Below are 54,965 nucleotides of genomic sequence, written 5' to 3' on the forward strand. Positions count from 1 at the left end.
CCTGCAATGGGACAAGGACGACTGTGCCGCAGCGGGTTTGGTGAAATTCGATCTGCTCGGCCTCGGTATGCTCTCGGCGCTGCACTACATGATCGATCTGGTGCGCGAGCACAAGGGCGAGACCGTCGAACTGCACGCGCTGGATCTCACCGAGGCCGCCGTCTACGACATGCTGTGCCGTGCCGACTCGGTGGGCGTCTTCCAGGTGGAGTCGCGCGCCCAGATGGCGACGCTGCCGCGCCTGAAGCCGCGCAATTTCCACGATCTGGTGGTCGAGGTCGCGCTGATCCGCCCCGGCCCCATTCAGTGCGGCTCGGTGCACCCCTATATTCGCCGCCGCAACAAACAGGAGAAGGCCGTCGCCGATCACCCGGCGCTGGAGAACGCCCTGGCGCGCACCCTGGGCATTCCGCTGTTCCAGGAACAGCTCATGCAAATGGCCATCGACGTCGCCGGATTCACCCCCGCCGAGGCCGACGAACTGCGCCGGGCCATGGGCTCCAAACGTTCCACCGAGAAGATGGAACGCCTGCGCGCCCGCTTCTACCAGGGCATGTCCGATCTGCACGGCATTACCGGCGAGCTCGCCGACCGCATCTACGAGAAGGTGCACGCCTTCGCGAATCTCGGCTTCCCGGAAAGCCATTCGCAGAGCTTCGCCTCGCTGGTGTTCTACTCCTCGTGGTTCGAGCTGCACCATCCGGCGGCCTTCTGCGCGGGCCTGCTGCGGGCCCAGCCGATGGGCTTCTACTCCCCGCAATCGCTGGTCGCCGATGCCCGCAGGCACGGGGTCGCGGTGCACGGCCCGGATATCAATCACAGCCTGGCCGAGGCGACGCTGGAGCAGCGCGGGATGGAGATCCGGCTCGGCCTGGCCGCGGTCCGCGGCATTGGAATCGATCTGGCCGAACAGATCGTCGCCGCCCGTGAATCCGGCCCCTACCGTTCGTTCCTGGATCTCACCGGCCGCGTGGAGTTGACTGTCCCACAGGCGGAATCGCTGGCCACGGCGGGTGCGCTCGGCAGTCTCGGCATTACCCGCCGCCAAGCGCTCTGGGCGGCCGGGGCCGCCGCGGGCGAACGCCCCGACCGCATTCCCGGCACTGGCGCGGTCACCGAAGCCCCGGCCCTGCCCGGTATGAGCGCGCTGGAACTTGCCGCCGCCGACGTGTGGGCCACCGGCGTCTCGCCCACCAGCTATCCGACCGAATTCCTGCGCGACCGCCTCGACGCCCTCGGCGTGGTCCCCGCCCGCCATCTGCTCGATATCCGGGACGGCACAAGGGTGCTCGTCGGTGGCGCGGTCACCCATCGCCAGCGCCCCGCCACCGCGGGCGGCGTCACCTTCCTCAATCTCGAGGACGAAACAGGCATGGTCAATGTCGTCTGCTCGGTCGGTCTGTGGGCGCGTTACCGCCGCCTCGCCCAATCCGCCCCCGCGCTGCTGATCCGTGGTCGCGTGCAGAACGCCGAGGGCGCGGTCACCATTGTCGCCGAGCACCTGCAGCGCATGGATCTGCGCATCGAAGGTCGCTCCCGCGACTTCCGCTGAGATGCGGACGGCCGCCCCGGCATTGCCGGGACGGCCACTCGAATCGGTACGCGCTCAGCGCTCTTCGGCGAAGAAGGCGCGAATGTCGGCGACCAGCAGATCGGGCTGCTCGAGCGCGATATAGGCGCCGCCCGAGCGGAATTCGGTCCAGCGGGCCACAGTGGTGTCGCGGTCGGCGAACCGGCGAACCGTGACATCACCGGCGGCGACCACGAACGCGGTCGGCACGCTCACCCGCGGCTTGGGCGCCCAGGCGGTCGGGTCGTGCGCCAGGTCGTTGTAGCTCTGTGCGATGGAACCCGAAGTGCCGGTGAACCATTGGACGCTCACATCGGTGAGCATCCGATCCTTGGCGATCGCGTCCTCGGGCAGCTCGGCCGCCGGATCGCTCCACTCCTTGAACTTCTCCACCACCCAGGCCAGCAGCCCGATCGGCGAATCGTTGAGGCCGTGCGCAATGGTCTGCGGCCGGGTGGACATCATGATGTTGAAGCCCATGCCGTCCCGCATGAACGTATCGATGGTCGCCGTCCGCTGCTGCTCGGCCTCGGTCAGCCCGTCGAGGTTCTCGTCCGGGAAGGCGACATAGGCGTTGACGTGCAACCCGATCATCCGCTCCGGCACCTGGCGGCCCAGTTCGATGGACAGATTCGCGCCGCCACCGCCGCCGTGCGCGCCGAAGCGCTCGTAACCCAACCGGGTCATCAGCTCGGCGAACGCCGCCGCGGTGCGCGGCACGGTCCAGCCGGTCTCGGCCAGCGGGGCCGAGAAACCGAATCCGGGCATGAACGGGACGACCAGGTGGAAGTCGCGCGACAGCGGTTCGATCACCTCGAGCAGGCCCATGGCGCTACCCGGATTGTCGTGCAGGAGCAGCAGGGCCTTCGCATCCTCCCGCTCGCTGCGGATGTGCTTGAAGTGGATGCGCTGCCCGTCGATCTCGGTGGTAAACTGCGGCCACCGATTGAGCTCGGCTTCGGCCTTGCGCCAATCGAATTCACCGGCCCAGTACTCGGCCAGCCCGCGCAGATAGTCCACCGGAACGCCGCGCCCCCGGTTGGCCCCGGGCAGTGCGGGCGTCCAGCGCGCCTTGGCCAGTCGATCCCGCAGGTCGTCCACGTCGGTCTGGGGAATGTCGACTCGGAAGGTCTGGAAGGTCATGGCCATCTCATTGGAACGGAATGCTTTGTTCTGTTCCGGATTAGCAGAATGATTCATTCCGTTTCAACCCCTGGGGGAGAATCGACGAATGCCGACCGTGGTGCGAGCGACGATCAAGCCGAACAGCAAGAAGGGTCCCCTCGTCGAGACCCTCGACGACGGGACCCTCCAGCTCTACGTTCGCGCCCCGGCCGTCGAAGGCAAAGCCAACAAGGCCGCCATCGAACTCCTCGCCGCGCACTACGGCGTCGCGAAGACCTCGGTCCGCCTCACCGTCGGCGCCACCTCCCGCTTCAAACGCTTCGAGATCGGCGACTGACCCGGGCCGACGGCCGGTCTGCGGAATCCACCGGCCGAGGCGGAGATTCGAGTGGCGCCGGAATCACCCCACCGCGGCCGGGACTCGATCGGTGGCGGGGGCTCGGTCCGCGGCGGGTGCGGTCTCCTCACCGGGTGCGGTCTCGGTTCCGGCCGGGGCCGAGGCGAGGGTGGACCCCGCGGTGGCCAGGACGACCAGTGCAATGCCCGCCCATTGGCCGACTTCCAGCGCTTCGCCGAGCAGCAGCAGTCCGGCGGCGGCCGCGATGGCGGGCTCGACGCTCATCATCACCCCGAAGGTGGACGTCGGCATGCGGCGCAGCGCTTCGAGTTCGGCGGCGTGCGGCACCAGCGAGGCGAGGACGGCCACGGTCAGAGCGCCCAGTGGAATCCAGGCATTCGATAGGATTGCCCCCGCATCGGCCAGCACCACGGGCAGGGCGAGCAATCCGCCGAAACCCATGGCGAGCGCGAGCCCGTCGCTGCCCGAGGTGCGTTGTCCCAGTATCGAACTGCACGCAATGTAGCTGCCCCAGCCGATCCCGGCCGCCACCGCGAAGCCCACGCCCGTCCACGACACCGGCCCGCCGGTGCGCATGAGCAGGAGGACACCGCCCGCGGCCAGCGCCACCCAGAGCGCGTCCAGCCGCCGCGAGGTCAGCAGCGCCACGGTGAGCGGCCCCAGGAATTCGATGGTCACGGCCATGCCCAGCGGAATGCGGTCGATCGCCGCGTAGAAGCAGAGATTCATGCCCGCGATGGCCGCGCCGAATCCGGCGATGGCCGGTAGCGCGCGCCGTTCGATGCGCAGCGACGGCCGCCACAGCAGGAGTGCGATGGCCCCGGCGAAGACCAGTCGCGTACAGGCCGCGGTTACCGATCCCGCCATCTCCAGTAGCTGTTTGGCCAGCACTGATCCGAGCTGAATGCTGACCATCGCTCCGAGTACGAGGGTGGGGGCGGGTGCGGCGTCGATGAGTCGCCGCACGCCCGCCCATGCTCCGGCGCCCGGGATATCGACCGAGGTGTCGGCCACGGGTATTGCTCCGTTCCGGCGGCACGTCGAAATCGCCGGACGTTTGCGCCCGACGTCGTGCTGCCCTATGAAATGTGGTGAACTACAGGTGGATTGGTGGATTCGAATGAAGTCGGCAGGTATCGCCTGCGCGTCCGGGACGGATCATTCGATGCCGTCGTCGGCCATCACCGACTGATGAGGGTGTGTAGGAAGGGATTTCGCGGTACGGAGCGCGGTCTTCGACACTCCGCGGGCTCGCGACCCGCAGCGGAACCGTATCTCACGAATAAAAGCTAGGCCCGCTAAGTAACCATGCGATAACCGTAACATGACCGAATGCCGTTCAGCGCATGGCGATTACGAAATCACAACACCCACGCCGATGACCGGAGGGTTCAGAACGCGAGTTCGTCCCATGGGACGTGGATCGGGAAGGGCCAGTCGAACTCGACGCCGCCGGCATCGGCAGGTGTCCACTCGCCCGCGACGATGTAGTTGACCGGGCGCAGCGGGCGGACACCCTCTGCGAGGTGACCGGGTTCGATTTCGAGTGCGAAGGCGCGAACCACGGCGATCGCACTGCGGCTCGGGTCCAGGAGAACCTCCCAGTACCAGGGAATTCCAGCGCTCGCGTAGCGGGCCTTCTTCGCCTCTATATCGGACTGCTTGTTCGACGGGGACATCACTTCGCCCACCAGAAACGTGTCGGCAGCACGGACGTCCTGGTAGGGCTTTTCGAGACACCGATGGACGAGGAAATCGGGTGTGAGGAAGTTGGATTTTCCGCTGGCGCCGAGAAAGATATTCGTCTCGAGGTTCGTGCGCCAGCAGCGGTCCGGATCTGCTGAGATGGCTTTGCGCATGCAACGCTCGATGGCGGCCCACAAACGTGCCGTGAAGATCTGATGTTCGCTGGGTCCGCGTCGCAGCCACACCGCCCGCCCGTCCCAGAGCTCGATCTGCTCGGCGATCTCTTCGGGAAGCTGCTCGAGCTCCTCCCAAGTCATGTACTTGGGGAGGTCCGGCTGCTCGATCTGTGGAATGGACACGTCATCAGGGTATTTCGCCATGGCCCGCAGCCTCCTGTCTTCGCGCAGAGCGGACGGCTTCGTCCGTATTGTCCTACACCGCGCCCGGGAATCCCTGCTGCCGCCAGGCTTCGTAGACGGCGACGGCGGCGGCATTGGAGAGGTTCATGGAGCGGCGGCCGGGGAGCATGGGGATACGGAGCTGGGTGGTGATGCGGGGGTCGGCGAGGACGTGGTCGGGGAGGCCGGTGGGTTCGGGGCCGAAGAGGAGGACGTCGCCGGATCGGTAGGCGATGTCCGTATTGCGGGGGGTGGCGGCGGAGGTGAAGGCGAAAACGCGGCCGGGTTCGATGGCATCCCAGGCGGCCGCGAGGTTTTCGTGCACCGTCACGGAGGCGAGGTCGTGGTAGTCCAGGCCGGCGCGGCGGAGTTTGGGCTCGGATAGGTCGAAGCCGAGGGGCTCGATCAGGTGTAGGTGGCAGCCGGTGCCCGCGGCAAGGCGGATGGCATTACCGGTATTGGGCGGGATGCGTGGTTCGAAGAACACCAAATGGAACACGCGGATCAGCATCGCAGAACATGGGGACCGTTCTGTTCGTGACCCGGTGGTCGGCACGTCGCGATCGGCGTATCCGGTTAAGCTCGCGGGGTGAGTGCCCATGCCGCCCCCGAGGATCGCAGCAGCCGCGCCGGTGCTTTCGTGCGGGATAATCTGCCGATCATTCTGATCGCGCTGGTGATGATCGTTGCCGTGGTCTTCCTGGCCTGGGATCGCTGGAGGCGCGGGACCTATATCTTCGGCGGCGCGACGCTGCTGGCGGCGGCCTTCCGGATGTTGCTGCCGACCGAGAAGGTGGGCGTGCTGGCGGTGCGCAGCAAGGGCTTCGATGTGGCGTGGCTGACCGCCTTGGGTGCGACGATCATCGCGCTGGCGGTGACCATCAGCCCGCTGGGGATCACGTAGAGGTGGGTCGGTCCGGGGCTGGGTGAGCCCCGGGTGTTCGGACTTCGGGCTGGTTAGACTTTGGTCATGCGGCGGCCGAGCTCACGGCGCAGGATCTCCTGCGACGGGAGCCGGTGTAACACGCGGAGGATATCGGGGCGAAGCTCGAGCTGCTCCTCCTCGGAGAGCAGATCGACGAGATCACGAAGATCCATGTCATCGAAGGCTGCCGTCATGCTGGATAACATTAGCGGCACGGCGGCCGGATTGGATCGCGATCCGATCACGGTTACCGACGTGTCACCCGCCTGAAACCGGCAGCGCCTCAGCGTAATTCGCGCGAAACGGGCGCGACTCGAATTAGCGCTCGCGGGCCGCGCGTGCCAGCTCCATGGTCTCCACCATGAGCTTGCCGATCGCCTCGGTCTCGGTGAGGAATCCGTCGTGGCCGTCGCGCGAACGCACGATCTCCAGTCCGCGACAGCCGGGCAGCAGATCGGCCAGTTCCTGCTGCGTGCGCAGCGGGTACAGCCGATCGGAGTCCACGCCGCCCACGACGCACGGCACCGGGGTGGCCGCCAGCGCCGCCTCGACCTCGCCGCGCCCGCGCCCCACGTCGTGGCGGTTCATGGCCTCCGACAGCAGCACGTAGGTGGCCGGATCGAACCGCGCGATGAGCTTGTCGGCCTGATACTCCAGATAGCTCTGCACCGCGTACCGCCCACCGGCCCAAGGGTTTTCGGTGCCCTGGGCGTGGTTCTCGAAGCGATGGTCGAGCTCGAACTCGGTGCGGTAGGTCAGATGCGCGATGCGCCGCGCCAGGCTCATACCGGTCATGGGCGCGCGCCCGCTGCCGTGATAGTTCCCGCCCTGCCAGTCCGGATCGGAGGTGATGGCGGCGATCTGCGTGGTCTGGGTGCCGATCTGATCGGCGGTGGCGCGCGCGCCGACGGCCAGCACCAGCGCGGAACCCACCCGCTCCGGATGCCCGACCATCCACTCCAGCACCCGCATACCGCCCATGGACCCGCCCACCACGCCGGCCAGCCGGTCGATGCCGAGCAGATCGAACAGCCGCACCTCGGCGGTCACCTGATCGCGAATGGAGATTTCGGGAAACCGCGCGCCCCAGGGCTTTCCGTCCGCCGCCAGGGAGGCGGGCCCGGTGCTGCCCTTGCAGCCGCCGAGCACATTGGTGGCGATGACACACCATTCGCCGGTATCGATGGCCGCGCCGGGTCCGACAATGCCGTCCCACCAGCCGGGCTGGGCGTGATGCACATCGGCCGGGCCGACCACGTGCGAATCGCCGGTCAGCGCATGCTCGACCAGAATCACGTTGTCGGCGTTCGCGGAAAGTTCGCCCCACCGTTGCACGGCCAGCGTCACGTCCGGAATGACGGCGCCGTTCTCCAGCCGGAGATCCCCGATGGCAAGGCTGGCGAGCGTGCCGTCCGACGGCGGAAGCAGTGCCTCCGCCGTCTCGCGCGCCGTGCTCGATTCGATGTTCACGATCACCGTGCCGCCGCCGTCAGTCCGGCGCGCAGATCCGCCAGGATGTCCGCGATCCCCTCGATGCCCACGGCCAAACGCACCAGACCAGGCGTGACGCCCGAAGCGAGCTGCTCGTCGGGAGTCAGCTGGGAATGGTTCGTCGACGCCGGATGGATCACGAGCGAGCGCACATCCCCGATGTTAGCGACATGGCTGTGCAGTACCAGCGCCTCAACGAACTTCTTGCCCGCATCCACGCCACCGGCCAGCTCGAAGGAGACAATCGCGCCCACGCCCTTGGGAGCCAGTTGTTTGCCACGCTCGAACCAGGGTGAGCTCGGCAGGCCCGCGTAGAACACCTTGTCCACACCCGGCTGCGCGGTCAGGAACTCCGCCACCGCCTGGGCATTGGCCACGTGCCGCTCCACCCGCAGGCTCAGCGTCTCGATGCCCTGGCTGATCAGGAAGGCGTTGAACGGCGAGACCGCCGACCCCAGATCGCGCAGCAGCTGCACGCGCGCCTTGAGCGCGAACGCCGGTGCGCCGAGATCGGCGAAGACCACGCCGTTGTAGGACGGGTCCGGGGTGGTGAACCCCGGGAACCGCGGCTGCCCCTCGGCATCGCGCACGGTCCAGTCGAAGGCGCCGCCGTCCACGATCACACCGGCGACCGCCGAACCGTGCCCGCCCAGGTACTTGGTGGCCGAGTGCACCACGATGTCCGCGCCGTGCCGCAGTGGCTGGATCAGGTACGGGGTGGCCACGGTGTTGTCCACGATCAACGGCACCCCGGCCGCGTGCGCGACCTCGGCAATGCCCGGGATATCCAGAATCGAACTGCTCGGATTCGCGACCGTCTCGCCGTAGAACGCCTTGGTATTCGGCCGGACGGCCGCCTGCCACTGCTCGAGATCGTCCGGATCCTCCACGAAACTCACCTCGATGCCCAGCTTGGGCAGCGAGTAGTGGAAGAGGTTGTAGGTCCCGCCGTACAGATGCGGGCTCGACACGATGTGGTCGCCCGCCTCGGCCAGATTCAAGATCGCGAAGGTCTCCGCGGCCTGTCCGGAGGCCACCAGCAGCGCCGCCACACCGCCCTCCAGGGCGGCGATGCGCTGCTCCACCACGTCCTGGGTGGGATTCATGATGCGGGTGTAGATATTGCCCGGTTCGGCGAGCCCGAACAGCGCGGCGGCGTGGTCGGTATCGCGGAAGGCATAGGAAGTCGTCTGATAGATCGGCAGCGCGCGGGCCCCGGTGGCGGTGTCGGGGGCCTGCCCGGCGTGGATCTGCTTGGTGTCGAAAGACCAGTCGGCCGGATCAACCGGGGCGGCCGCGGGCGCGGTCGAGTCACTCATGTCCTGCTCCAAGAAAAAGGTCGCCGAAAGGCGGAAGTCTGACGCTATCGAGAAACGAACAGGGTTCGACAACAACACATTTCGGGTGGCCTCCTACGTTGCGCTTGCGCTCGACCATCGAGCGCCCGGTCCTCACCCGGAGCACCCCACCGCAGCTGGAGGGTTGCCGATCAGCGAGCCGGGGCTTATCGCTGATGCTCTTGACCTGAGGGGGATTCTAACGGCCGGAGTCGGAACTTCCCGCAGTGGGGCCGGACACATTCGGAACGGCGCACACCCGGACGAATTCGGTGTAGGCGGTATTCATGTGATTCACGCAGTGCTCGGCAATGGCGTTCAGATCATTGCCGTCGAGCAGCTGCCGCAGGCCGTCCTCCTTGCCGGAATGGCAGATGACCTGCCAAATCGACAGCACCAGCTGCACAGCGAGGGCATCGGGTTCGGTCTCCAGGCGGTCGGCCAGCGCTTGGGCCAGGGCGGCCCGCTCGAAGTTGACGTACTCGAAACTGCGGGCCCGCACGGTCGGGTTGTCCAGCATGAGCCGCTGCATCTGCTTGAACTGATCGAAGGAGATGGGCTCGCCGTCGGTGAGGATGCTGTCGATCACCGCGAGGAAGCTGGCGCGTAGCGCTTCCAGCTCATTGCCGGTGCGCGGCTGGTCGGCGAGAAATGCGGCCTGCGCGCCGTCGAAGTCCTCGATGAGGCCCAGGACGATGGCCTCCTTCGAATCGAAGTACCGGTTCACGGTGCGTGGGGACACATCGGCCGCATCGGCGATCTGTTCCACGGTGGTGGCGTCGAAGCCCTGCCGGTCGCACAGCGTCAGGGCGACCTCGATGATCCGCGATCGGGTCAGCTGCTTCTTGCGCTCCCGAAGTCCGGTCCGGGTGGTCGTCGACAAACCGAGCATCGGTCCAGTCTATCGGCGGGGTGGCGAATAGCGCCGCAATACGACAACTGTCGCACTGCGACAGATTTTTCTGGGCGACATTTGTCGCTTGATGACACGATGGCGGTGTCCGGAACCGAGGAGATGACATGACCGGTGGGACTCTGGCTCTCGATGCCGACGGAAAGCCAACTACGACAAGAAATTCCGCACGCTGGAGGGCGCTGGCCGTGCTCGCGCTGGCGCAGCTGATGGTGGTGCTGGATGACACTCGCTCGGCCAATAATCGCAGAACCGCACAATCTCACAATTTGGCGTATTAGTTTGTGAGGCGTGAAACCGCCGCGTGAGAAGCGGGCCTACAAGTACCGCTTCTACCCGACCGTCGGCCAGGCGGCCGAGTTGTCGCGCACGTTCGGATGCGTCCGCAAGGTCTACAACCTGGCTCTCGCTGCTCGTACCGAAGCGTGGGTGCTGCGGGCAGAGCGGATCAACTACAACACGACCTCGGCGATGCTGACTGCGTGGAAGAAGACTGAGGACCTGGCATATCTGAACGAGGTGTCGTCGGTGCCGTTGCAGCAGGCGCTTCGGCACTTGCAGGCCGCGTTCACCGCGTTCTGGGACATGCGAGCCCGCTATCCACGGTTCAAGTCGCGTAAGAAGTCTCGTGCCTCGGCAGAATTCACCAAGTCTGGTTTCCGATGGCGCGACGGTTGTCTGACGTTGGCGAAGATGAGCGAACCGCTCGCCATCGTGTGGTCGCGGCCGTTGTCGCAGGGGGCTGAGCCGTCCACGGTAACTGTGTCCCGAGATGCTGCTGGGCGCTGGTTTGTATCCATCCTCGTTGAGGAGCGGATCGCCAGGCTCCCTATCGCCGACACTGCTGTGGGTATCGATGCTGGCTTGGAGTACTTGGTGACCCTGTCGACGGGGGAGAAGATCGCTAATCTGCGGCATGAGCGGCGCGATCGCGTTCGGCTCGCGAAGGCACAACGAAACTTGGCCCGCAAAGTGAAGGGGTCAGCAAACCGGGAAAAGGCTCGTCGCGGGGTTGCTCGCGTCCATGCCCGAATCAACGACCGTCGCCGCGACTACTTGCATAAGCTCACCACTCGGCTCGTGCGTGAAAACCAAACGCTCGTGATCGAGGATCTGACCGTGCGCAACATGGTCAAAAACGCGCGCCTGGCACGCGCGATCAGTGACGCGGCGTGGGCCACATTCCGGGGAATGCTGGAGTACAAGTGTGCTTGGTACGGGCGCGAACTGGTGGTTGTAGACCGCTGGTTCCCGTCGTCGAAGCTGTGCTCGAGCTGTGGCGCTCTGCAGGACGGGATGCCGCTTGAACTCCGTACGTGGACGTGCGGGTGCGGTGTGATCCACGATCGGGATGTGAACGCCGCGAAGAACCTTTTGGCCGCTGGCCGGGCGGTGACGGTCTGTGGAGCCGGTGTAAGACCTCAAAGGAGTACTCCTGGCGGGCGGTCGGCGATGAAGCAGAAAGACCCGACTGCGAAGTCGGGGTTCTCGCCAACCAGGCGTGGACGACGGCAACTGGTTGATGATTCGCGACAAGCCTGAGAACCTGCTGGAAGGCGCCGGACACACGCACGTGGGAGTCTGAAAATCTTACTCGCGAGTAACTGAGGGCAGCTTCCCGCACAGTGGGGGCTGCCCGCGCGGTGAGGTTCATAGCAGCAGTACGCTTGTCTTGCTTGACGCCACAGCGTACGTGGACCTGGCACCACAGGCCCCGTGCCGCGCGCCATGCGTATACGTTGTCTGTTGAACAGCTGGAGTCCGCTACAAGCGGCGCCCTTCGGCCGTGCAATGGGAGCACCACCTTCCTAGGAGGACACGAAGATCCATGTCCAAGATCAAGGTTGAAGGCACCGTCGTCGAACTTGACGGCGACGAGATGACCCGGATTATCTGGCAGTTCATCAAGGACAAGCTGATCAATCCGTATCTCGATGTGAACCTCGAGTACTACGACCTCGGCATCGAGGCCCGCGACAAGACCGACGATCAGATCACGATCGACGCGGCCAATGCCATCAAGAAGCACGGCGTCGGCGTCAAGTGCGCGACGATCACCCCCGACGAGGCCCGCGTCGAGGAGTTCGGCCTGAAGAAGATGTGGCGGTCGCCCAACGGCACCATCCGCAACATCCTCGGCGGCACGATCTTCCGCGCGCCGATCATCATCTCCAATGTTCCGCGATTGGTTCCGGGCTGGACCAAGCCGATCATCATCGGCCGTCACGCCTTCGGTGACCAGTACCGCGCCACCGATTTCAAGGTGCACCAGGCGGGCACCGTCACCCTGACCTTCACGCCGGAGGACGGCTCCGAGCCGATCCAGCACGAGGTCGTGCGCATGCCGGAGGACGGCGGCGTGGTGATGGGCATGTACAACTTCCAGGAGTCCATCCGGGACTTCGCGCGGGCCTCGCTGAACTACGGCCTGCAGCAGAACTACCCGGTGTACATGTCGACCAAGAACACCATCCTCAAGGCCTACGACGGCATGTTCAAGGACACCTTCGAAGAGGTGTACCAGACCGAGTTCAAGGACGAGTTCGACGCGGCCGGTCTGACCTACGAGCACCGCCTCATCGACGATATGGTCGCCTCCGCGCTCAAGTGGGAGGGCGGCTACGTCTGGGCCTGTAAGAACTACGACGGCGACGTGCAGTCCGACACCGTGGCGCAGGGCTTCGGCTCGCTGGGTCTGATGACCTCCGTGCTGCTGACCCCGGACGGCCGCACCTGTGAGGCCGAGGCCGCGCACGGCACCGTCACCCGGCACTACCGCCAGCACCAGCAGGGCAAGCCCACCTCCACCAACCCGATCGCCTCGATCTTCGCGTGGACCCGTGGCCTGGCGCATCGCGGCAAGCTGGACAACACCCCCGAGGTCATCGGCTTCGCCCAGACCCTCGAGGACGTCGTCATCAAGACCGTCGAGGACGGCCAGATGACCAAGGACCTCGCACTGCTGGTCGGCGGGGACCAGGGCTACCTGACCACCGAGGAATTCCTGGGTGTGCTGGACGCCAACCTGGCGCGCGAACTGCGATAGCCCAACTCTCGGGGGCTCTCAGGGGTTTCACCCCTGAAACCCCAGGAGCGGATCTCGAGGGTTTCCCTCCCGCGCATCCTCGGCGGGTGCGCAAGCGCTGATTGCACGTGAACAGCGCCGCAGCGGCGAATGATGGCGGCCGGGACCGATCGTCCCGGCCGGGACCATCCCGCCGCACACATTCCGGGCACCTGCCCTCACCGAATCGGTGAGCGGGCGGGTGCCCGAACTGTTTTCCGAGGTTGTCGTGAGTGGGATCACCGTGCCGCGGGGTATCGCGGGGGATCGCTGGAGTGTTGCGATTGGTCGTGGTGAAATCCGGGTCCGAAGCTGCTGTCGTGTCCGCGCCCGTCGAGGGCGCGTCGAGCGCTGCCCCGGTGCGGGACAGCTGGCATGTGCCCGCCATGTTGGCGCTGGCGCTGGGTGGATTCGGGATCGGGACGACCGAATTCGTGACCATGGGGTTGCTGCCGGATATCGCGGCCGCCATGAAGGTGTCCGAACCTACTGCGGGGCATGCTGTTTCGGCGTACGCGCTGGGTGTGGTCGTGGGTGCGCCGGTGATCGCGGCGCTGTGCGCGCGGGTGCCGCGCAAGCGGCTGCTGATGGCGTTGATGGTGGCGTTCACGCTGGGTAATGCGGCCACGGTGGTGGCGCCCACCTTCGCGACGCTGACGGTTGCGCGGTTCGTCGCCGGGCTGCCGCACGGTGCGTACTTCGGTGTGGCCTCGCTGGCGGCGGCGACGCTGGCTCCGGTGGGCCAGCGGGCCAAGGCGGTTGCCGCCGTTATGCTGGGGCTGAGCGCCGCCAATGTCGTCGGCGTTCCCGCGGCCACCTGGCTGGGCCAGCATCTGGGCTGGCGGGACGCTTTCGTGGTGGTCGCCGTTATCGGTATCGCGACCGTCGCGGCCATTGCCCGATTCGTTCCGGAGTTGCACGGGATTCGCCTCACCGATCCGCGGACCGAACTGGGCGCGCTGCGCCGCTCGCAGGTGCTGCTGACCCTGCTCGTGGGAGCGGTGGGCTTCGGCGGCATGTTCGCCGTCTACACCTACATCACCACGACCCTGACCGATGTGGCCGGGATGAGGTTGGGCCTGGTGCCGATCGTGCTCATGCTGTTCGGCCTGGGCATGGTGGCGGGCAATATCCTCGGCGGCGTGCTCGCCGATCGCGGCGTGGATCGCGCCATCTTCATCGCCATGATCTCGATGATCGTGATTCTGGCGGGATTCGTTGCGGCGGCGCACAATCCGTACACCGCGGCCGTGGGCGCCTTCCTGATCGGCGCGTCCGGCGCGGCGCTGGCGCCCGGCCTGCAAACCCGGCTCATGGATGTCGCGCACGATGCCCAGACGCTCGCAGCCGCCCTCAACCACGCCGCATTGAACATTGCCAATGCGGCGGGCGCCTGGCTCGGTGGCGTGGTGATCGCGGCGGGGCTCGGCTACACCGCGCCCGCGGCGGTGGGCGCGGTGCTGGCAGTGGTGGGCACCGCGCTGTTCACCGTCACCGTCGCGATCGCCCGGCGGGGGAGTGCTCGCGCCTAGCGCGCGGCGCTAGATGCAGAACTTCGCACCGGCGGACAGCGTGGCCACCAGGCAGGACAGGGCTTTGGCGGAGCCCGTCTCGGGGTAGACGCCGACGATGGGAGCCGGTTGCGCGCCAACGGGATCGGCCTGGGCGCTCGGCGCGAGTTCGAGCGGGACCCCGCCCGGCGCGGCCTGCGCGGAACCTACCCCGGCTGCAAGGCTGATACCAACGGCGGCAATGACTTTCAGCGTCGAACGGCGCATTCGGCAACTCCTGGTTCGTGTTTCGGATCAGCCGACACGCTAATCGGGACCCGGGCGCGGGGCACGCCCCCAATCTTGTTGCCCGTAGTTTCCGGTCAGGACCGTTCCTGCCAGGTGCACAGGCAGACGTGGTTGCCTTCCGGATCGGCCAGCACCCAGAAACTCGGCGCCGACTCGGTGCTGACGACTCTGCCTCCCGCCGCGATCGCGGCGGCAATGCGCGGCTCGACCTGGGCGGGCTCGATCCAGATGTCCGGATGCCAGCGCTGGCGCGGCTCCTCGCTGCCCGAGGGCTGGAACCACACGGTCGGCAGTGCGTCGCTCGGGTCGCGGATTTCATCGCTCTCGTCCTGCCCCGAGGGGGCCGAGGACTGCGGCCCAGAAGGGGAGAACGGACTCCGGTGACGGTGTGTCCAGGGCGAGTTCGAGCCGGGTCGCGGCGGCGGATCCGAGCACCGCACCGGCTTCGGCCGCGAGCGCGGAAATGGTTCGGGCGAAACGAATGTCGAGCTCGGTGACGCCGCCTTCGTCGTGGGTGGTGAGCCGTACGTCGAGGTGGCCGTAGCGGAGGTTCAGATCGGGGTGGTGGTTCATCTCCTCGGCGGCCGCGCCGATGGTATCGACGAGGGCCAGCCCGGTGGCGAAATTCCCTGTGCGGATGCGGGTTTGCAGTCCGTCGAGCAGATGGGCCCAGCCCTTCAGTCCTTCGTCCGCGATCTGCTTTCCGGTCAGTTTGGTCATGCGGCTCATCCTCGCAGGATCAGCTACGGGTCTCGTGTGATTCCCGGTATCGGCTCAGGAAGGTGTCCACGCCCTCGGTGAGCAGTCGATCGGCCAGCTCCGGGGGCAGGGCGGAGCCGAGCGAACCCACGATCAGATGGGGGTAGATGGTCAGGCTGAAGAATTGCAGGATGGCCACTTCCATATCGGGAATGGTCAGCTGGCCGCGCCTGCGCAGATCGTCGAGCAGTTCTCCCAGGGCCGCGCCGGATTCCGCGGGACCGCGCCGCAAATAGGCGGGCCCCAGGGCCGGAAAGCGGTGCAGCTCACCGGTGACGAGGTTGCGCAGGGCCAGGCGGCCCGGGTCGGTGGCGGTGGCGATCAGGGTGCGGGCGGTGCGCATCAGGGCGGTGCGCGGGTCGGTGTGCGCGGTGAATTCGGCGCGGACTTCGGCGAGATCGGCGCGGGCCTCATCCATGGCCTGGCCGACGACCTCGGTGAACAGGTCTTCCTTGCTGGGGAAGTGGTTGTAGACGGTCACCTTGGAGACGCCCGCGGCGACGGCGATGGCGTCCATGCCGATGTCGAATCCCTTGCTGGTGAACAGTTCACGAGCCGCCGACACGATCGCCTCGCGGCTGCGCTCGGCGCGCTTGCCGGACGGGGGCTGGGAGCGGGTGAATTCTCGGGCCACGGAGATAGCTAAGCACAACTTAACCGTTGTGTACAGTTCAACTGTCCTGTACTGTTCAGTTCAGTTACTGGCTCGCTCGAGGAGATGCGATGACTCGAATTCCCACTGTCTCCGCCCGGAAGCTCCGGATCCCGGGGGTGCGGCTGCATTACGAGGTGCGCGGACAGGGTCCGCTGGTGGCCCTGGTCGGGGCGCCCATGGACGCGGATTCCTTCGCGCCCCTGGCCGATCTGCTGCCCGCCGACCACACGGTGCTGACCACCGATCCGCGCGGTATGCACCGCAGTGTGCTCGACGATCCGGAGCAGGACTCCACGCCGGAGTTGCGCGCGGACGATCTGGGGCGGCTGCTGGATCATCTCGGACTCGGCCCCGCGGCGGTATTCGGCTCCAGCGGCGGCGCGGTCACCGCGTTGGCGCTCGTACAGGCGCATCCGGAGTGCGTCCACACCGTCATCGCGCACGAACCTCCGCTGGTCGAGCTGCTGGACGACCGGGAGCAGCTGCATGCCGGAACCGAGCGGATGATCGCCGCCTATCTCGGCGGTGACATACTCGGCGCGTGGCGAATGTTCATGCGGCAGGCCGACATTCCCATGCCGGACGAGATGGTGGAGATGATCTTCGGCGCTGATCGCGATCCTCGGGTCCTCGCCGACGAACGCCGTTGGTTCGCGCACGAGTTGCGGGCCACCACCCGGTGGCGACCGGATGTGGCGGCCCTGCGTGCGTCCGGAGTGCGGATCGTGGCCGGTATCGGTGCGGAGTCCGCCGGGCAGGAGTGTGATCGCACCACGCGCGCCCTGGCCGCGGCGCTGGGTATCGAGCCGACATTGTTCCCGGGCGATCACATCGGCTTCGTCGAAGCCGCGGACCGGTTCGCCGATCCGCTGCGCGCCGTGCTGGGGGAGCGGTGAGCGTCGGCGGGCGCATCGACATACAGATCTATACGTAAGTGTATAATTCGCGGAATGACCAGGTCCGCAGTTTCCAAACCGCCGCGTCGCACGCAGGAACAGCGCAGCAGCGAGATGCGGGTGCGGCTGTTGGACGCCACCATCGAATGCCTGGTGGAGTACGGATACGCGGGCACCACCACGCCCCGGGTCGCCGAGCGCGCGGGCGTGACCCGGGGCGCGCAGGTCCATCACTTCGGGTCCAAGACCGATCTGGTGGTGGCGGCCATCAGCCATCTCGCGCAGCGCCGGACCGAGGCGGCCCTGCAGGAGATGGGCCGGGTGAAGACCGGCGACGATCCGATCGGCGCGGTGCTCGACTACCTCTGGGAGCTGCATCAAGGTCCGCTGTTCATCGCGGCCATGGAGCTGTGGGTGGCCGGTCGTACCGATCCCATGCTGGCGGCGGAGATGCAGAAGGTGGAGCCGTTCGTCAATAACGCGGTGCTCATGGCGCTGGCCCGGTTCGTGCCGGATGAGGTGCACCGCAAGGACGCTCGCGATTTCCTCTACACCGCCATGGACGCATTGCGCGGCATTCTGGTCTCGAACTTCATCGATCCCGACAAGGATCGCGCGCATCGCCGGTGGCAGCGCGCCTCGGTCCACCTGCGCAGGGCGGCCGAGGTGACGCTGTCCGGATTGCGGATCGACGACTAGTGCTGGCGGGGCAGCAGGTGGATGCCCGCCTTGTCGGTGGCCAGCGCCAGTGAGCTGATGTACTGGATCTCGCCTGCGGGGCCGGGGACCGCGGAGGCGATCATGTCCGGGCGCTCGAAGTCCAGGCCGGTGGCGACGCAGGTCAGCGTGTCGCCGGACGGGTTGCCGTGCTCGTCGAATAGCGGCAGGTCGATGCCGTCGTCGCTGCGGCGCAGGTAGTACTTGCCCTTGGTGAGAATGGCGGTGAGCGGGGTGGCGACGAAGGCCACGACCACGGCCACAATGGGGGAGTACGGCTTCAGCAGGTCGCCGAACAGGCCGAAGAAGGTCATGATCGACAGCACCGCGGAGAGCCCGAAGCCGATGAGGCCCACCGGATTCCAGTCGTAGAGCATGCCGCGGCGGAACTCCGGCACCTTGGGCGAGATCTTCAGCACGTACTTGTTGATGGCGATATCCGTTGCGACGGTGACGATACAGGCAATGCCGCAGTTGGCGTAGAAGCCGAGGATATTGTTCAGGAAGTCGAACATGTTGGCTTCCATGAGAACCAGGGCGATCACCAGGTTCACGGCCAGGAAGACCAGGCGGCCCGGATAGTTCTTGGTGACCCGGGTGTAGGAGTTGGTCCAGGCCAGCGAACCGGAGTAGGCATTGGTGACGTTGATCTTGATCTGCGAGATGACCACCAGCACCACCGCGAGGGTCATGGCCAGCCAGCCCGGGACCATATCCTTGTAGATCTCCAGGAACTGGTGCACCGGCTGATTCGCGATTCCTTGCGCGGCAGGCAGATTCGCGATCAGGTAGACCGCCAGGAACAGGCCGACGACCTGCTTGGCGGCGCCGAAGAGCACCCAGCCCGGGCCCGCCAGCAGCATCCAGCCCCACCACTTGCCCTTGTTCTCGGGCGTCTTGGGCGGCATGAAGCGCAGGTAGTCGATCTGCTCGGCGATCTGTGCGATGAGCGACAGGCATACGCCCGCGGCCAGCAGGGTGCCGGAAATGCTCACGCCCGCGCCGTTCTCACCGCCGTAGGCGAAGAAGTTCGACACCGAATCCGGGTGCCGCACCAGCAGGAATCCGAAGGGCAGCACCATCAGCAGCAACCACAGCGGAGTCGTCCAGACCTGCAATGTCGCGAGGGTGTTCATGCCGTAGATGACCACCGGGAAGATGATGAGCGTGGAGGCCAGATAGCCCAGCCAGAGCGGTATTCCGAGCCCCAATTCCAGGCCCTGCGCCATGATGGAGCCTTCGAGCGCGAAGAAGATGAAGGTGAACGAGGCGAACACCACATTCGTGATGATCGATCCGTTGTAGCCGAATCCGCTACCGCGCGTGATCAGGTCGAGATCGAGGTTGTAGCGCGCCGCGTAATAGGCGAGCGGAAACCCGGTCAGCATGACGACAATCGCGAAAATACCTATGCCGAGCAGGGCGTTTCCGGTTCCGTGGGCAATTCCGATATTCGCGCCGATGGCGAAGTCCGCCAGGTACGCGATACCGCCGAGGGCGGAGACTCCGACCACGGCCGGACTCCACTTCCGGTAACTGCGCGGCGCGAAGCGGAGGGTGTAGTCCTCCAAAGTCTCCTTCGCCGCGGCTATTCCATCGGAACTCGTCGAGCGGGTATCGACATCAACCACGTGCTACTCCCGTCAAACCTCACAGCGTGCAAAGCAACCATTTGAACTTGGTCCACGGATGTACCCGGCCAATTGCCGATCGATTACGTCGCCGTTACGGCGGCCTCACGAGTGTCGCACCTCATATTTATCAGTTACCCGCGGGCGTACCGGAGGCGGCCACAGGCGTTGCCAGGTAACATACACGTCTGGATGTATGTTCGATCTTGATGCGTTGACCGTTGGATTAGTGGAGATCAGGGGGCTATTCTTCCCCGTGTCTTGTGCACTTACATGTAGAACTGTATGTTTGTGCGCAATCCGGTCCGGTGGATCGGCCACGCATCTGTGAGGGAGTTCGATGACGAACAAGGTCTACGTCGTCGGCGTCGGCATGACGAAGTTCGAAAAGCCGGGGCGGCGCAAGAACGAAGACGGCAGCGACTGGGACTACCCGGATATGGCCCGCGAGTCGGGGACCAAGGCGCTCGCCGATGCCGGGATCGACTACCGCGAGATCGAGCAGGCGTACGTCGGATACGTCTACGGCGAGTCCACCTCCGGTCAGCGCGCGGTGTACGAGCTGGGCATGACCGGTATTCCGGTGGTGAACGTCAACAACAACTGCTCCACAGGATCGACCGCGCTCTACCTTGCGGCGCAGGCGATTCGGGGCGGGCTGGCGGACTGCACCCTGGCACTGGGTTTCGAGAAGATGCAGCCGGGCTCGCTCGGTTCCACCTGGGACGACCGTGAGCAGCCGATGGCCAAGCACATCATGGCCCTCGCCGAGATCTCCGAAGTGCTGTTCCCCGTTGCCCCGTGGATGTTCGACGCGGCCGGGCGCGAGCATATGGAGAAGTACGGCACCACCGCCGAGCACTTCGCCAAGATCGGCTACAAGAACCACAAGCACTCGGTGAACAACCCGTATTCGCAGTTCCAGGACGAGTATTCGCTCGACGACATCCTGGGCTCGCGGATGATCTACAACCCGCTCACCAAGCTGCAGTGCTCGCCGACCTCCGACGGCTCCGGCGCGGTCATCCTGGCCAGCGAGGAGTTCGTGGACCGGCACGATCTGGCCGCGCAGGCGGTGGAGATCGTCGGGCAGACCATGACCACCGATTTCCGGTCCACCTTCGACGGCACCGCCAAGAATCTCATCGGCTACGACATGAACGTCCAGGCCGCCGAAAAGGTCTATGCGCAAGCGGGTCTCGGCCCGGAGGACTTCCAGGTCATCGAGCTGCACGACTGCTTCTCCGCCAATGAGCTGCTGCTGTACGAGGCGCTTGGACTCTGCAAGGAGGGCGAGGCCGGGAAGCTCATCGACGCCGGCGCGACCACCTATGGCGGCAAGTGGGTCGTGAACCCTTCCGGAGGGCTGATTTCCAAGGGGCATCCGCTCGGCGCGACCGGTCTGGCGCAGTGCAGTGAGCTCACCTGGCAGCTGCGCGGCACCGCCGACAAGCGGCAGGTCGACAACGTCACCGCCGCCCTCCAGCACAATATCGGGCTCGGCGGCGCGGCCGTCGTCACCGCCTACCAGCGCGCAGAGCGCTGAATCGCATTCCCGCCCAACCTCATCCGAAGGAATCGACCATGGGTCACATCGAAGCCAGCAAGAATCTGAACGCCAGCCCCGAGGCCTTGTGGGCCGTCGTCTCCGATCCGCAGACCTGGGACAAGTGGTTCTCCATCCACGAGCGCTGGATCGACGAGCCACCCGCCACCCTGACCCCCGGCGCCAAGCTGGTCGCCAAGATCGTCATGCTCGGCATGGCCAACAAGATCGAGTGGGTGGTCGAGAGCGTCGAGACCCCGAACAAGATGGTGCTCAGCGGCACCGGTATGGCCGGTGTGAAGGTGCAGTTCACCTTCGACATCCAGCCTGTCGACGGCGGCAGCGCGTTCTCCGTCTCCGGTGACTTCGAGGGCGCGCTCATCAAGGGCGCGCTCGGCAAGGCGGTCGAGAAGGACGGCCTGAACCAGCTGGACAAGACCCTCGCCGCGCTCGATTCCGTCGCCACGGCGGCACGCCGGTGAGAGGACAAGGCGCGATGGGCGAGCCGATCGAATTCGATCGCGACGGGCTCGGAATCTGGTGTGACGACGAGCGATTCGAGGTCACCCGGGAGCGGCTGGCCGAATACGCCGCCGCCACCAACGATCCCATCGAGGCGCACCTGAAGGGCGATATCGCCAATCCGGTCTTCGCCATCGTCCCGGTGTTCGAGGCCATGATGGTGCCGGTCATCGACGTGGTGCCGATGTCCATCTTCGGCCGGGTCGTGCACGGCGAGCAGGACTTCCACTTCCACCGGCCCATCCGGCCCGGTGACAAGCTGGTCTCGCGCGCCAAGGCCATCGGCTACGAGGGCAAGGACAATGGCTCCACCATCACCATCCTCATCGAATGCCGTACGGAGGACGGGGAACTGGTCAACGAGCAGTACCTGACCGCCTTCTTCCGGAATGTGAATGCGGGCCCGCTGGTCGGCGAGGGCGCCCCGGCGCACCGGTTCGACAAGGAGCTGGCCGAGAAGTCGCCGCTGGCAGCGGTTTCCGCGCATGTCGACGATGACCAGACGTTCCGTTATTCCCCCGCCTCGGGCGATCCGGTGCCGCTGCACCTGGACGATCAGGTGGCCAAGTATGCCGGTCTGCCCGGCATCATCGCGCACGGCCTGTGCACCATGGCGATGTCTTCGTGGGGTGTCCTCGCCGAGGTCGCGGGCTCGGATGTGCACCGGCTGCGGCGATTCGCGGTCCGCTTCTCCAAGATGGTCTTCCCCGGTGACGACCTGGAGACCCGGATCTGGCGCAAGAACAGCGACAACGGCGCCACCACCTACATGTTCGAGACCGGGCGCGGCGGCGATCTGGTGCTGACCGACGGCCTGGCCGTCATCTCGGACTGACCACACTTTCGGATTCACAGAGGAGCAGAACATGGGTGCACTGGAGGGGCGGGTCGCCGTCATCACCGGCGCGGGACGCGGAATCGGGCGCGAGCACGCGCTGCTGTTCGCCCGGGAGGGCGCCGCGGTCGTGGTGAACGACCTCGGCGGCAACAACTCCGGTGAGGGCGCCGATGTCGGTCCCGCGCAGGAAGTCGTGAACGAGATCGTCGCCGCAGGGGGGCGCGCGGTCGCGAACACCGACAATATCGCGGACTGGGAGGGCGCGAAGGGCCTGATCGAGCAGGCGGTTTCCGAGTTCGGCCGCCTCGACATCGTGGTCAACAATGCGGGCATCCTGCGCGACGCCTTCCTCGCGGGCATGGACGAGGCGCAGTGGGATTCCGTGGTGGCCGTGCACCTCAAGGGGCATGCCGCCGTGCTGCGGCATGCCGCCGGGTACTGGAAGGACCAGTCCAAGGCGGGCAATCAGCCCACTGCCGCGGTCATCAATACCGCCTCGGCCTCGGGCACCACGGTGCCGAATGCCGGGCAGGGCAACTACGGCGCGGCCAAGGCCGGTATCGCCGCCCTCACCCTGGTCGCCGCGGATGAGCTGGCCCGCTACGGCGTGCGCGTGAATGCCATCGCGCCCATTGCCCGGACGCGTCTGACCCTGGCCACGCCGGGTATGGGTGCGATGATGGCCGCCGAGGCGGACGCGGTCGAAGAGGGCGGCTTCGACGCCTTCAGCCCCGCCAATATCTCCCCGCTGGTCGCCTATCTGGCCACCGAGAAGTGCCCGGTCACCGGCAAGGTGTTCGCGGTGCAGGGCGGCGCCATCTCCGAACTGGCGGGCTGGCACGACGTCAAGACCATCGAGACCGAAGGCCCGTGGCTGATCGACGATATCGCCGCGCGGCTGCCCTGATCCGAATCGCACGAGAGAACAACGATGTTCGAATGGTCCGAGACCGATGAGATGATCCGCGACGCGGTGCGCGGTTTCATCGAGAAAGAGGTCCGCCCGCATCTCGACGCGCTCGACAGCGGCGAGATGGAGCCGTATCCGGTCATCCGGAAGCTGTTCAGCGAGTTCGGGATCGACGTCATGACGGGCGAGATCGTCGACAAGATGCTGGCCAAGCAGCGCGCCAAGGAGGAGGCGCTCGCTGCTGGGGAGCCGCTGCCGGAGAAGCCGGACAAGAAGTCCGGCGACAGCCTCATGGGCGGCCAGGAATCCATGATGGCCGTGCTCATCAGCGAGCTGTCGGGCGTGTGCATGGGCCTGGTGACCGCCATGGGCGTGTCCATCGGCTTGGGCGCGACCACCATCATGTCCCGCGGCACCCTCGCCCAGAAGGAGCGCTGGCTGCGCGACATCGTGACCATGAACAAGGTCGCGGCCTGGGCCATTACCGAACCCGATTCGGGCTCGGATGCCTTCGGCGGCATGAAGACCTACGTCCGGCGCGACGGCGAGGACTACATCCTCAACGGCCAGAAGACTTTCATCACCAACGGCCCCTTCGCCGATGTGATGGTGGTCTACGCCAAGCTCGACGAGGGCGACGCATCGGTCGACAAGCGTGACCGCAAGGTGCTCACCTTCGTGCTCGACAAGGGCATGGAGGGCCTCACCCAGGGCAAACCGTTCAAGAAGATGGGCCTGCACGCCTCGCCCACCGGCGAACTGTTCTTCGACAATGTGCGCCTGTCCAAGGACCGCCTGCTCGGCGAGACCGAGGAGCACAAGGGCGGCGATGGACGCGAAAGCGCCCGTTCGTCTTTCACCGCCGAACGGCTCGGCGTGGCCTTCATGGCGCTGGGCATCGTCAACGAATGCCACCGGCTGTGTGTCGATTACGCCAAGAACCGCAAGCTGTGGGGCCAGGAGATCGGCCGCTTCCAGCTGGTGCAGCTCAAGCTCGCCAAGATGGAGGTCGCGCGAATCAATGTGCAGAACATGGTGTTCAACGCCCTCGAGCGGGCCCGCGCCGGTAAACAGCTCTCGCTGGCCGAAGCCTCGGCCATCAAGCTGTACTCCTCCGAAGCCGCCACCGACGTGGCCATGGAGGCCGTGCAACTCTTCGGCGGCAACGGCTACATGACCGAGTACCGGGTCGAACAGCTCGCCCGCGACGCCAAGTCCTTGATGATTTACGCCGGTTCCAATGAAATCCAGGTGACCCACGTCGCCAAGGGACTTCTCTCGCAGTGAGCGAACTGTCACCGGCGGTCTGCCGTCGTCCGCAGCCGCCCGCTTCCGGCGGGCGGCTGCTCACGTGTGATCGAAACATCTGTCGCACCGAAAGGTTGGGAGCATGGCAATGGCGCCATCCGATCGCGGCCTGATCGCCGAATCCACCGCCGTCTACGCCGGGGTGCGGACCCGCGAGCTGTCCGTCGAGGGCGCGGGACCGGCGATCGTGCTGCTGCACGGCTATGCCGACAGTGCCGACACCTGGCGCGGCGTGCTGACGCGGTTCGCGGTGGCCGGTCGCCGCGCCATTGCCGTGGACCTGCCCGGGTTCGGGCTGGCCGAGGCCCGCCGGTCCGGTCCGCTCAATCCGCAATTCGACGCCTTCGCCGACGCGCTCGTCGCCGCGCACGGTCCCGTCGTGCTGGCCGGGAACTCGCTGGGCGCCGTGACGGCGCGGCGGGCGGCGGCGCGCGACCGCGACCACCGCGTGCTCGCCCTGCTCACGCTGGACGAGCCGTTGTTCGCTCGCCACTGGCTGGCGCGCCTGGCACGGCGGCGGGATTACACCCGAGTCCTTGGGATCCTGGCCGCGCTGCCGGTACCCGATCGGGTGGTGCAGCGGGTGGTTCGCTTCGGGGCTGAGAAGCTGGTGTACGGCCCGGGTTTCGCCGCCGATCCGGACTTCCTCGCAACGGCCGTCCGTTCCATGCCGACCATGGCCGCCGCTATGGAACGGGCCCGCGATGCCAACCGGTACGCACTCGAAAACCCGCCCGCACGGGGCGATTCGACTGTTTCCTGTCCGGTACTCGTCGTCCACGGCGCCAAGGACCGCATCATCCCGGTGGCGGCCAGCCGCGAACTGCATGCCCTGCTGCCCGGCAGCGAGCTGATCGTACTGCCGAAAGCGGGCCACTGCCCCCAACTCGACGTCCCCGACGAGGTGACCCGATTCCTGGTCGGTCTGCACGAGCGGGTGGGCGGCCAGGAGGAGAAAACAGGATGACGGGCCCGCTCACCGGCCCGCGCGCGAGCACCGATAAGGAGGCGAAATGAGTTCGGCCGCAACCATATCCGGCAAGTTCGTGGTGATCACCGGCGGCGCGCGCGGGATCGGCTTCGCCACCGCGAAGCTGCTGCGCGATCGCGGTGCGCTGGTCGCCATCGGGGATGTGGACGAAGCGAAGGTCAAGGAGGCGGGGGCGGAGCTGGGGCTCGAGGTGTACGGGCGGCTCGATGTGACCGATGCGGAGTCCTTCACGGCGTTTCTGGACGAGGTGGAGCGGCGGCTGGGGCCGTTGGACGTGCTGGTCAACAATGCCGGAATCATGCCCGCGAATCCGTTCGTGGACGAGACCGAGCAGGTGACCCGGCGCATTCTCGACATCAATGTCTACGGCGTGATCCTGGGCAGCAAGCTGGCCGCGCGGCGCATGGTGCGGCGCGGCACCGGCACGGTCGTCAATATCGCCTCGCTGGCGGGGGAGACGCCGACGCCGGGGCTGGCGACCTACTGCGCCAGTAAGGCGGCGGTGCTGTCGCTCACCGATTCGCTGCGCATCGAATACCGGTACAGCGGTGTGTATTTCGCCTCGGTGCTGCCGACGTTCACCAATACTGAACTCATCGCGGGCACTAATGGCGCGAAGGGGTTGAAGAACGCCGAGCCGGAGGACATCGCGGCGGCCGTGGCCGGGCTCATTACCGATCCGCGGCCGCGGATCGCGGTCACCCGGGTCGCCGGGCTCCTCGTCTCCGCGCAGAAGTTCCTGCCCGGGGCGGTCAATGAATTCCTGGCGCGCAAATTCGGGTTGGCGCACGCCTTTCTCGACGATGTCGACCACGAGGCCCGCCGGGCCTACGAAGACCGCGCCCGCGGCGACAACTCAAAACCGAAGCAGTACAGCGAGTCTCGAATGGAGCCCCAGTGACCCAGCACCAGAGCCTGTGCGCGGCCTTCCAGGCGACCGCCGCCCGCCATCCCGACCGCGTCGCGCTCCGGGGCCCCGGCGGCGCGACCGGCCTCACCTGGCGGCAGTACGCCGACCGGGTGCGCGCGCTCGCGACCGGGCTGGCCGCGCTGGGGGTGCGGCCGGGCGACACGGTGGCCATCATGCTCACCAATATCCCGGAGTTCCATCTGGCCGACACCGCGGTGCTGCACGCCGGGGCGACGCCGTTCTCGATCTACAACACCTTTACGGCCGAACAGGTTTCGCATCTGTTCGGTAATGCGGGCAACCGGGTGGTGGTCACCGAGACCCAGTTCCTGGAGAAGGTCCGCACGGCCGACACCACCGGTCAGGTCCAGCACATCATCTGCGTGGACGGGCCGGTCGAAGGCACGCGCACGCTGGACGAGGTGGCCGCGCTGGACGCCCCCGACTTCGATTTCGACGCCACCTGGCAGGCGGTGCGCGCGGACGACCTGCTGACCATCATCTACACCTCCGGCACCACCGGCGCGCCCAAGGGCGCGGAGTTGACGCATGCCAATCTGCTCGCCGAATTCGCGGCGGTGGAACCGATCATCACACCGAATGTCGAGGACCGGGTGGTGTCGTATCTGCCCGACGCGCACTTGGCCAACCGGGCGTTCTGCCACTACAACAATGTGATCGAGGGCGTGCAGGTCACCACGGTCGCCGATCCGAAACAGCTGGTCGCCACGCTGCCCGCGGTGCGGCCCACACTGTTCCTGGGCGTGCCCGCCATCTGGTACAAGATCAAGGCCGGGATCGAGGCCATTGTGGCCGCGGAGGAATCGACGCCGAAACGGCTACTCGTGCAATGGGCCATTCGCACCGGCACCGCGGTTGCGTGGCTGCGCAATGACGGCAAGCCCGTTCCGCTGCGAACTGCCGCACGCCGCTCTCGGCGATCGCCCGGACCGCGCGAATGAGCGCCTTGCGGTTGGCGAAGGCGATATCGATCGAGCCGGGCAGATCATTGATGAAGTAGTCGCCGATCTCCCGGTCGACGGCATAGTTGTCCTTGCCGCCGAGGAGATAGTCGTAAACGCGTGCGATGCTCGGCTTCGATTGGTCCGCCGGCTCGTGGTCGGTCATATCGATCACCCCTGTCCGAGGTTTCGCCTCGCCAGTAATCGTAAGTAACCGAACATGTTCCGGCAGGGGATTCGCGCAGGCCCGGGCGTGGTCACCCGGTGTGCCTCATGGTTGCCGTCGTTCGCCTCTGCAAAGATCGCGGCATGACTTCCTTGGTGGACCTCCTCCCTTCGGAAGCAATCGATCTGCACGGCAGTGCCCCCGACTGGCGCGCGGCCATTGCCGCCGCCGGTGAGTTGCTGGTCGCCACCGGCGTGGCAACCGCTGAGTACACCGCCGAGATGATTCGCAATGTCGAGGAGAATGGTCCGTATATCGTCATCACCCCCGGTTTCGCCTTCGCGCACGCCCGGCCGTCGCCCGCGGTGAACCGCACCGGCATGGCCTGGGTGCGGTTGCGCGAACCGGTCGCCTTCGGCAGCCCGAACGATCCGGTCGATCTGATCGTCGCGCTGGCGGCCACCGATGCCGAGGTGCACACCGATGCCATGGCGGCGCTGGCCAAGGTGCTGGTGGAGCCCGGAGCGGATGCGGTGCTGCGGGCGGTGGGCACGCCCGGCCAGTTGATCGCCCTGCTGGCCGGTCCGCCGCCCGAACCGGCCGCCCCGCCCGCGGGCACCGCCGCGGCCGCCGGTGCTCCGGCCGTCAAGGGTGAAACACACTCGGCCGCACCGCATTCCGCTGCACGCTCGAAGTCCGGCCCGATGAAGATCCTCACCGTCTGCGGTAACGGGGTCGGCACCAGCCTGTTCCTTAAAAGCACCCTGGAATAGGTCCTGGACCGCTGGCACTGGACCCCGTACATCGTCGTCGAGGCCACCGACACCATCTCCGCCAAGGGCAAGGCCGGTGAGGCGGTCGCCGTGCTCACCTCCGGCGAGATCGCGAAAACCCTGGGGGACGTGGGCATTCCAGTGCGCGTCATCCAGAACTTCACCAGCGCGGCCGAAGTCGACCACGCCATGCGCGAGCTATTCGATGTCTAGGAGGGCGGCAGCATGAATGTCGTACTGGCCATTGCCCAGTTCATCGTCAATGAAATCCTCAGCCAGCCCGCCTATCTGATCGGCATCATCACCGCCGTCGGTCTCATCGCCCTGCGCAAGCCCACCGGGCAGGTGATCGGCAGCGCCATCAAAGCGACGCTGGGCTTCTTGCTCATCGGCGCGGGCGCGGGCCTGGTGGTGGCCTCGCTGGAACCCCTCGGCATCATGATCCAGGGCGCGCTCGGCGTGGTGCCGACCAATGAGGCGATCGTGGCCATCGCGCAGAAGGAATACGGCGCGCAGGTGACCTGGCTGATGATCCTGGGCTTCGCCATCAGCCTGGTGCTGGCCCGTTTCACGCCGCTGCGCTATGTCTTCCTGACCGGTCACCACATGCTGTTCATGGCCACCCTGCTGACCATGGTGCTGGCGGTGGCCGGATTCTCCACTCCCGTCGTGGTGATCACCGGCGGCATTCTGCTCGGCGTCGCCATGGTGTCGCTGCCCGCGCTGGCGCAATCCTGGACGCGGCGGATCACCGGCGGCGACGAGGTCGCCATCGGGCATTTCGGGACCGCGGGCTATATCGCGGCGGGCGCCACCGGCCAGCTCGTCGGCAAGCGCAGCCGCAGCACCGAGGAGATGAATCTGCCGGAAGGGCTGCGCTTCCTGCGGGATTCGATGGTGGCGACCGCGCTGTCCATGGTCATCCTGTACCTGGTGCTCGGCACCGCGTATCTGATCCGGGAAGGCGAGGACACCGCGTTCGGTGCGTTCGAGGACGGTGCCGCCAATGTCGGCAACTACCTGATGAAAGCGGTGCAGCAGGGCCTGTACTTCGGTATCGCAGTGGCGGTCATCCTTTTCGGCGTACGCACCATCCTGGCCGAGCTGGTGCCCGCGTTCCAGGGGATTGCCGAAAAGGTCGTGCCCGGCGCGATTCCGGCCCTGGACGCACCGATCGTCTTCCCGTACGCGCAGAACGCGGTGCTCATCGGCTTTCTGTCCAGCTTCACCGGCGGTCTGATCAGCCTGGGATTGCTGACCTGGATCTTCAATCCGCTCTTCGGGCTCGCACTGGTATTGCCAGGTCTGGTGCCGCACTTCTTCACCGGCGGCGCGGCCGGGGTCTACGGCAATGCGACCGGCGGGCGGCGCGGCGCGGTGGCGGGCGCATTCGTGAACGGCGTGCTGATCACATTCCTGCCCGCCATTCTGCTGAAGGTGCTGGGCCCCTTCGGCGACGAGAACACCACCTTCGGCGATGCCGACTTCGGCTGGTTCGGTACGGCCATCGGCGTGGCGGCCGAGCTCGGCGGCGCGGGCGCGATCATTGTCTGCCTGGGCATCGGCGTGGTCATCCTGCTCGCCGCGATCCTGGTGCAGGTCAAGGTTGTCGCGGCGGGCTGGGACCCGGGCGCGGCACGCGATGCGGCGCTCGGCCTCACCCGCGCCGAGGAGAGCGCCGCGCCGATCACGCAGGCGGGCCTGACGTCCTATGCGAAGATCCCTGTCCCGCAGGGCGCTCCGCCCCCGCCGCCACCGGAGTGACACCGACCCGGGTCGTCCCGGCGCACTCTCTCGGCCGGTATCCACCGTCGCCGCAGGCGGATTCCGGCCGAAGCGCCTCGAAATGCCGGGGGAGGCGGGTGTGGCCCGCGTGCGCCTACACCGCGCGCAGGCGGGTGCGGCTGGCGTAGACGTGTTCGGCGATCAAGGTCGCGATGCGGTCCGGCGCCTCCAGCATGGGCACATGCCCGACATCGTGGATCAGGATGCGATCGGCGGAATCGGGCAGCTCCTGCAGGAAGCGCTTGGCGTACGCGCGATTCGGGATGACCCGGTCGTTCTCGCACATGAGCAGCCGCACCGGCACCCGCAGGGTGGACATATCCTCCAGCCCGGGTGCGCGCAGCTCGCCCGCCAGCATGGGCAGCATGGCCTTGCAGTGCAGCGCCGAGGTGATGGCGGCCTCGATACCGCGGCGCGGCGCGGCCGAGGTGTTCTTGCTGAGGATGAGCGCCGCCGCCAGCCGCACCGGCGCGCTGTAGGCGATGGCGGGCGGCAGCAGCTTGCCGATCTCCACGAACGGCACCAGCGACAGGAACTTCAACCCGACCCGGAACTGCAAGGCGGACGGGTTCTTCCAGCCGCCCGCGGGCGCGATGGCGGTGAGCGTGCGGGCCCGGCCGCGGCGCGCGAGCTCGAACCCGACCCAGGCGCCCAGCGAATTCCCGGCGATATGGCAGGTGCGCCAGCCCATCTCGTCGAGCTGATCCTCGATCCTGTCGGCCAGCAGGCTGACGTCCAGATACCAGCCCTCGAAATCGGGCCCGCCCCAATGCCCGGTGAAGGCGGGCGCGAACACTTCACAATGCCCGGCCATGCGCTGCGCGACCTGCTCCCAGCAGTGCGGCGACATCATGAACCCGTGCAACAGCAGCAGTGGATCACCGGAGCCGGTGTGCAGCGCGCTGATGGGCGCGAGGCCGACGGTGGGCTTGGTGGTGCCGGACGTCATCGTCGTCACCCCTTCCTGGACGTCGATGTCCGCGGGGAAGTGTGGATAAGCCGAATTCTACGACCGAGCTATGACATGCATCACCTGTCGCGGACAGGTGTGGCCAAGCCGTGTCTGGGCGCGGCCGGGCACCGGAACGGCGGGCGCATGAGGCATGATTTGGGCCATGATCTCCCAGCCAGCGCGATCCAGCACCTATTCCGGGACCATTTCCACAGTCAATGTGAACGGTGTGCGGGCGGCCGCGGGCAAGGACAACGGTCTGCTGCACTGGCTGGCGAGCACCGAATCCGACATCGTCTGCCTCCAGGAGACTCGCGCTACCGATGAGCAAACTCGAAAGTCCTTGGCCCCGGCCCTGGATTCGGGCTGGTTCCTCAGCCATGCCGAACCGGGCGTGAAGGGCCGCGCGGGCGTCGCCATCCTGTCCCGCCGCGAACCCGACGCCGTGCGCGTCGGCATCGGCGCGGACCAGGCCGGAACCTGGTGCCCCGTGGACGAATTCGCCACCACCGGCCGCTATGTCGAAGCCTACTTCGACGATCTCACCATTGCCAGCGTCTACGTGCACACCGGTGAGGCCGACACCCCCATGCAGGACGAGAAGTACCGCTTCCTCGATGCCGTCGGCGCCCGCATGACCGCCATGACGCGCGATTTCGTCATCATGGGCGACTGGAACGTGGCGCACACCGAACTGGACATCAAGAACTGGAAGGGCAACGTCAAGAACTCCGGCTTCCTGCCCCAGGAACGCGCCTGGGTCTCCTCGATGCTCGCCGCCGGTTACTCCGACGTGGTCCGCGACCTGCACCCGGGCGTGCCCGGCCCGTACAGCTGGCACTCCTACCGCGGCCGCGCCTTCGACAACGACGCCGGGTGGCGCATCGACTACCAGCTGGCCCGCGGTGAGATCGCGGGTCGCGCCAAGCAAGCCGTGGTGGAGAAGGCCGCCACCTATGCCGAGCGCTGGTCCGACCACGCGCCGGTCTCGGTGCAGTACAAGTGACGATCTCGCCGCGCGTGCGCGCCTGGCTCATGATCGGCGTGCTGGGCGCGCTGCTGGTGGTCGGGTTCCTGGCCACCCGGGGCGGTGATCAGCCCAAGGACGCGAACGGTCCACGGGCGGCGGCGACTTCGACGGTCGCGGGCAAGACCACCGCGCCCGCGGGTGGCAAGACCACCGCGCCGACCGCCGTTCCCTCGCGCGCGCCAGGGGTTCCCGATCGCGCGTATCAGACCCTGGTCGAAATCGATGCGGGCCGCTGGCCCGAATCCGCCAACGCACCGGGCACCCAGGGCGGCGAGACCTACTTCAACCGCAATCGCGCGCTGCCCGCCACCGATGCCGCCGGGAAGCGCATCACCTATCAGGAATGGGACGTCAATCCCAAGCGTCACGGCCAGGATCGGGGTGCCGAGCGCATAGTCACCGGCAGCGACGGCTCCGCGTACTACACCTCCGATCACTACGAGACCTTCACGAGGATGCACTGATGACCGAGCCCATGCCGCTCTCACAGTTCCTCTCCGCGCCCAAGACCGCGGTGACCGGGCGCGGTTCCGCGGCGCGCTCCGCGGCGGCCCCGGTGCTCGGTGTCCTTCCGGTCGGCGCGGCCGAATTCTCCGGGGTCCGTGGGCAACCCCCCGACGGCTACCTCTCGCGGGAACTGCGCGGGCGCAAGATGCGCACCGACGCCGAACTGTTCGACGAGTTCGCCGCCGCCCTCCAGTTCCCGTACTACTTCGGCGCGAACAAGGACGCCTTCGACGAATGCCTGCGCGATCTGGACGAATTCGTGGGCCCCGCACGCGGATACGTGATCGTGGTGCGCAATGCGGCCCTGCTGCTGGATGATCAGCCGGGCGAGCGTGAGTGGTTCGCCGAGGCCATGACCGACTGTGCCGCCACGTGGGCGGCGCGCGGGGTGGCCTTCCGGGTCGTCTTCCAAGATGCCGTGCCGCCGGGAATCAGCGCGGTGCCACTGACTTTCGACGGGGACGCCCGGGTCTAGGACCGCCGGTAGTGCGCGGCCAGATCCTCGCCGAGCAGGACGAAGATATCGGTGGCGTGCTCCACGAGTTCGGTACGGGTCATGGGCAGTTCGCCCTGTAGCCAGGCGGTGAGCGTCTGCACCAGGCCGCCGACCAGATAGGTGGCGCGGAAGGTGATGGCCGGATCCGGGGTCTCCTCGGTCAGCCCGTAGAAGTCGATGCCCTCGGCGGCAACGAGATTCGCGAACGCCTGAATGGTGTGCACGGTGCGGGTGTGCAGTTCGGGGGTGGCCGAGCTGACCAGCAGCGCCACCCGGGCCTTGCGGGGATCGTCGGTGAGTACGCCGATGCCCGCGGCAATGGCCGCGTGCGCCTTGTCGCGCGTGGTGTCGGGCGCGGTGTGCAGGGCGGCCAGCAGCGCGCCCGCGAGTTCCTCGGCGAGCGAGTCGAACAGCGCGGAGATGACGGCATCGCGGCCGTCGAAGTTCTCGTAGTAGTAGCGCTCGTTCAGACCGGCCCCCGCGCACAGCGCCGAGACGGTGAGTTTGTCGATGCCCTGGCTGCCGAGTATGTCGAGCGCGGCCTCGAGCAGGGCGGCGCGGCGCTGGGCGCGGCGTTCCTCCGCGGAAACGCCGCCGTAGGTCCGTTGGCCGGTCACGACTCGATTCTGGCACGGTCGCGATTCTGGTAGAGCCTCTTGCCAGATGAGTCGAAGTGAGGGACCCTGATGTCAGATGTGGTGCTCCGCGTCACAACCAGCGTGAGGAGGCAACGATGCCTGCACAGTCGGCCGCGCCCGGATACTTCTCCGACGATTCGATGATCAGGCGCGTCATGCGCAAACGGGCGGTGGGACTCACCTACGGACAGCGCGCGCTGGTGATCGGGGCCGTGCATCCGCTGCTCTACGTGGGCACCGCGGAGAACACCAACCACCGGACCACGCCCTACACCCGCCTCGCCCTCACCGGCAGGCTGTTCGAGGCGGTTTCGCTGGGCACCAAGGCCGAAGCCGATCGCGCCATCGCCTTCACCCAGAAGCGGCACGCCCCGGTGAACGGCGCGCTGCCCGAGGACGCGGGCGCGCATCATCCGGCGGGCACCCGCTACTCCGCCCGCGATCCGCACCTCATGTTCATGACCATGGCCTTCACCTTCGACTCCGCCGAGGTCATGCACGATCTGCTGGTCCGCAAGCTCACCCCCGGCGAGCGCGAGAGCCTCTACCACGATTACGTGCGCTGGGCCGAGCTGTTCGGCATGCCCCGCGAGGCCGCGCCCAGCACCTACGCGAAGTTCCGCCGCGACTACGACGCCTATCTCGCCTCCGACGAGGTCTTCCTCACCGACGAGGCCAAACTGGTCGGCTCCTATCTTATGGGCCAGCGCGTCGCCAACCCGCTGCCCATGCCGTTCCAGCAGGCCTTCGGCGGTTTCGCGCTGCTGGTCCAGGGCAGTCTCCCGGCCCGCATCCGCGCCATGTACGACCTGCGCTGGGGCATTCGCGAGGAGGTCGCTCACCGCGGCCTGGCCCAGGCCATCCGCACCGCGCACATTGCCCCGCCGCTGGTCCCGTCCCCGCTGCGCCGCACCCTGGCCGGTCCCAGCCGCCCGATGTACCGCCTGCTGACCCGTCGCGAGCAGCAGCTGGTGAGCGCCGGGCGGGCCAGTATGCCGGGGGTGGATCCGCGCAACTGGGTGGCGCGAAATTCCGCTTGATGGCCATGGGAAGATCGGGGTATGTCCAGTCCTGAACCCACCGGTGAGCGCAAGCAGCGGGTCCTGTCCGGGATCCAGCCGACCAGTGATTCCTTCCACCTCGGCAACTACCTTGGCGCCGTGCAGTATTGGGTGGGTCTGCAGGAGGACTACGACGCCTTCTACTTCATCCCGGATATGCACGCCATCACGGTGCCGCAGGATCCCAAGCAGCTGCGCACGCGCACCAAGGTCGCGGCCGCCCAGCTGCTGGCCGTGGGCGTCGACCCCAAGAAGTCGACCATGTTCGTGCAGTCCCAGGTGCCCGAGCACGCCGAGCTGACCTGGGTGTTGCAGTGCATCACCGGTTTCGGCGAGGCCAGCCGGATGACCCAGTTCAAGGACAAGTCGGTCAAGCAGGGCGCGGACAACGCGACCGTCGGCCTGTTCACCTATCCGATGCTCATGGCCGCCGACATCCTGCTCTACCGGCCCCAACTGGTGCCGGTCGGCGAGGATCAGCGCCAGCATCTGGAGCTGACCCGAAACCTGGCGCAGCGCTTCAACACTCGGTTCAAGAAGACCTTCGTGGTGCCGGAGGCGCATATCGTCACCGGCACCGCCAAGATCTACGACCTGCAGGATCCGACCTCCAAGATGAGCAAGTCGGCCAGCTCCGACGCCGGTCTGCTCAATCTGCTCGACGATCCCAAGGTCTCGGCCAAGAAGATCCGTTCCGCCGTCACCGATACCGAACGCGAGATCCGCTACGACCCGGAGACCAAGCCGGGGGTGAGCAATCTGCTGGTCATCCTGAGCGAGCTCACCGAGACCCCGATCGTCAGCCTGGAGCAGAGCTATCAGGGCAAGGGCTATGGCGATCTCAAGGCCGACACCGCCGACGCGCTGGTCGAATTTGTCACCCCGCTGCAGGCGAAGGCGACAGAGTATATGTCCGACCAGGGCGAACTCGACCGCATCCTCGCCGCAGGCGCGGAGCGGGCGCGGGAGGTCGCCGGTAAGACTCTCGCGCAGGTGTACGACCGGGTGGGCTTCCTGCCCCGCTGATCCGGTCCGCCGCGCGTGGCGGTGGCGGAGGTGGGCGGTGTTCGGCAAGGTCGTCGATTCGGTCAAGGCCTGGATCGAGCGTGAGGTACGCAAGCGGCACTGGCTCGACCATGCGGTGCGCGCGGCGGGCAGATATCAGCGGCAGCGCGGCGACTATTACGCCGCGGGGATCACGTATTTCACGGTGCTGTCGCTGTTTCCGCTGCTGATGGTGGGCTTCTCGGTGGCGGGTTTCGTGCTGTCCCGCAATCCGGATCTGCTCACCGAGATGCAGGCCAAGATCGTGGAGAACATTCCGGGCGCGGCGGGGGAGCAGATCAATGATCTGATCAATCAGGCGGTGGGCTCGCGCACCAGCGTGGGTGTGATCGGTCTGGTGGTCGCCGCGTACGCCGGGCTCGGATGGATCGCGAATCTGCGGGCCGCGCTCACCGAGCAGTGGGGACAGCAGGCGCCCGAACGCAATTGGGTGCTGAACAAGCTCTCCGATCTGGGCCGCCTGCTGGGCCTGTTCCTGGCCATCGCGCTCTCCATCGGATTCTCGGTGGTGGCCTCCAGCGGCCTGCTCGAGCGGGTGCTGGGCTGGTTCGGAATTCACGATTCGCCGCCGCTCACCGTGCTGCTGACGCTGGTGTCGCTGCTGCTCGCCCTGTCGGCGAACTGGGCGGTGCTCACCTACATCATCGCGCGCATGCCGCGATTTCCGGTGACGCTGCGCAGTGCGGCCAAGGCGGCGCTCATGGCGGCCGTGGCCTTCGAGGCCTTCAAACAGCTGGCCTCGCTGGTGCTGCGGGCGGTGATCACCAGTCCGGCCGGTGTGGCCTTCGGCCCGATCATCGGCCTCATGGTGTTCAGCTACATCACCGCGCGTATCATCCTGTTGGCCACGGCCTGGGCGGCCACGGCGACGGAAAACGAAGTGGCGGCGGATATCCCGGTGCCCGGCCCGGCCGTGATCGAGCCCCGGGTGCAGGGCGCGGGACTCTCGGCCGGGGCGGGGGCGGCGCTGTTTGGCGCCGGAGCCGTTGCCGCGGGCGTGCTTTCGGCGTGGCGCCGCCGTCGCTGACTCAGCGCGCCGGATAGGTCGGCGGCAGCGGCATGCCGCGATCGGCCAGCACCTCGCGCAGCTGATCCGGGTAGTCGGTGATGATGCCGTCCACGCCCTTGTCGATCAGCATGTTCATGGCGGCGGTGTCATTGACCGTCCAGGGCACGATCAGCATGCCGTTCGCATGCGCCTCCTGCACCATCCAGGTGGTGACCACCGGGACGTTCATGGTCCCGCTCGGCGGCAGCGCGTAGATGGGTGAAAGTGCCTTGGCCCCGATGGATTTCGCGGCCTTCACCAGACTGCCGCCGTACTCGAGCAGATTCAGCCCGCCCAGCCACGGCGAAAACGGGTACACCTTGGTCGGTTCGGTCAGCGCGTACAGCGGCAGGCTCGGATCGACGCGGCGCATGACCATGAGCGCGCCCCAGTCGAAACTCTGGATGACGGCGCGATCGGCCATGTTCGCGCGCCGGATCTTGCTCGCCACCCGCTTGGCGAACACCTCCCGTGAGGCGGTCTCCCGCCCCTCCGGATCGGTCTTGAGCTCGATACTGAACTTCACCGTCTGCGCCCCGTGCGATCCGGCGAGCGCGAACACTTCCTCCAGCGTCGGCATCTTGGCGCCGGGCGCGGTGCGCTGCCCCGGGAAGTTGCCCTGTGCCTTGAACCCGCAGTCGAGCGTCCGCACCTGCGCGAAAGTCAGGTCCTCGACCCGCTTTCCGACGTACGGGTACTGCGGATCACCCGGTGTGACCGGTCCGGTGTCCACGCAGGTGGCATTGCTGATGGTGGCATCGTGCCCGATGACGTCGCGGCCGTCGGCGGTGATCTGGATATCCAGTTCCAGGGTGCTCACCCCGAGCTCCAGGGCATTCGCGAATGCCGGGAGCGTGTTCTCGACCACCAGCCCGCGCCCGCCGCGATGCGCTTGCAGATCGAATTCCGTTGCGGGCGCGGCGACGGCCTCGGGCGAGGTGAGCATGGTCGTCGCGGCGAGCGCGGCGGCCAGGGCGATCAGAGACTTCTTCACCGGTGGGGAAACTCCTGTTGTCGGGAAACCGGTGACAAGATCACCATGCTAGACGGTCGCATACAACCGATTCCAGGTAAAGACTGTGCATCAACGCGGTCGGGTCAGGCGATGGGCTCCGGCCAGTAGAACCAGTACGAGGATCACGGCGCCGACGATCAGCGTGACTTGCAGGTCATTGCGGTTCGAGCCGGGCTGGTCGCCGCCGTCGTCACCGGCCAGCGGCGGAGTGGCCAGTGCCCCAGTCGAATCCGCGGCCTTGGTATCGGTCTCGCCATCGGGCAGCGTGCCCACGCTCGCGGCGCCGGGCAGCGCGAAACCGTAGTCGAGGAGTTTGGCGGCCTGCTCCCACGGCCGCAGCGGCTGCACCTCGGCCTTGAGCAGGGTGACCACCAGGCGATGGCCATTGCGTTCGGCCGCGGCCACGAAGGTCTGGCGGGAATCGTCGGTGAAACCGGTCTTGCCGCCGAGCGCGCCCTCGTAGTTGTAGAGCAGGTGATTGTCATTGCCGATGGGGTACCCGGGGCGGTCCTCGTCGCCGGGAATCCTGGGATCGGCCGGATAACCCGGGAAGTCGACCTGTTCGGTGTGAATGAGCTCGGCGAACAGCGGAATGCTCATGGCATCGCGGAACAGCACCGACAGGTCGTAGGCGGAGGTGCTCATGCCCGGGCCGTCCAGACCCGACGGCGTGGCGGCGCGAGTATCCAAGGCCTGCAACTGTTTCGCGCGCGCGTTCATCTTGGCGACGGTGGCGTCGTCGCCGCCCAGCTGGGCGGCGATGGCATGGGCGGCGTCATTGCCCGAGGCCATGATGAGCGCCTGGAACAGCTGCCGGTTGGTTTACTGCCCGCCCGGCCCGATGCCGACGCGGGTGCCGTCGACATTCGCGTCCTCCTGGGTGCCGACGACCACCTTGTTCAGGTCGAGCGAGCGCAGGCCGACCGCGGCCAGCAGCACCTTGATGGTGGAGGCCGGGCGATAGCGCCCGTGCGGATCCTTGGCGGCCAGCACCTTTCCGGTATCGAGATCCGAGACCATCCAGGCGGTGGCCGAGATCCCCTCCGGGACCGCCGGTGCGCCCGCGGGCAACACGAGACCGCAGCCGCCGAGCTGCTTTCCGCCGATGGGGGCGGCCGGAACCGGCAGGGCCGAGGGCGCGGACTTCCCCGGCTCGGGCACCTCGGAGGTGTCGACCGGCGGCGGGGGAGTGCTCTTGTGCGGGCAGTTGTCGGTATTGGGGGTCGTGAACGGCGTTGTGCTGGTGGGCGGTTGCGCCATCGCACCCGGTAGCGGCGCGAACGCCAGCCCGGCGCCCGCGGTGAGCCCCGCCGCGAGCAGGGCGGCGGCGCCGAGACAGGCGCGGGGGCGGCGTCGGCCGACGGGTCGGCCCGGACTGGATTCGTGGCGCGAAAGCCTGCGGATGCTCATCGATTCAGAGCTTAAGCGGTGGCCCCCGACCTCGCGTCGCAGGTCAGGGGCGTCGGACGGAAAAGTTCCGGAGCTGGGACTATGCCGTGTTCGTGGCGACGGGGCAGCCGTGCGCCAGCGGGCCGAGCAGCTTGTTGTTGTCGTAGAAGTGCTCGAGTTCGAGGATGCGCAGATCCTCGCTGACCTTTGCAATGGTGATGCCGGTCATCTCGATGGTCTCGCCGGTGGGCTGATGACCTCGGTACTCACCGGTGTACTTGCCCCAGTGCCGCCATTTGAAGGTGACGGTGGGCGGTCCGGCCAGCACCTCCAGGACCTCCCAGAAGAAGCCGCCCGGGAAGGCGGTGTGGAAGATGTCGTGCGAGGACTCGAAGGTCTCGCCCGCCACGTCGTAGAAGGGGTTCTCGCCGATCAGGATGTTGTACGAGCCGATGCGGGCGAACTCCTCGGCATCCTGCCACGGGCCGCCGTTGACACGGCCGCGGTAGTGCTCGGCCACCAGGGAGACCCATTTCGCCGGGTCCTTCTTGTGCGAGACCTCCATTTCGAAGACCTTCACGAGCTCTTCGACAATGTGCTCGAGCGAATCGGGAGCGTGGTCGGTGGTGCGCTCGGCGGGCATCACCGTCTTGCTCAGATGGTATTCGGGGGCCTCTGCTCGCCAGTCTTCCGGTGCGGCAGCGGCGATTACGGCATCGCGTCCTTGCAGATGCAAGGGAGCCTGAGCGGGTTCTGTTGCTTGGTCGGTCATTTAGAGCCTCAGTTGTCCAGACCTGTTGTGGTATACGCGAATTCGAGCGGATCGGATGAAGCTAGCAGCTGCCCGGCGCGCTGTCGCGGCATCCGTGCCGCCCTACCGAGTACTACCTGTATGAACCATGACGTGACATTGTTTGACAGCTGGTATCAAATGAGAGATGCTCTCATTATCAAGTCACTTTCAATTGATTGGAGCAGTCATGAAAGCTCCCGGCGTACGCCGCTGGCTGGCCCTGGGCGCCCTGGCGGTGGCCATGCTGACCATCGGGCTGGACGTGACCGTGCTGACCGTCGCGCTGCCCACCCTCGCCGTCGACCTGAATGCTGGTACCGGCGCGCTGCAGTGGTTCAGCAGCGCCTACACCCTGGCGCTGGCTGCGGTCATGCTGCCCGCGGGCGCGCTCGGCGACCGCTACGGGCGCAAGAAGATCCTGCTGGCGGCGCTACTGCTTTTCGGCGCGGCCTCGGTGGCCTGTGCCTTCGCCGCCACCTCCGGGCAGCTCATCGCCGCCCGCGCCGTGCTCGGCATCGCGGCCGCGGGCATGATGCCGCTGTCCATGGCGGTGCTGCCCAACCTGTTTCCCGATCCCGTCGAACGGCAACGCGCACTGACCATTTGGATGACCTCGACGGCCATCGGGCTGCCGCTCGGCCCGATCGTGGGCGGCTGGCTGCTTCAGAACTTCTGGTGGGGCTCGGTCTTCCTGCTCAATCTGCCGCTGGTCGTCATCGGTGCGACGGCGGTGGCGCTGCTGGTGCCGGAATCGCGCAGCGCCACCGCGTTCCGGGTGGATCTGCCCGGCGTCGTACTGTCCGCGACCGGAATGCTCGGGCTCACCTACGGTTTCATCCGCCTGGGCGAGGAGGGCTGGGGCAATGGGCTCGGCTGGCTGACGGCGGCGGGCGGCGCGCTGCTGCTGCTCGGATTCGGGCTCTGGCAGCGCCGCGCCGCCCACCCGCTGGTCGATCTCGGGCTCTTCAGCGCACCCGGATTCCGTTGGGGCACTGTCTATATGGTGGTGATCAACTTCGCCATGTTCGGGCTGTTCTTCACCATGCCGCAGTACTTCCAGGCGGTGCTGGGGACCGACGCGCTCGGCAGCGGGCTGCGCTTGCTGCCGCTCATCGCGGGTCTGCTCATCGGTTCCCGGGTGGCGGACAAGGTGCTGTCCAGAACCGGCGCGCGGGCGGCCATCGCCACCGGATTCGCGCTGCTCACCATTGGTCTGGTGCTCGGCGCGCTGATCACCGCGGACAGCGGCTACGGGCTCGCGGCGACCTCACTGGTCATCCTCGGCATCGGCATGGGGTTCGTCATGCCGACCGCCATGGGATTGGCCATGGGCGATCTCAGCGCCGAGAGCGCCGGGTCCGGATCCGGACTGTTGCAGGCGGTGCGGCAGGCGGCGGGCACCATCGGCGTGGCCGTGCTCGGGACGGTGCTGTCCACCCAGTACCGGTCCGAACTCGGTGCGCTGAACCGCGATCCCATTGCCGACGGCGTGAATGCGGGCGTCGCGGTCGCGCGGCAATCGGGTGATCCGAGCATGCTCGAGCACGTGCAGACCGCCTTCGTCGGCGGCATGAGCGTCATGCTGTGGGTGTGCGCGGCCGTCTGCCTGCTCATGACCGCGCTCGCGCCACTGCTCACCCGGCCGGTGCACGAGCCGAAGCTGGTGGATCCCGATGCGGCAGAATCTGTGCATGCCGGTTGAGTCGTCGAAACCCGCCGTAATGGCCGAGCCCGCCCGCCCGAAACGGGCGGCGGGTAAGCCGACCTTGCGGGAGCGGAAGAAGGAACGCACCCGGCACACCATTCGTACCGAGGCGTTCCGGCTGTTCCGCGAACAGGGTTACGCCGCCACCACGGTCGAGCAGATCGCCGAGGCGGCCGAGATCTCGCCGAGCACCTTCTTCCGCTACTTCCCGTCCAAGGAGCAGGTGGTCCTGGTCGACGACGTGGATCCGATCATGATCGAGCGGTTCGCCGCGCAGGACCGGGAGCTGTCGGTCCTGGAGGCCTTCGAGCGGGCGGTCCACGACACCTTCCGATCGCTCGATGCCGAGCAGATCGGATTCGAGCAGGAGCGCGCGGCCCTGGTGCGCTCGGTCCCCGAGCTGCGGGGCGCGCTGGCGCTGGAAATGGATCGCAATGTCGAGCTCATCGCGGATATGACCGCCCTGCGCACCGGCCGGGAGCCGCACGATTTCGAGGTGCGGGCCCTGGCCGGGGCGCTGGTCGGGGCGGCGCAAGCGGTCCTGATGGACCTGTCCCGCAACCCGTTCGATCCGGCGCAGATCTCCCGGATCATCCGGTTCCTGGCGGCCGGGATGCCGCTCTAGCGCACCGCTGTCAGACTTCGGTGCCGATCAGGCCGCGCACCACCTCGTCGTCCATGGTGGCGAAGAAGCCGCCGACGACCTCCTCGATCTCGTCGATGGATTCGGCGCAGTAGAGGATCGGCTGGTAGTGGGTGATGTCGTAGACGGCGGTGCCCATCTCCAGAATGTTCAGGGGGCGCAGCTCGGCCTGGCGGAACTCCTCGATCTCACCGTAGGAGGACAGCAGACCGGCTCCGTAGCAACGGACTTCGCCGTCCTCGCGGAGCACGCCGAACTCCATGGAGAACCAGAAGACATCGGCCAGGAACTTCAGCGCCCGGTCGGTGGTGCAGCGGGCGACCGCCGCGCCCACGGTCTCGTAGATGGCGGCGAAGCGGGGGCTCGCCAATTGATTGGCGTGGCCCAGGATTTCGTGGATGGCATCCGGTTCCGGCGTGTACAGCGGGAAGGAGTGATGCCGAATGTACTGGGTGGAGTGGAAGATCCGGTCGGCGAAGGAACCGAAGAACGCCCGCAGCGGCACCAGTCCGGCGGCGGGCACGTACTGGAATCCGGTGAGCGGAACCAGTTTCGAGGTCACCTCGTCCAGTTGCGGGATGTGATCGCCCGGCAGGCCGAGGCGCCCGGCCGCCTCGATGACCTCCGTGCAGGCGTAGCGCTCGCGTTTGCGCGCCAATTCGGCGGAGACGATCCGCCAGACTTCTTGTTCCTCGCCGGTGTAGTCGATCTGAGGTACCGCCGCGCCGGGCCGGAAGTTCAGTGCGAGAGCGGCAATGGCATTGCGGCGGGCACGATACGCAGGATCGTGCACTCCCGGATGCTCGTCGCTCAGATGCACCGTCACATCACCGTCGGCGCCCGTGGTCACGGGCGAGTACAGCTGGGCTTCGGTGAACATATGTCGATGCAATCACCGTGTGACCCGTGCGACAACAAAAGCCCGCTCAGCTTGTCAGATTGTCAAGTTGAGCGGGCTGAACAGGCCGGGTGGCAGCGGATGGCTCAGTGTCCGGTGTGCAGTGAGTGCACCACCGCATGACCCTTGCCGCGGCCGATCATCCATTTGTTGACCGGGGTGGTGACCACGAAGGCGACGAAGAGCGCGAAAACCAGCGAACCCCAGAACAAGAAGTCGCCCAGACCGGCGTGCATGGCGCCGGGCACCAGCCACAGCACGGCATTGTCGACGATCTCCATGACGGTGATGGAGACGGTGTCCGCGGCCAGCGCCAGCGATACCGCGGCGCTGAAACCCAGGCCCGCGGCGAGCGCGCCGCGCAGGGTGAAGGCATAGCCGAACAGGAAGGCCAGCACGATGGCCAGCACCATGGTCGGCACGTTCGCCCAGCCCAGGGCGGTACCGATCACCATGCCGAGAACCTCGCCGATGGCACAGCCGGTGAGGCAGTGCAGGGTGGCGCTGGCGGCCATCTTCCAGGTGGCGGGGGCGTGCCCGGAGTGGTCGGCGTGCGCCGAATGGTCTGTGTGCGCCGCATGATCCGCGTGTGCGGAGTGGTCGATCTGTGCACCGTGGCCCTGGTGATCGTGAGAGGAGTGGTCGCCGTGTGCCAGGTGTTCGTTCTGCATAGGTGAACCGTACCCTAGGGGGTAAGGTGTCAAGTCCTCAGTCTTCGCCCGCCATGGTGAACGCGCCGCCCTCGAGCCGGTCGATGAGGCGCCTGGTCCAGGCCGTGCGGCTGTCGGCCGTGTTCAGCCACAGGCCGATGACCTCGCCCACCGGCCCCCAGGTGTCGAGATCGGTGTCCGGCGGCAGGTATTCGGTAATGCTGGCCCGCCATTCCGCCAGTTCCGCGGCCCGCTCGCGCAGCAGCGCCACCGCCGCGTCGCGGGGTAGATCGTCGATGAATCCGACCGCCGCCGCGAGCAGATCCAGCCGCGGATCCCGGCTGGCCAGGGCGCTGCGCAGGAGGGCGAGATAGGCCGCCTCGCCCTCCTGCGTCAGCTCGTACTCCATCCGCGGCGGCCCGCCCGCCTCGCTGGGCGCGGTGTCGTGCACCCGCAGCAAGCCGTCCTTGGCCAGCGCCTTCAGGGCGTGATACACCGAACCCGAAGTGGCGCGCGCCCATTCGTGCGCGCCCCAGGACTCCAGATCGGTGCGCACCTGATAGCCGTGCACCCGGCCCCGGCGGCGGACAGCTCCCAGTACCAGCAGGCGAACCGCGGACATCGCACTCCTTCGATCGATCAGGCGGGCGTGCTCACCCACCACAGTGTCCCGAACGGATCCACGAATCCGCCCGAGCGACTCCCATCCTGCTGTGCTTCGACCGGCCTGGCCGGGGTCGCCCCCGCCGCGACCGCTCGCGCGAAGGCGCGCTCGGCGTCGGGAACGGTGGCCCACAGCTGCACGTGCACCGGTTCGTCCGGGGACGTCAGGCAGCGTCCGCCGGTGGGGCCGGAATCGGCGAAATACAGTGTCCCGTCGCCGATTCGGGCCTCGGCATGAATGAGCCGCTGCGGATCGGTGGCCAGCGGGATGGCCTCCTTGATCTCGGCGTCGAGGGCTGTTTCCAGGAAGGCGCGGTAGACCTGCGCGTCGTCGACCATTACATAGGGGGCGATACCGAACATTTCTCTATCTCCTAACTAGACAAATTTGGCTACCAGTCGAAGGTAGCACCGCTCCGCCCGGTGATGCCAGGAAAAAACGAGCCGCCTAGGGGGCGGTGCAGCGCAGGCCCTCGGCGGGCGGGGTGAGGTTGATCAGATAGTCGATGACCGGGGTGTCGACGCACGTGACGCCGCTGCCGAACACGCCGTGCTGATTGCCCTCGAAGGTGATCAGGGTGGCGCCGAGGTCGCGGGCCAGGTTGATGCCGTTCTGATAGGGCGTCGCCGGATCACCGGTGGTGGAGACGACCACGGTCTTCGGGAGTCCGGAGATGTTCAGGGCGTGTGGTTCGTAGGTGGGCGGGACCGGCCAGAAGGCGCAGACCTCCAGCGGGACCGCGCCGGTGGTGGCGCGGCCGTGGTCGAAGGCGGATGCGGCGGCATTGCCCTGCTGGAACAGATCGTTGGCCTCGGCGCGATCGGTCACGCGTTTGTCGTCCAGGCAGAGCACGGCCTGCTGCAGGTCGCGCTCGAGGCCGGTGCTCGCCTCGATGAGATCGGCGATCCCCAGTAGCGTGTCGCCGCGCCCCTGCCGGAGTTCGGTGAGGCCCTTGGTGATTCCGGTCCAGCCCTCGGGCGTGTACAGCGAATTGAGCACGCCGCTGCCCGCGTCCCGATAGCCGAGCCCGCGCCCGTTCTCGGTGGTGGCGGGTCGATCGATCAAGGACTGCAACAACTCTCGCAGTTCGGCGCTGGTCTTCGCCGGGTCCGGATCGGTTCCGAGCGGGCAGTCGGGTTGCTTGGCGCAATCGGCCGCGTAGGTTTCGAAGGCCTGCTGGAAGCTGCGGCTGCTGTTCACCGGATCGAGAATGTTGGTCCCCGGGTCGACGGCGCCGTCGAGCACCATGGCGCGCACCCGATCCGGGTACATCTCCGCGTACACCGATCCGAGACGGGTCCCGTACGAGCCGCCGAAGTACGTCAGCTTCTCGTCCCCGAGCACCGCGCGCACGATATCCAGATCCCGTGCCACATCCCGTGTTCCGACATTCCGCAGCACCTCGAGCCCGCTGCGCTCCACGCAGTTGTCGACGAGTTCCTGATTCTCGCGCTCGGTCTGGGCGATACCGGCCGCCGAGTAGTCGGTGTCCAGGTCCACCCGCTCGGCCTGGAACTCCTCCGCCGTCCGGCACACCACCTTCGGCGTCGAGGCCCCCAGCCCGCGCGGATCCATCCCGATCAGATCGAACCGCTGCGCCAGCTCGGTCTGCGCGAACGCCAAGGGCAATGCCAGCCCGGACATCCCCGGCCCGCCCGGATTGGTGACCAGCGACCCGATCCGCTCACCGCCCGCGGCCAAGCGCGACAGCGCGATCCGCGCCGTCTCCCCGTCCGGCTTGCCGTAGTCGAGCGTCACGTCGATCCGCGCACACTCCAACCCCGCCTCGCCGAGCTTGTCCCCGTAGTCCGAGAACTCCTGACACGAACCCCATTCGACCCGCTGCTGCTGGTACTTCTCCACACCCGCACCGGCCGTCGGCGCTGGAGTCGTGTTCGATCCACAGGCCGCCGCAAGCAGTATCGCCCCCGCGACAGCAACCATTCGGATCCGCGCGGCCACTCGAACACCCAGTCCGTCGGTCTGCAACGCGCGCCCCCCAAGAATGATCTGCACCTGCGACCATTGTGCCGCACGGCCGTCGGGCACACGCCGACGGTCGTAGACTTCGGCCATGGCACGCGTGCCCGAAGTGCATCGTTACGGTGGTCTGGTGCTCGGCCATCGGGAATGCGATTGGGCGGGACTGAGCCTGGAGCGGACACGGTGGCGGGCCTTCGAGGGAACAACGGGGGACAGTCGGCCGCGGCGGCATCTGCTGTTCGTCATTCTGGCCGGATCGAGCGGGCCGGTCGTGGCGCGCGGCGCGGGGCAGGGCCGGTATCGGGGCGCTGATTTCCCGGGCGCGGTGACCTTCATTCCGGCAGGCTGCGAGCGCAGCGTGGTGTACGGCGGCGGGCTGATCGACTGCGCGGCCCTGCGCATCGATCCCGAGCGGTTCGCGGACCTCGAGGTCGAGAGTTCCGCATTGGACGGCTTCACCAATCGGCCGGATCCGCTGCTGTATCGGCTGGCGCTGTCGCTATCCGAACAGGCCGAACGGTATTCGGTAGCGGGACAGCTCTTCGCCGACGGCGTCACGACGCTGATCGCCGCGCGGCTGAGCCAGATCGGCGGCGGCCGCGATCGGGATCGCGCCGTGTCACTCGGGCCGTCGGCCTTGCGCCGCGTTGTCGACTACATCGATACCCATGTGGATTCGGACCTGCGGCTGGCGGTGCTGGCGCGGTTGTGCGGTATGGACACCTTCCGATTCGGCCGGGCCTTCAAGGCCGCCACCGGCCACACGCCGCACCGCTACGTCCTCGCGCGGCGCCTCGACCGGGCCGCGCGCTTGCTCCGCACCGATCCCGGCCTGCCGATCGCGGATATCGCCCACCTGGTCGGCATGTCGAGCCAGAGCCACCTCACCAGCGCCTTCCGACACGAACACGGGTGCACCCCCGCCGTCTACCGCGACCGCCACCGATGACCTCATCCCACCGGTGCGGGATCGGGCAACCGCACCAGCCCGTCGGTGAACCGTTTACCCGGATACCAGGCCGTCTGCGCGATCTTCGCGAAGGCCGGGAACGATTCCATATGCTGCACCATCCGCTGCCGCTGCGACTCGTCCGGCAGCGCGCCGCGCGCCGCGGTCAGGTTCTCCACGACATGCGCGACCTGCGTGGTAGCCGGAACCACACAGGTGACAGCCGGATGCGCCACAACATATTTCAGAAAGAACTCCGTCCAGCTCCGGCACCCCCACTCACCCGCGAACTCGGGTAACGCGCTGTCCCGCACCACATCGTGCAGCCGCCCCTTCTCCAACGCCATATTCACCATGACCCCCACCCCCCCCGATCCGCCGCCACCGCCAGCACCCGCTCCGCCGCCGCCCGCTGAAAGATCGAATACCGAACCTGCACGAAATCCACCACCCCGCCCTGAATCAGCCCCTCCATCCCCGCATACTGATACGCCTCATGCGAGGTGACCCCCACATACCGAATCTTCCCTTCCCCCTTGAGCCGCCGCAGAATCGGCAGAATCATCCCCACATTGGTCATACTGTGCACCCCCACCACATCCAGCCGCTCCCGATGCAACCGCTCCAGCGACCGCGCGAACTGCCGATCAGCATGACTGGAATCGAACAGATACTCCCCACACGCCCAACTCTTGTCGGTGAGAAACAGCCGATCCGTCACCCCTAACTCCCGCGCGAACTCCCCGACATTGTCCTCCGACGCCCCATACAGCGCCGAAGTATCGACCACACGCCCACCCCCGTCGAAGAACGTGCGCAGCACCTCCGGAATGAATCTCCGGTCAGCCGAAGCTATCCGATCGAACGTCATGAACGTGCCGAGCCCGATCACCGGCACCCGCTCCGCCGACCCCGGCAACGCCCGCGTAATCAGCCCGGAGTCGCCAGGCTGCGCACACGCTGCACCGGCAGCGCCCAGCCCCGCGACCGCGAGAGCGGAAACCCCTGCCGCCCGCAGCACGGTCCTGCGATCGACGCGTTGCCCGTCGTGTGATTCGCTCATGCCCCGATTCTGTTGCGGCACAGCCTTTCCGGTCTGTCACCTTCGTGCACCGCTGTCGAAATCCTGCAACGGGAAGCGCTCGGGATGAAGTACGCATTCCGTAAGGTAGCGAGAATGCTTGTGCACCAACAGGATTGATCACCATGCGATTGTGGAATAGTCGCCGATCAACACTCGGTAGGTCATGTCGGTCCGTATCATCACGACATGGGTGAGATCCTGCACCATCTCACACGCCTGCTGGAGCCCTTCGCTGGGCTGCTCGATTATCTGAGCCCTTGGGGGATCCCATGGCCACTGACATTCGCGCTCGTCTTCCCGCTCATCGCGGCCGTGCTGTCCGTGATGGTGTGGTGGTCACGTGGGAAGGCATGGCCCGTTGTCTGCGACTATCCCGTCACGACCACGGGTCATCCGTGCCTGAATCGCGTACTCGGGGAGTGGAATCGCTGCCGCCACCACCGTCCGGGTACGCGCCGCAGTCGTGGTCGTGAGGTTCGAGAACTGCTGCGCTGGCAGAAGGTGCAGCGCGGGGGCCGCATCGTCGAACGAGACGATATCCACGGCCGGGGTTTTCTGCGCCATCGGTCCCAGGTGCGCGGTCTCCTGTACTACCGCGGGTTCGCTCGACCGCCGCGGGACGTGCGTCGTTTCTGGCGGACCTGGGTGAGCGAGCGGCGCGAGGATTGGCGCAAGCTGGTCGCGCAGCTGCGTGACGATGGTGTGCTGGATTTCGGAGCGCCGTTCCGGGGTGCTGCGGGCCCGTCGGCGCGAGTGGGGGTGTCCACCCGGCTGCCACAAGTCATCTGGGCCACGCGGCTGACGCTATTGCTGGTGCTGTCCGGGCTGGTACTGGTCGGCGTCACGGTATGGCGGAACTACGAGCCCAAAAGCCCACTCAGCTACATCGCCGCATTCATTTTCACCGCCGCCTGGGCCGTGGCTCGCTACGGGATCTGGGCGGGAGCGACCGGCGACACGCGGTTTCGCTGGCGTGGCGGCTGGCTCTGGAATTCCGTGGTCCAGGCCATGCGCTGGTTCGCCACCTTCCTGCTCGTCTCGGTTCTGGCTTCCGCCCTGATCGACCGCATCGAAACGCTTCTCGAAGGCCCCGCCGAGTTCGCGACGTAGTGATCCGACGGCGAAGGCCGCCTTCATCGCAATGATGAAGGCGGCCTTCGGGTTTCGGCTGATGCCAGGTGTCAGCGGGCGAAGAGGAGGGCGCGCTTGACTTCCTGGATGGCCTTGGTGACCTCGATGCCGCGGGGGCAGGCGTCGGTGCAGTTGAAGGTGGTGCGGCAGCGCCAGACACCCTCGACGTCGTTGAGGATGTCCAGGCGTTCGCGGGCGGCTTCGTCGCGGCTGTCGAAGATGAAGCGGTGGGCGTTCACGATGGCGGCCGGGCCGAAGTAGCTGCCGTCGCTCCAGTACACGGGGCAAGAGGTGGTGCAGCAGGCGCACAGGATGCACTTGGTGGTGTCGTCGAAGCGGGCGCGGTCGTGCTGGGACTGGATGCGCTCGCGGGTCGGCTCGTTGCCCGTGGTGATGAGGTAGGGCTTCACCGCCTTGAAGGCGTCGAAGAACGGCTCCATGTTCACCACGAGATCCTTCTCCACGGGCAGGCCGCGGATGGGCTCGACGGTGACGGTGATGTCCTTGCCGTTCTTGGGCAGCATGTCCTTCATGAGGAGCTTGCAGGCCAGCCGGTTGACGCCGTTGATGCGCATGGCATCCGAACCGCACACGCCGTGGGCGCAGGAGCGGCGGAAGGTGAGCGTGCCATCGATGTAGGACTTGATGTAGATGAGCACGTTCAGGAACCGGTCGGTGGGAAGCACCGGGACCTTGAACTCGTCCCAGTGATTGCCCTGAGCGTCCTCCGGATTGAACCGGGCGATCTTGACGGTAATGATCGTCGAGCCGTCCGGAACCGGCGCCGGCGCCTGGGCAGCACCCTTCTCGAGAGTGGCAGTCATCAGTACTTACGCTCCATCGGCTCGTAACGGGTCTGCACGACCGGCTTGTAGTCCAAGCGGGTCTCGGAGATGAGCTCCGGGCTCTGCTTGTACGCCATGGTGTGGCGCATGAAGTTGACGTCGTCGCGGTCCGGGTAGTCCTCGCGGGCGTGGCCGCCGCGCGATTCCTTGCGGTTCAGCGCACCCGCCACGGTCACCTCGGCCAGCTCCAGCAGGAAGCCCAGCTCGACGGCCTCGAGCAGATCGCTGTTGTAGCGACGGCCCTTGTCCTGCACGGTGATCCGGGTGTAGCGCTCCTTGAGCGCGTGGATGATGGTCAGCATCTCCTTGAGGCTGTCCTCGGTCCGGTACACACCGGCCTTGTCATCCATGGCGTTCTGCAGCTCGGTGCGGATATCGGCCACGCGCTCGTTGCCGTGATCGGACAGGATCAGCGCCAGCCAGTCCTGCACCATCTGCGCCGGGTTCTCCGGCATCTCCACGAACTCCGCACGCTGGGCGTACTCGGCGGCGGCGATACCGGCGCGGCGGCCGAACACATTGATGTCCAGCAGCGAGTTGGTGCCCAGACGGTTCGCGCCGTGCACCGACACGCACGCGCACTCGCCCGCGGCGTACAGGCCGGGGACGATATCGGTGTTGTTGCGCAGCACCTCACCGCGAATGCGGGTCGGGATGCCACCCATCACGTAGTGACAGGTCGGCATGACCGGCACCGGCTCCTTCACCGGGTCCACGCCCAGGTAGGTGCGGGAGAACTCGGTGATGTCCGGGAGCTTCTCCTCCAGGACGTCCTCGCCGAGGTGGGTCACGTCGATGAGCACGTAATCCTTGTTCGGACCCGCGCCGCGGCCCTCGCGGACCTCCTGGACCATGGAGCGCGCGACGATGTCACGCGGCGCGAGGTCCTTGATGGTGGGCGCGTAGCGCTCCATGAAGCGCTCGCCGGAGGCATTGCGCAGAATGCCGCCCTCGCCACGCACCGCCTCGGAGATCAGGATACCCAGGCCCGCAAGACCTGTCGGATGGAACTGGTGGAACTCCATGTCCTCGAGCGGCAGGCCCTTGCGGAACACGATGGCCATACCGTCGCCGGTCAGCGTGTGCGCGTTCGAGGTGGTCTTGTACATGCGGCCCGAACCGCCGGTCGCGAAGATGATCGACTTCGCGTGGAACACATGCAGTTCGCCGGTGGCCAGCTCGTAGGCCACCACGCCGGTCGCGACGGGGCCGCGCTCGGTATCGGTGAGAACCAGGTCCAGCACGTAGAACTCGTTGAAGAACTCCACGTCGTGCTTGACGCAGTTCTGGTACAGCGTCTGCAGGATCATGTGGCCGGTGCGGTCGGCCGCGTAGCAGGCGCGGCGGACGGGCGCCTTGCCGTGATCGCGGGTGTGACCGCCGAAGCGGCGCTGATCGATCTTGCCTTCGGGGGTCCGGTTGAACGGCAGACCCACCTTCTCCAGGTCCAGCACGGCGTCGATGGCCTCCTTGGCCATAATCTCCGCGGCGTCCTGATCGACGATGTAGTCACCACCCTTGACGGTGTCGAAGGTGTGCCACTCCCAGTTGTCCTCTTCCACGTTCGCCAGCGCGGCGCACATGCCGCCCTGCGCCGCGCCGGTGTGGCTGCGGGTCGGGTAGAGCTTGGTCAGCACGGCGGTGCGGACCCGGGGACCGGCCTCGATCGCGGCGCGCATACCCGCGCCACCGGCACCGACGATGATGACGTCGTAGCGGTGCTCCTGAATCGGTCGAGATTCGCTCATCGAGTTGGCCGTTCCTAACTGATGTTGGGGTCGAAGGTGAAGATGACGTAGGTGCCGGTCACGCAGACCAGGATCATCGAGATCACCAGCAGGGTCTTCAGACAGAACCGGGTGGAGTCCTTGCGGGCGTAGTCGTCGATGACCGTGCGCAGGCCGTTGCCGCCGTGCAGCTGGGCCAGCCACAGCATGGACAGATCCCAGATCTGCCAGAACGGGGAGGCCCAGCGGCCCGCCACGAACGCGAAGTTCAGGCGCTGCACGCCGCCGTCGATCATCAGCATGATGAACATGTGGCCGATGACCAGGAACACCAGCAGGATTCCGGAGAAGCGCATGAACAGCCACGCGTACTTCTCGAAGTTGTTCCCGGTGGTGCGGCGGGGCGCGCGCGGCGCGTCCAGGCTGGCGGGGCGGTCGTAGGACTTGCCCAGGATGGGTGCGGTCATGGTGTCAGTGCTCCGTCAGCAGGTAGAAGAACTGGCGGCCGACGCCCGCGCCAGCGATCAGGATCCACAGCGCCAGCACGATCCACAGCATCTGCCGCTGGTAGCGCGGGCCCTTCTCCCAGAAGTCGACCAGGATGATCCGGATGCCGTTGAACGCGTGGAACAGCACGCAGACAACCAGGCCCATTTCCATCAGGGCGACGATCGGCGTCTTGTAGGTCTCGATCGCTTGGTCGTAGGTGTCCGGGCTGACACGCACCAGCGCGGTATCCAGCACGTGGACGAACAGGAAGAAGAAGATCGTCACGCCGGTGATGCGGTGCAGGGCCCAGGACCACATGCCCGGGTCGCCACGGTAAAGGGTCCGCTTCGGCTTGGCCGGAGCTTCTAGCGTGGTCATAGAGTGCGGTGCCTCCAACGTCGTCGATGGACCCGGTCAGATCCGGCGCGGAGCCTAAGGACTGTCGATAACACCAGCTCACAGCCGGAATCACAGTCCGGTGGCAGTGCTGCAGGCCCGTTGTCGGGAACCTGAACCGATCTGTCGTGAACTCTAATCCTCGGGTGTTGGGGGAACTAATTCGGCGTGCCGCTCGTTGGCTCGTTTTGTGTTGAGTTAGGTTTGCCTTTCCTGATTTTCGATGGGGTGCGAGAGCGCATTTCTGTGGCTACCGTCACGTTCGTGGGAGGATGGTCCGTTATGTCGGAAATTGCCTGGGATTCCTTGCGCGACAAGGCTTTTGAGGCGATGAAAAGCGCGTACGCGCCCTACTCCCGATTCCCCGTCGGGGCCGCGGCTCTCACCGCGGATGGGCGAATTGTGAGTGGCTGCAATGTGGAAAATATCTCATACGGTTTGGGCCTGTGTGCCGAATGCGTACTGGTCGGTAACTTGATTTCCTCGGGTGGGGGACGGTTGCTGGCCGTCTCGGTCTGCGACTCGCGCGGCGAAATCCTGATGCCCTGCGGGCGCTGCCGACAGATCCTGTTCGAGCATGGCGGGAACGAGGTCCTCATCGATCACCGCGGCGCGCCGGTGCCGCTGCGCACCCTGCTGCCGGATGCCTTCGGGCCCGACGATCTCGCCGCGGGGCAGCAGTAGCGGCCAGTAGCCCGCGAATTCCGCGCACCCGTGCCAGGGTTGGAGGGATGAGCGTGCACTCGGCTGTAGACGTGATCCGGACCAAGCGCGACGGGGGAGAGCTCACCGACGCGCAGATCGATTGGGTGGTGGACGCGTTCACACGCGGGCAGGTCGCCGACGAGCAGATGTCGGCGCTGGCCATGGCCATCGTGTGGCGCGGGATGACGCGCCGCGAAACCGCGCGCTGGACCGCCGCCATGATCAACTCCGGGAAACGGCTGGACTTCTCGGACCTGCCGCGCCCCACCGTCGACAAGCATTCCACCGGCGGGGTGGGCGACAAGATCACGCTGCCGCTCTCGCCGCTGGTGGCGGCGTGCGGTGCGTCCGTACCGCAGCTGTCCGGGCGCGGGCTCGGCCATACCGGCGGCACGCTCGACAAGCTGGAGGCGATTCCCGGCTGGCAGGCCGACATTCCGGTGGACCGGATGCGCGAGATCCTCGCCGATCCCGCCATCGGCGCGGTGGTGTGCGCGGCCGGAGCCGATCTCGCGCCCGCCGACAAACGGCTCTACGCGCTGCGTGATGTCACCGGGACCGTGGAATCCATCCCCCTGATCGCCAGCTCCATCATGAGCAAGAAGATCGCCGAGGGCACCGGGGCGCTGGTGCTGGATGTGAAGGTCGGGCGCGGCGCATTCCTGAAGGAGCTCGCACAGGCCCGCGAATTGGCCACCGCTATGGTCGAACTCGGCACCGATGCCGGGGTGTGCACCGTGGCGCTGCTCACCGCCATGGACACGCCCCTGGGCAACACCGCGGGGAATGCACTCGAGGTCGCCGAATCGCTCGAGGTGCTGGCCGGGGGCGGTCCGGCCGATATCGTCGAGCTGACCCTGGCACTGGCGCGGGAAATGCTGGTCCAGGCCGGAATCGACGATATCGATCCGGCGGATGCGCTGGCCGATGGCCGGGCCATGGATCACTGGCGCACCATGGTGCGCGCGCAGGGCGGGGATCCGGACGCGGCGCTGCCGGTGGCGCGCCACACCGAGATCCTGGACGCGCCCGCGACCGGGACGCTCACCCGGCTCGATGCCCTGGAT

General features: G+C 66.8%; 57 protein-coding genes, 3 pseudogenes and 1 riboswitch (2 of these 61 cut by a window edge). Of the genes and pseudogenes, 30 read left to right on the forward strand and 30 right to left on the reverse strand.

Features of this window, described 5'->3' with window-relative positions; genetic code table 11:
- Window positions 1-1,552, forward strand: the final stretch of a protein-coding gene (locus NC4_RS27650) for an error-prone DNA polymerase (RefSeq protein ID WP_067544004.1). The gene continues 1,886 nt to the left of window position 1, outside the view; the window shows 1,552 of its 3,438 coding nt (coding positions 1,887-3,438); its start codon lies off the left edge, out of view; the stop codon is at window positions 1,550-1,552.
- 54 nt (window positions 1,553-1,606) lie between these two features.
- On the opposite strand, the gene NC4_RS27655 is transcribed toward NC4_RS27650, so the two are convergent.
- On the reverse strand, window positions 1,607-2,713 hold the full coding sequence (locus NC4_RS27655; RefSeq protein WP_245721962.1) for an epoxide hydrolase family protein: 1,107 nt from the start codon (window positions 2,711-2,713) through the stop codon (window positions 1,607-1,609).
- An 88-nt stretch (window positions 2,714-2,801) separates the two neighbouring features.
- Between NC4_RS27655 and NC4_RS27660 the strand changes: the two genes are divergently transcribed.
- Window positions 2,802-3,032, forward strand: a complete 231-nt coding sequence (locus NC4_RS27660) for a DUF167 domain-containing protein (protein ID WP_067544006.1) — start codon at window positions 2,802-2,804, stop codon at window positions 3,030-3,032.
- A gap of 63 nt (window positions 3,033-3,095) precedes the next feature.
- Here NC4_RS27660 and NC4_RS27665 read toward each other — a convergent pair whose 3' ends face one another.
- From NC4_RS27665 to NC4_RS27675, 3 genes are all read right to left on the reverse strand, one after another.
- Window positions 3,096-4,067: an EamA family transporter gene (locus NC4_RS27665; protein ID WP_067544008.1), complete on the reverse strand. Its 972-nt coding sequence runs from the start codon at window positions 4,065-4,067 to the stop codon at window positions 3,096-3,098.
- 377 nt (window positions 4,068-4,444) lie between these two features.
- Window positions 4,445-5,056: a Uma2 family endonuclease gene (locus NC4_RS27670; protein ID WP_067544220.1), complete on the reverse strand. Its 612-nt coding sequence runs from the start codon at window positions 5,054-5,056 to the stop codon at window positions 4,445-4,447.
- A 115-nt stretch (window positions 5,057-5,171) separates the two neighbouring features.
- Window positions 5,172-5,648, reverse strand: coding sequence for a tRNA (cytidine(34)-2'-O)-methyltransferase (locus tag NC4_RS27675; protein WP_439957561.1), 477 nt, complete (start codon window positions 5,646-5,648; stop codon window positions 5,172-5,174).
- A gap of 78 nt (window positions 5,649-5,726) precedes the next feature.
- Between NC4_RS27675 and NC4_RS27680 the strand changes: the two genes are divergently transcribed.
- Complete coding sequence (locus tag NC4_RS27680; RefSeq protein ID WP_084529839.1) at window positions 5,727-6,041, forward strand: DUF3017 domain-containing protein; 315 nt, start codon at window positions 5,727-5,729, stop codon at window positions 6,039-6,041.
- A gap of 53 nt (window positions 6,042-6,094) precedes the next feature.
- Here the strand turns inward: NC4_RS27680 and NC4_RS41180 are convergent, their stop codons facing one another.
- From NC4_RS41180 to NC4_RS27695, 4 genes are all read right to left on the reverse strand, one after another.
- Window positions 6,095-6,256 carry a hypothetical protein gene (locus NC4_RS41180; protein WP_169814883.1) on the reverse strand — a complete coding sequence of 54 codons (162 nt, stop codon included), beginning with the start codon at window positions 6,254-6,256 and terminating at the stop codon, window positions 6,095-6,097.
- Between the two features lie 124 nt (window positions 6,257-6,380).
- The gene (metX, locus tag NC4_RS27685) at window positions 6,381-7,490 is read right to left on the reverse strand and encodes a homoserine O-acetyltransferase MetX (RefSeq protein ID WP_067544226.1); all 1,110 of its coding nucleotides are present in this window, start codon (window positions 7,488-7,490) and stop codon (window positions 6,381-6,383) included.
- A 44-nt stretch (window positions 7,491-7,534) separates the two neighbouring features.
- The gene (locus NC4_RS27690) at window positions 7,535-8,872 is read right to left on the reverse strand and encodes a bifunctional o-acetylhomoserine/o-acetylserine sulfhydrylase (protein WP_067544228.1); all 1,338 of its coding nucleotides are present in this window, start codon (window positions 8,870-8,872) and stop codon (window positions 7,535-7,537) included.
- Between the two features lie 95 nt (window positions 8,873-8,967).
- A riboswitch (SAM riboswitch) is annotated at window positions 8,968-9,078 on the reverse strand.
- Window positions 9,079-9,089: 11 nt separating this feature from the next.
- The gene (locus tag NC4_RS27695) at window positions 9,090-9,782 is read right to left on the reverse strand and encodes a TetR/AcrR family transcriptional regulator (protein WP_067544010.1); all 693 of its coding nucleotides are present in this window, start codon (window positions 9,780-9,782) and stop codon (window positions 9,090-9,092) included.
- A gap of 312 nt (window positions 9,783-10,094) precedes the next feature.
- Between NC4_RS27695 and NC4_RS27700 the strand changes: the two genes are divergently transcribed.
- From NC4_RS27700 to NC4_RS27710, 3 genes are all read left to right on the forward strand, one after another.
- Window positions 10,095-11,345: an RNA-guided endonuclease InsQ/TnpB family protein gene (locus NC4_RS27700; RefSeq protein ID WP_245721964.1), complete on the forward strand. Its 1,251-nt coding sequence runs from the start codon at window positions 10,095-10,097 to the stop codon at window positions 11,343-11,345.
- 286 nt (window positions 11,346-11,631) lie between these two features.
- Window positions 11,632-12,849, forward strand: a complete 1,218-nt coding sequence (locus NC4_RS27705; protein WP_067544012.1) for an NADP-dependent isocitrate dehydrogenase — start codon at window positions 11,632-11,634, stop codon at window positions 12,847-12,849.
- 404 nt (window positions 12,850-13,253) lie between these two features.
- A complete protein-coding gene (locus tag NC4_RS27710) occupies window positions 13,254-14,399 on the forward strand; it encodes an MFS transporter (protein ID WP_067544230.1) in 1,146 nt (381 codons plus the stop codon).
- A 9-nt stretch (window positions 14,400-14,408) separates the two neighbouring features.
- On the opposite strand, the gene NC4_RS27715 is transcribed toward NC4_RS27710, so the two are convergent.
- The 4 genes from NC4_RS27715 to NC4_RS27725 form a co-directional block, all read right to left on the reverse strand.
- Window positions 14,409-14,645 (reverse strand): hypothetical protein, encoded by a 237-nt coding sequence (locus NC4_RS27715; RefSeq protein WP_067544014.1) that lies wholly within the window; start codon window positions 14,643-14,645, stop codon window positions 14,409-14,411.
- Window positions 14,646-14,740: 95 nt separating this feature from the next.
- On the reverse strand, window positions 14,741-14,950 hold the full coding sequence (locus tag NC4_RS41830; protein WP_218021315.1) for a VOC family protein: 210 nt from the start codon (window positions 14,948-14,950) through the stop codon (window positions 14,741-14,743).
- Between the two features lie 31 nt (window positions 14,951-14,981).
- The gene (locus NC4_RS41835) at window positions 14,982-15,386 is read right to left on the reverse strand and encodes a 4a-hydroxytetrahydrobiopterin dehydratase (RefSeq protein ID WP_218021311.1); all 405 of its coding nucleotides are present in this window, start codon (window positions 15,384-15,386) and stop codon (window positions 14,982-14,984) included.
- 19 nt (window positions 15,387-15,405) lie between these two features.
- Entirely contained in the window at window positions 15,406-16,059 is a 654-nt protein-coding gene (locus NC4_RS27725; RefSeq protein WP_157555262.1) for a TetR/AcrR family transcriptional regulator, read from the reverse strand.
- 89 nt (window positions 16,060-16,148) lie between these two features.
- On the opposite strand from NC4_RS27725, the gene NC4_RS27730 reads away from it, so the two are divergent.
- Window positions 16,149-16,976, forward strand: a complete 828-nt coding sequence (locus tag NC4_RS27730; RefSeq protein WP_067544016.1) for an alpha/beta fold hydrolase — start codon at window positions 16,149-16,151, stop codon at window positions 16,974-16,976.
- A 54-nt stretch (window positions 16,977-17,030) separates the two neighbouring features.
- On the forward strand, window positions 17,031-17,675 hold the full coding sequence (locus NC4_RS27735; RefSeq protein ID WP_067544018.1) for a TetR/AcrR family transcriptional regulator: 645 nt from the start codon (window positions 17,031-17,033) through the stop codon (window positions 17,673-17,675).
- Here the strand turns inward: NC4_RS27735 and NC4_RS41185 are convergent.
- Window positions 17,672-19,324: a purine-cytosine permease family protein gene (locus NC4_RS41185; protein WP_067544021.1), complete on the reverse strand. Its 1,653-nt coding sequence runs from the start codon at window positions 19,322-19,324 to the stop codon at window positions 17,672-17,674. The genes NC4_RS27735 and NC4_RS41185 overlap by 4 nt on opposite strands.
- A 340-nt stretch (window positions 19,325-19,664) precedes the next feature.
- Between NC4_RS41185 and NC4_RS27745 the strand changes: the two genes are divergently transcribed.
- The 8 genes from NC4_RS27745 to NC4_RS43295 all read left to right on the forward strand — a co-directional run bounded on the left by NC4_RS27745 (window position 19,665) and on the right by NC4_RS43295 (window position 27,311).
- Entirely contained in the window at window positions 19,665-20,870 is a 1,206-nt protein-coding gene (locus tag NC4_RS27745) for a lipid-transfer protein (protein ID WP_067544023.1), read from the forward strand.
- A 38-nt stretch (window positions 20,871-20,908) separates the two neighbouring features.
- Window positions 20,909-21,352, forward strand: a complete 444-nt coding sequence (locus NC4_RS27750; protein ID WP_067544025.1) for a type II toxin-antitoxin system Rv0910 family toxin — start codon at window positions 20,909-20,911, stop codon at window positions 21,350-21,352.
- 14 nt (window positions 21,353-21,366) lie between these two features.
- Window positions 21,367-22,227 carry a MaoC/PaaZ C-terminal domain-containing protein gene (locus NC4_RS27755; RefSeq protein WP_067544026.1) on the forward strand — a complete coding sequence of 287 codons (861 nt, stop codon included), beginning with the start codon at window positions 21,367-21,369 and terminating at the stop codon, window positions 22,225-22,227.
- A gap of 31 nt (window positions 22,228-22,258) precedes the next feature.
- Window positions 22,259-23,137: an SDR family oxidoreductase gene (locus NC4_RS27760; RefSeq protein WP_067544028.1), complete on the forward strand. Its 879-nt coding sequence runs from the start codon at window positions 22,259-22,261 to the stop codon at window positions 23,135-23,137.
- 24 nt (window positions 23,138-23,161) lie between these two features.
- Window positions 23,162-24,427 (forward strand): acyl-CoA dehydrogenase family protein, encoded by a 1,266-nt coding sequence (locus NC4_RS27765; RefSeq protein ID WP_067544029.1) that lies wholly within the window; start codon window positions 23,162-23,164, stop codon window positions 24,425-24,427.
- A 103-nt stretch (window positions 24,428-24,530) separates the two neighbouring features.
- Window positions 24,531-25,415: an alpha/beta fold hydrolase gene (locus NC4_RS27770; RefSeq protein WP_245721965.1), complete on the forward strand. Its 885-nt coding sequence runs from the start codon at window positions 24,531-24,533 to the stop codon at window positions 25,413-25,415.
- A 46-nt stretch (window positions 25,416-25,461) separates the two neighbouring features.
- A complete protein-coding gene (locus NC4_RS27775) occupies window positions 25,462-26,340 on the forward strand; it encodes an SDR family oxidoreductase (RefSeq protein ID WP_067544031.1) in 879 nt (292 codons plus the stop codon).
- Window positions 26,337-27,311: an AMP-binding protein gene (locus NC4_RS43295; RefSeq protein ID WP_067544033.1), complete on the forward strand. Its 975-nt coding sequence runs from the start codon at window positions 26,337-26,339 to the stop codon at window positions 27,309-27,311. The genes NC4_RS27775 and NC4_RS43295 overlap by 4 nt, the downstream gene beginning before the upstream one ends.
- A 13-nt stretch (window positions 27,312-27,324) precedes the next feature.
- Here NC4_RS43295 and NC4_RS43300 read toward each other — a convergent pair.
- Window positions 27,325-27,477, reverse strand: a pseudogene (locus NC4_RS43300) (SAM-dependent methyltransferase); the annotation flags it as partial.
- Between the two features lie 143 nt (window positions 27,478-27,620).
- Between NC4_RS43300 and NC4_RS27785 the strand changes: the two are divergent.
- Together NC4_RS27785 and ulaA are read left to right on the forward strand one after the other, a co-directional pair.
- Window positions 27,621-28,463: pseudogene (locus tag NC4_RS27785) on the forward strand (PTS sugar transporter subunit IIAB).
- Window positions 28,464-28,475: 12 nt separating this feature from the next.
- Window positions 28,476-30,014, forward strand: coding sequence for a PTS ascorbate transporter subunit IIC (gene ulaA, locus NC4_RS27790; RefSeq protein ID WP_067544035.1), 1,539 nt, complete (start codon window positions 28,476-28,478; stop codon window positions 30,012-30,014).
- 115 nt (window positions 30,015-30,129) lie between these two features.
- Here ulaA and ephH read toward each other — a convergent pair whose 3' ends face one another.
- Window positions 30,130-30,984: an epoxide hydrolase EphH gene (ephH, locus tag NC4_RS27795; RefSeq protein ID WP_067544037.1), complete on the reverse strand. Its 855-nt coding sequence runs from the start codon at window positions 30,982-30,984 to the stop codon at window positions 30,130-30,132.
- A 166-nt stretch (window positions 30,985-31,150) separates the two neighbouring features.
- Here ephH and NC4_RS27800 point away from each other — a divergent pair, with 166 nt between their 5' ends.
- Genes NC4_RS27800 through NC4_RS27810 form a run of 3 tightly spaced genes read left to right on the forward strand, consistent with a single transcriptional unit; the run spans window position 31,151 to window position 32,999 of the window.
- Window positions 31,151-31,993 (forward strand): exodeoxyribonuclease III, encoded by an 843-nt coding sequence (locus tag NC4_RS27800; protein WP_067544236.1) that lies wholly within the window; start codon window positions 31,151-31,153, stop codon window positions 31,991-31,993.
- Window positions 31,990-32,481 carry a guanyl-specific ribonuclease gene (locus tag NC4_RS27805; protein ID WP_245721966.1) on the forward strand — a complete coding sequence of 164 codons (492 nt, stop codon included), beginning with the start codon at window positions 31,990-31,992 and terminating at the stop codon, window positions 32,479-32,481. The genes NC4_RS27800 and NC4_RS27805 overlap by 4 nt, the downstream gene beginning before the upstream one ends.
- Window positions 32,481-32,999, forward strand: coding sequence for a barstar family protein (locus NC4_RS27810; protein ID WP_067544039.1), 519 nt, complete (start codon window positions 32,481-32,483; stop codon window positions 32,997-32,999). The genes NC4_RS27805 and NC4_RS27810 overlap by 1 nt, the downstream gene beginning before the upstream one ends.
- Here NC4_RS27810 and NC4_RS27815 read toward each other — a convergent pair.
- Complete coding sequence (locus NC4_RS27815; protein WP_067544041.1) at window positions 32,996-33,637, reverse strand: TetR/AcrR family transcriptional regulator; 642 nt, start codon at window positions 33,635-33,637, stop codon at window positions 32,996-32,998. The genes NC4_RS27810 and NC4_RS27815 overlap by 4 nt on opposite strands.
- A gap of 116 nt (window positions 33,638-33,753) precedes the next feature.
- On the opposite strand from NC4_RS27815, the gene NC4_RS27820 reads away from it, so the two are divergent.
- The 3 genes from NC4_RS27820 to yhjD are packed head-to-tail and all read left to right on the forward strand — an operon-like array spanning window position 33,754 to window position 36,811.
- The gene (locus tag NC4_RS27820) at window positions 33,754-34,698 is read left to right on the forward strand and encodes an oxygenase MpaB family protein (protein WP_067544043.1); all 945 of its coding nucleotides are present in this window, start codon (window positions 33,754-33,756) and stop codon (window positions 34,696-34,698) included.
- Between the two features lie 21 nt (window positions 34,699-34,719).
- Window positions 34,720-35,745, forward strand: coding sequence for a tryptophan--tRNA ligase (gene trpS, locus NC4_RS27825; protein WP_067544045.1), 1,026 nt, complete (start codon window positions 34,720-34,722; stop codon window positions 35,743-35,745).
- Between the two features lie 37 nt (window positions 35,746-35,782).
- Window positions 35,783-36,811 (forward strand): inner membrane protein YhjD, encoded by a 1,029-nt coding sequence (gene yhjD / locus NC4_RS27830; protein ID WP_067544047.1) that lies wholly within the window; start codon window positions 35,783-35,785, stop codon window positions 36,809-36,811.
- A gap of 1 nt (window position 36,812) precedes the next feature.
- Here the strand turns inward: yhjD and NC4_RS27835 are convergent, their stop codons facing one another.
- The 3 genes and pseudogenes from NC4_RS27835 to NC4_RS27845 form a co-directional block, all read right to left on the reverse strand.
- Window positions 36,813-37,826 carry a glycerophosphodiester phosphodiesterase gene (locus tag NC4_RS27835; protein WP_067544049.1) on the reverse strand — a complete coding sequence of 338 codons (1,014 nt, stop codon included), beginning with the start codon at window positions 37,824-37,826 and terminating at the stop codon, window positions 36,813-36,815.
- A gap of 90 nt (window positions 37,827-37,916) precedes the next feature.
- A pseudogene (locus NC4_RS27840) lies at window positions 37,917-39,107 on the reverse strand (D-alanyl-D-alanine carboxypeptidase family protein).
- 229 nt (window positions 39,108-39,336) lie between these two features.
- Window positions 39,337-40,008, reverse strand: a complete 672-nt coding sequence (locus NC4_RS27845; RefSeq protein ID WP_067544051.1) for a nuclear transport factor 2 family protein — start codon at window positions 40,006-40,008, stop codon at window positions 39,337-39,339.
- Window positions 40,009-40,216: 208 nt separating this feature from the next.
- On the opposite strand from NC4_RS27845, the gene NC4_RS27850 reads away from it, so the two are divergent.
- The gene (locus NC4_RS27850; RefSeq protein ID WP_067544053.1) at window positions 40,217-41,731 is read left to right on the forward strand and encodes an MFS transporter; all 1,515 of its coding nucleotides are present in this window, start codon (window positions 40,217-40,219) and stop codon (window positions 41,729-41,731) included.
- A 19-nt stretch (window positions 41,732-41,750) separates the two neighbouring features.
- Window positions 41,751-42,359, forward strand: coding sequence for an acyl-CoA-like ligand-binding transcription factor (locus NC4_RS27855; RefSeq protein WP_067544054.1), 609 nt, complete (start codon window positions 41,751-41,753; stop codon window positions 42,357-42,359).
- A 10-nt stretch (window positions 42,360-42,369) separates the two neighbouring features.
- On the opposite strand, the gene NC4_RS27860 is transcribed toward NC4_RS27855, so the two are convergent.
- The 5 genes from NC4_RS27860 to NC4_RS27880 form a co-directional block, all read right to left on the reverse strand.
- Window positions 42,370-43,257, reverse strand: a complete 888-nt coding sequence (locus NC4_RS27860; RefSeq protein ID WP_067544057.1) for a phenylalanine 4-monooxygenase — start codon at window positions 43,255-43,257, stop codon at window positions 42,370-42,372.
- 104 nt (window positions 43,258-43,361) lie between these two features.
- The gene (locus NC4_RS27865; RefSeq protein ID WP_067544059.1) at window positions 43,362-43,946 is read right to left on the reverse strand and encodes a DUF4396 domain-containing protein; all 585 of its coding nucleotides are present in this window, start codon (window positions 43,944-43,946) and stop codon (window positions 43,362-43,364) included.
- 37 nt (window positions 43,947-43,983) lie between these two features.
- Window positions 43,984-44,547, reverse strand: a complete 564-nt coding sequence (locus tag NC4_RS27870) for a PadR family transcriptional regulator (RefSeq protein ID WP_067544061.1) — start codon at window positions 44,545-44,547, stop codon at window positions 43,984-43,986.
- 17 nt (window positions 44,548-44,564) lie between these two features.
- A complete protein-coding gene (locus NC4_RS27875; protein ID WP_067544063.1) occupies window positions 44,565-44,951 on the reverse strand; it encodes a VOC family protein in 387 nt (128 codons plus the stop codon).
- A gap of 85 nt (window positions 44,952-45,036) precedes the next feature.
- Complete coding sequence (locus NC4_RS27880) at window positions 45,037-46,533, reverse strand: alpha/beta hydrolase (RefSeq protein ID WP_067544240.1); 1,497 nt, start codon at window positions 46,531-46,533, stop codon at window positions 45,037-45,039.
- Between the two features lie 130 nt (window positions 46,534-46,663).
- On the opposite strand from NC4_RS27880, the gene NC4_RS27885 reads away from it, so the two are divergent.
- Window positions 46,664-47,521 (forward strand): helix-turn-helix domain-containing protein, encoded by an 858-nt coding sequence (locus NC4_RS27885; protein WP_067544065.1) that lies wholly within the window; start codon window positions 46,664-46,666, stop codon window positions 47,519-47,521.
- Between the two features lie 2 nt (window positions 47,522-47,523).
- Here the strand turns inward: NC4_RS27885 and NC4_RS41840 are convergent, their stop codons facing one another.
- Entirely contained in the window at window positions 47,524-47,877 is a 354-nt protein-coding gene (locus NC4_RS41840; protein WP_157555263.1) for an aldo-keto reductase family protein, read from the reverse strand.
- Window positions 47,871-48,584: an aldo/keto reductase gene (locus NC4_RS27890; RefSeq protein WP_157555264.1), complete on the reverse strand. Its 714-nt coding sequence runs from the start codon at window positions 48,582-48,584 to the stop codon at window positions 47,871-47,873. The genes NC4_RS41840 and NC4_RS27890 overlap by 7 nt, the downstream gene beginning before the upstream one ends.
- A gap of 207 nt (window positions 48,585-48,791) precedes the next feature.
- Between NC4_RS27890 and NC4_RS27895 the strand changes: the two genes are divergently transcribed.
- A complete protein-coding gene (locus NC4_RS27895; RefSeq protein ID WP_157555265.1) occupies window positions 48,792-49,715 on the forward strand; it encodes a hypothetical protein in 924 nt (307 codons plus the stop codon).
- Between the two features lie 71 nt (window positions 49,716-49,786).
- Here the strand turns inward: NC4_RS27895 and NC4_RS27900 are convergent, their stop codons facing one another.
- Genes NC4_RS27900 through sdhC form a run of 4 tightly spaced genes read right to left on the reverse strand, consistent with a single transcriptional unit; the run spans window position 49,787 to window position 53,175 of the window.
- Window positions 49,787-50,560: a succinate dehydrogenase iron-sulfur subunit gene (locus tag NC4_RS27900; protein WP_067544069.1), complete on the reverse strand. Its 774-nt coding sequence runs from the start codon at window positions 50,558-50,560 to the stop codon at window positions 49,787-49,789.
- Window positions 50,560-52,311: a succinate dehydrogenase flavoprotein subunit gene (sdhA, locus tag NC4_RS27905; RefSeq protein WP_067544242.1), complete on the reverse strand. Its 1,752-nt coding sequence runs from the start codon at window positions 52,309-52,311 to the stop codon at window positions 50,560-50,562. The genes NC4_RS27900 and sdhA overlap by 1 nt, the downstream gene beginning before the upstream one ends.
- Window positions 52,312-52,343: 32 nt before the next feature.
- Window positions 52,344-52,775 (reverse strand): succinate dehydrogenase hydrophobic membrane anchor subunit, encoded by a 432-nt coding sequence (locus NC4_RS27910; RefSeq protein WP_067544071.1) that lies wholly within the window; start codon window positions 52,773-52,775, stop codon window positions 52,344-52,346.
- 4 nt (window positions 52,776-52,779) lie between these two features.
- Window positions 52,780-53,175 carry a succinate dehydrogenase, cytochrome b556 subunit gene (sdhC, locus tag NC4_RS27915; protein ID WP_084529842.1) on the reverse strand — a complete coding sequence of 132 codons (396 nt, stop codon included), beginning with the start codon at window positions 53,173-53,175 and terminating at the stop codon, window positions 52,780-52,782.
- 300 nt (window positions 53,176-53,475) lie between these two features.
- On the opposite strand from sdhC, the gene NC4_RS27920 reads away from it, so the two are divergent.
- Together NC4_RS27920 and NC4_RS27925 are read left to right on the forward strand one after the other, a co-directional pair.
- Window positions 53,476-53,877: a cytidine deaminase gene (locus NC4_RS27920; RefSeq protein WP_067544075.1), complete on the forward strand. Its 402-nt coding sequence runs from the start codon at window positions 53,476-53,478 to the stop codon at window positions 53,875-53,877.
- Between the two features lie 47 nt (window positions 53,878-53,924).
- Window positions 53,925-54,965, forward strand: the 5' portion of a protein-coding gene (locus NC4_RS27925; protein WP_067544077.1) for a thymidine phosphorylase. It continues 252 nt past the right edge of the window; 1,041 of the gene's 1,293 nt are visible here — the first part of the coding sequence; it begins with the start codon at window positions 53,925-53,927; its stop codon lies off the right edge, out of view.

Source organism: Nocardia crassostreae, assembly GCF_001613405.1.
Classification (GTDB): domain Bacteria; phylum Actinomycetota; class Actinomycetes; order Mycobacteriales; family Mycobacteriaceae; genus Nocardia; species Nocardia crassostreae.

Bases quoted from the DNA above. Each gene is read 5' to 3' on its own strand.
- NC4_RS27655 (WP_245721962.1), bottom strand. From the start codon at position 2,713: ATGACCTTCCAGACCTTCCGAGTCGACATTCCCCAGACCGACGTGGAC.
- NC4_RS27660 (WP_067544006.1), top strand. From the start codon at position 2,802: ATGCCGACCGTGGTGCGAGCGACGATCAAGCCGAACAGCAAGAAGGGT.
- NC4_RS27670 (WP_067544220.1), bottom strand. From the start codon at position 5,056: ATGACTTGGGAGGAGCTCGAGCAGCTTCCCGAAGAGATCGCCGAGCAG.
- NC4_RS27675 (WP_439957561.1), bottom strand. From the start codon at position 5,648: ATGCTGATCCGCGTGTTCCATTTGGTGTTCTTCGAACCACGCATCCCG.
- NC4_RS41180 (WP_169814883.1), bottom strand. From the start codon at position 6,256: ATGACGGCAGCCTTCGATGACATGGATCTTCGTGATCTCGTCGATCTG.
- NC4_RS27690 (WP_067544228.1), bottom strand. From the start codon at position 8,872: ATGAGTGACTCGACCGCGCCCGCGGCCGCCCCGGTTGATCCGGCCGAC.
- NC4_RS27695 (WP_067544010.1), bottom strand. From the start codon at position 9,782: ATGCTCGGTTTGTCGACGACCACCCGGACCGGACTTCGGGAGCGCAAG.
- NC4_RS27705 (WP_067544012.1), top strand. From the start codon at position 11,632: ATGTCCAAGATCAAGGTTGAAGGCACCGTCGTCGAACTTGACGGCGAC.
- NC4_RS27710 (WP_067544230.1), top strand. From the start codon at position 13,254: ATGTTGGCGCTGGCGCTGGGTGGATTCGGGATCGGGACGACCGAATTC.
- NC4_RS27715 (WP_067544014.1), bottom strand. From the start codon at position 14,645: ATGCGCCGTTCGACGCTGAAAGTCATTGCCGCCGTTGGTATCAGCCTT.
- NC4_RS41835 (WP_218021311.1), bottom strand. From the start codon at position 15,386: ATGACCAAACTGACCGGAAAGCAGATCGCGGACGAAGGACTGAAGGGC.
- NC4_RS27730 (WP_067544016.1), top strand. From the start codon at position 16,149: ATGACTCGAATTCCCACTGTCTCCGCCCGGAAGCTCCGGATCCCGGGG.
- NC4_RS27735 (WP_067544018.1), top strand. From the start codon at position 17,031: ATGACCAGGTCCGCAGTTTCCAAACCGCCGCGTCGCACGCAGGAACAG.
- NC4_RS27745 (WP_067544023.1), top strand. From the start codon at position 19,665: ATGACGAACAAGGTCTACGTCGTCGGCGTCGGCATGACGAAGTTCGAA.
- NC4_RS27750 (WP_067544025.1), top strand. From the start codon at position 20,909: ATGGGTCACATCGAAGCCAGCAAGAATCTGAACGCCAGCCCCGAGGCC.
- NC4_RS27755 (WP_067544026.1), top strand. From the start codon at position 21,367: ATGGGCGAGCCGATCGAATTCGATCGCGACGGGCTCGGAATCTGGTGT.
- NC4_RS27760 (WP_067544028.1), top strand. From the start codon at position 22,259: ATGGGTGCACTGGAGGGGCGGGTCGCCGTCATCACCGGCGCGGGACGC.
- NC4_RS27765 (WP_067544029.1), top strand. From the start codon at position 23,162: ATGTTCGAATGGTCCGAGACCGATGAGATGATCCGCGACGCGGTGCGC.
- NC4_RS27770 (WP_245721965.1), top strand. From the start codon at position 24,531: ATGGCAATGGCGCCATCCGATCGCGGCCTGATCGCCGAATCCACCGCC.
- NC4_RS27775 (WP_067544031.1), top strand. From the start codon at position 25,462: ATGAGTTCGGCCGCAACCATATCCGGCAAGTTCGTGGTGATCACCGGC.
- ulaA (WP_067544035.1), top strand. From the start codon at position 28,476: ATGAATGTCGTACTGGCCATTGCCCAGTTCATCGTCAATGAAATCCTC.
- ephH (WP_067544037.1), bottom strand. From the start codon at position 30,984: ATGACGTCCGGCACCACCAAGCCCACCGTCGGCCTCGCGCCCATCAGC.
- NC4_RS27800 (WP_067544236.1), top strand. From the start codon at position 31,151: ATGATCTCCCAGCCAGCGCGATCCAGCACCTATTCCGGGACCATTTCC.
- NC4_RS27810 (WP_067544039.1), top strand. From the start codon at position 32,481: ATGACCGAGCCCATGCCGCTCTCACAGTTCCTCTCCGCGCCCAAGACC.
- NC4_RS27820 (WP_067544043.1), top strand. From the start codon at position 33,754: ATGCCTGCACAGTCGGCCGCGCCCGGATACTTCTCCGACGATTCGATG.
- trpS (WP_067544045.1), top strand. From the start codon at position 34,720: ATGTCCAGTCCTGAACCCACCGGTGAGCGCAAGCAGCGGGTCCTGTCC.
- NC4_RS27845 (WP_067544051.1), bottom strand. From the start codon at position 40,008: ATGACCGACCAAGCAACAGAACCCGCTCAGGCTCCCTTGCATCTGCAA.
- NC4_RS27850 (WP_067544053.1), top strand. From the start codon at position 40,217: ATGAAAGCTCCCGGCGTACGCCGCTGGCTGGCCCTGGGCGCCCTGGCG.
- NC4_RS27855 (WP_067544054.1), top strand. From the start codon at position 41,751: ATGGCCGAGCCCGCCCGCCCGAAACGGGCGGCGGGTAAGCCGACCTTG.
- NC4_RS27860 (WP_067544057.1), bottom strand. From the start codon at position 43,257: ATGTTCACCGAAGCCCAGCTGTACTCGCCCGTGACCACGGGCGCCGAC.
- NC4_RS27865 (WP_067544059.1), bottom strand. From the start codon at position 43,946: ATGCAGAACGAACACCTGGCACACGGCGACCACTCCTCTCACGATCAC.
- NC4_RS27870 (WP_067544061.1), bottom strand. From the start codon at position 44,547: ATGTCCGCGGTTCGCCTGCTGGTACTGGGAGCTGTCCGCCGCCGGGGC.
- NC4_RS27875 (WP_067544063.1), bottom strand. From the start codon at position 44,951: ATGTTCGGTATCGCCCCCTATGTAATGGTCGACGACGCGCAGGTCTAC.
- NC4_RS27880 (WP_067544240.1), bottom strand. From the start codon at position 46,533: ATGGTTGCTGTCGCGGGGGCGATACTGCTTGCGGCGGCCTGTGGATCG.
- NC4_RS27885 (WP_067544065.1), top strand. From the start codon at position 46,664: ATGGCACGCGTGCCCGAAGTGCATCGTTACGGTGGTCTGGTGCTCGGC.
- NC4_RS41840 (WP_157555263.1), bottom strand. From the start codon at position 47,877: ATGGTGAATATGGCGTTGGAGAAGGGGCGGCTGCACGATGTGGTGCGG.
- NC4_RS27890 (WP_157555264.1), bottom strand. From the start codon at position 48,584: ATGAGCGAATCACACGACGGGCAACGCGTCGATCGCAGGACCGTGCTG.
- NC4_RS27895 (WP_157555265.1), top strand. From the start codon at position 48,792: ATGGGTGAGATCCTGCACCATCTCACACGCCTGCTGGAGCCCTTCGCT.
- NC4_RS27900 (WP_067544069.1), bottom strand. From the start codon at position 50,560: ATGACTGCCACTCTCGAGAAGGGTGCTGCCCAGGCGCCGGCGCCGGTT.
- NC4_RS27910 (WP_067544071.1), bottom strand. From the start codon at position 52,775: ATGACCGCACCCATCCTGGGCAAGTCCTACGACCGCCCCGCCAGCCTG.
- sdhC (WP_084529842.1), bottom strand. From the start codon at position 53,175: ATGACCACGCTAGAAGCTCCGGCCAAGCCGAAGCGGACCCTTTACCGT.
- NC4_RS27920 (WP_067544075.1), top strand. From the start codon at position 53,476: ATGTCGGAAATTGCCTGGGATTCCTTGCGCGACAAGGCTTTTGAGGCG.